This window comes from Pseudomonas sp. GD03862 (assembly GCF_029840855.1).
Classification (GTDB): domain Bacteria; phylum Pseudomonadota; class Gammaproteobacteria; order Pseudomonadales; family Pseudomonadaceae; genus Aquipseudomonas; species Aquipseudomonas alloputida.
Genome location: NZ_JAOCDI010000028.1, coordinates 1 through 57,671, shown reverse-complemented (window position 1 = coordinate 57,671; position 57,671 = coordinate 1). Strand labels below are relative to the sequence as shown.

General features: G+C 63.8%; 44 protein-coding genes (1 of these 44 running past the window's edge). 24 read left to right on the top strand and 20 right to left on the bottom strand.

The features are described from left to right. Positions 1 to 1,133, top strand: partial view of an amino acid aminotransferase gene (locus N5D53_RS18160; protein WP_103462591.1) — the 3' portion only. The gene continues 64 nt to the left of window position 1, outside the view; the window shows 1,133 of its 1,197 coding nt (coding positions 65–1,197); its start codon lies off the left edge, out of view; it ends in the stop codon at positions 1,131 to 1,133. A gap of 411 nt (positions 1,134 to 1,544) precedes the next feature. Next, entirely contained in the window at positions 1,545 to 2,825 is a 1,281-nt protein-coding gene (locus N5D53_RS18155) for a serine/threonine transporter (RefSeq protein WP_279840586.1), read from the top strand. A 72-nt stretch (positions 2,826 to 2,897) separates the two neighbouring features. Here the strand turns inward: N5D53_RS18155 and N5D53_RS18150 are convergent, their stop codons facing one another. After that, positions 2,898 to 3,434, bottom strand: coding sequence for a hypothetical protein (locus N5D53_RS18150; protein ID WP_223843506.1), 537 nt, complete (start codon positions 3,432 to 3,434; stop codon positions 2,898 to 2,900). A gap of 418 nt (positions 3,435 to 3,852) precedes the next feature. Here N5D53_RS18150 and tpx point away from each other — a divergent pair, with 418 nt between their 5' ends. From tpx to N5D53_RS18120, 6 genes are all read left to right on the top strand, one after another. Beyond that, positions 3,853 to 4,353, top strand: coding sequence for a thiol peroxidase (gene tpx / locus N5D53_RS18145; protein WP_104961478.1), 501 nt, complete (start codon positions 3,853 to 3,855; stop codon positions 4,351 to 4,353). 347 nt (positions 4,354 to 4,700) lie between these two features. Then, positions 4,701 to 6,008: an MdtA/MuxA family multidrug efflux RND transporter periplasmic adaptor subunit gene (locus N5D53_RS18140; protein WP_279840585.1), complete on the top strand. Its 1,308-nt coding sequence runs from the start codon at positions 4,701 to 4,703 to the stop codon at positions 6,006 to 6,008. After that, positions 6,005 to 9,103: an MdtB/MuxB family multidrug efflux RND transporter permease subunit gene (locus N5D53_RS18135; protein ID WP_279840584.1), complete on the top strand. Its 3,099-nt coding sequence runs from the start codon at positions 6,005 to 6,007 to the stop codon at positions 9,101 to 9,103. The genes N5D53_RS18140 and N5D53_RS18135 overlap by 4 nt, the downstream gene beginning before the upstream one ends. Beyond that, on the top strand, positions 9,100 to 12,207 hold the full coding sequence (locus tag N5D53_RS18130) for an efflux RND transporter permease subunit (protein ID WP_279840583.1): 3,108 nt from the start codon (positions 9,100 to 9,102) through the stop codon (positions 12,205 to 12,207). Before N5D53_RS18135 ends, N5D53_RS18130 begins: the two co-directional genes overlap by 4 nt. Beyond that, complete coding sequence (locus N5D53_RS18125) at positions 12,204 to 13,694, top strand: efflux transporter outer membrane subunit (RefSeq protein ID WP_104961482.1); 1,491 nt, start codon at positions 12,204 to 12,206, stop codon at positions 13,692 to 13,694. Before N5D53_RS18130 ends, N5D53_RS18125 begins: the two co-directional genes overlap by 4 nt. A gap of 130 nt (positions 13,695 to 13,824) precedes the next feature. Then, on the top strand, positions 13,825 to 15,912 hold the full coding sequence (locus tag N5D53_RS18120; protein WP_104961483.1) for an EAL domain-containing protein: 2,088 nt from the start codon (positions 13,825 to 13,827) through the stop codon (positions 15,910 to 15,912). On the opposite strand, the gene N5D53_RS18115 is transcribed toward N5D53_RS18120, so the two are convergent. Next, a complete protein-coding gene (locus tag N5D53_RS18115; RefSeq protein WP_003247746.1) occupies positions 15,909 to 16,169 on the bottom strand; it encodes a DUF1652 domain-containing protein in 261 nt (86 codons plus the stop codon). The genes N5D53_RS18120 and N5D53_RS18115 overlap by 4 nt on opposite strands. A gap of 274 nt (positions 16,170 to 16,443) precedes the next feature. Next, complete coding sequence (locus N5D53_RS18110) at positions 16,444 to 17,091, bottom strand: DUF1345 domain-containing protein (protein ID WP_190869159.1); 648 nt, start codon at positions 17,089 to 17,091, stop codon at positions 16,444 to 16,446. A gap of 173 nt (positions 17,092 to 17,264) precedes the next feature. On the opposite strand from N5D53_RS18110, the gene pgm reads away from it, so the two are divergent. From pgm to N5D53_RS18090, 4 genes are all read left to right on the top strand, one after another. Beyond that, positions 17,265 to 18,902, top strand: coding sequence for a phosphoglucomutase (alpha-D-glucose-1,6-bisphosphate-dependent) (gene pgm, locus N5D53_RS18105; protein WP_190869160.1), 1,638 nt, complete (start codon positions 17,265 to 17,267; stop codon positions 18,900 to 18,902). Between the two features lie 78 nt (positions 18,903 to 18,980). Then, positions 18,981 to 19,493: a sigma-70 family RNA polymerase sigma factor gene (locus N5D53_RS18100; RefSeq protein WP_010954430.1), complete on the top strand. Its 513-nt coding sequence runs from the start codon at positions 18,981 to 18,983 to the stop codon at positions 19,491 to 19,493. Beyond that, positions 19,490 to 20,434, top strand: coding sequence for a FecR domain-containing protein (locus N5D53_RS18095; protein WP_279840582.1), 945 nt, complete (start codon positions 19,490 to 19,492; stop codon positions 20,432 to 20,434). The genes N5D53_RS18100 and N5D53_RS18095 overlap by 4 nt, the downstream gene beginning before the upstream one ends. 67 nt (positions 20,435 to 20,501) lie before the next feature. Then, positions 20,502 to 22,907: a TonB-dependent receptor gene (locus tag N5D53_RS18090; protein ID WP_279840581.1), complete on the top strand. Its 2,406-nt coding sequence runs from the start codon at positions 20,502 to 20,504 to the stop codon at positions 22,905 to 22,907. A gap of 80 nt (positions 22,908 to 22,987) precedes the next feature. Here N5D53_RS18090 and N5D53_RS18085 read toward each other — a convergent pair whose 3' ends face one another. Then, entirely contained in the window at positions 22,988 to 23,926 is a 939-nt protein-coding gene (locus tag N5D53_RS18085; RefSeq protein ID WP_279840580.1) for a LysR substrate-binding domain-containing protein, read from the bottom strand. A 148-nt stretch (positions 23,927 to 24,074) separates the two neighbouring features. On the opposite strand from N5D53_RS18085, the gene N5D53_RS18080 reads away from it, so the two are divergent. Then, complete coding sequence (locus N5D53_RS18080; protein WP_129933178.1) at positions 24,075 to 24,902, top strand: amidohydrolase family protein; 828 nt, start codon at positions 24,075 to 24,077, stop codon at positions 24,900 to 24,902. Positions 24,903 to 25,187: 285 nt separating this feature from the next. Here N5D53_RS18080 and N5D53_RS18075 read toward each other — a convergent pair whose 3' ends face one another. Both N5D53_RS18075 and N5D53_RS18070 read right to left on the bottom strand, forming a co-directional pair. After that, complete coding sequence (locus N5D53_RS18075) at positions 25,188 to 25,604, bottom strand: RidA family protein (protein WP_014590706.1); 417 nt, start codon at positions 25,602 to 25,604, stop codon at positions 25,188 to 25,190. After that, positions 25,604 to 26,923, bottom strand: a complete 1,320-nt coding sequence (locus N5D53_RS18070) for an NAD(P)/FAD-dependent oxidoreductase (protein ID WP_104887761.1) — start codon at positions 26,921 to 26,923, stop codon at positions 25,604 to 25,606. Before N5D53_RS18070 ends, N5D53_RS18075 begins: the two co-directional genes overlap by 1 nt. Positions 26,924 to 27,240: 317 nt before the next feature. On the opposite strand from N5D53_RS18070, the gene N5D53_RS18065 reads away from it, so the two are divergent. Together N5D53_RS18065 and argE are read left to right on the top strand one after the other, a co-directional pair. Beyond that, entirely contained in the window at positions 27,241 to 27,918 is a 678-nt protein-coding gene (locus N5D53_RS18065) for a DUF1028 domain-containing protein (protein ID WP_010954425.1), read from the top strand. After that, positions 27,911 to 29,071 (top strand): acetylornithine deacetylase, encoded by a 1,161-nt coding sequence (gene argE / locus N5D53_RS18060; protein WP_129933174.1) that lies wholly within the window; start codon positions 27,911 to 27,913, stop codon positions 29,069 to 29,071. Before N5D53_RS18065 ends, argE begins: the two co-directional genes overlap by 8 nt. A 42-nt stretch (positions 29,072 to 29,113) precedes the next feature. On the opposite strand, the gene N5D53_RS18055 is transcribed toward argE, so the two are convergent. From N5D53_RS18055 to N5D53_RS18045, 3 genes are all read right to left on the bottom strand, one after another. Next, a complete protein-coding gene (locus N5D53_RS18055; RefSeq protein WP_004575294.1) occupies positions 29,114 to 30,382 on the bottom strand; it encodes a carbohydrate porin in 1,269 nt (422 codons plus the stop codon). 100 nt (positions 30,383 to 30,482) lie between these two features. Next, positions 30,483 to 32,900: a glucose/quinate/shikimate family membrane-bound PQQ-dependent dehydrogenase gene (locus tag N5D53_RS18050; RefSeq protein WP_190869163.1), complete on the bottom strand. Its 2,418-nt coding sequence runs from the start codon at positions 32,898 to 32,900 to the stop codon at positions 30,483 to 30,485. 261 nt (positions 32,901 to 33,161) lie between these two features. After that, on the bottom strand, positions 33,162 to 33,512 hold the full coding sequence (locus N5D53_RS18045) for a cupin domain-containing protein (RefSeq protein ID WP_003247774.1): 351 nt from the start codon (positions 33,510 to 33,512) through the stop codon (positions 33,162 to 33,164). A gap of 117 nt (positions 33,513 to 33,629) precedes the next feature. Here N5D53_RS18045 and N5D53_RS18040 point away from each other — a divergent pair, with 117 nt between their 5' ends. Together N5D53_RS18040 and N5D53_RS18035 are read left to right on the top strand one after the other, a co-directional pair. Continuing rightward, a complete protein-coding gene (locus N5D53_RS18040) occupies positions 33,630 to 34,535 on the top strand; it encodes a LysR family transcriptional regulator (protein WP_279840576.1) in 906 nt (301 codons plus the stop codon). A 106-nt stretch (positions 34,536 to 34,641) separates the two neighbouring features. After that, entirely contained in the window at positions 34,642 to 35,841 is a 1,200-nt protein-coding gene (locus N5D53_RS18035; RefSeq protein ID WP_190869164.1) for an MFS transporter, read from the top strand. 48 nt (positions 35,842 to 35,889) lie between these two features. Here N5D53_RS18035 and N5D53_RS18030 read toward each other — a convergent pair whose 3' ends face one another. Next, positions 35,890 to 36,501, bottom strand: coding sequence for a LysE family transporter (locus N5D53_RS18030; RefSeq protein WP_010954419.1), 612 nt, complete (start codon positions 36,499 to 36,501; stop codon positions 35,890 to 35,892). A gap of 104 nt (positions 36,502 to 36,605) precedes the next feature. On the opposite strand from N5D53_RS18030, the gene N5D53_RS18025 reads away from it, so the two are divergent. After that, on the top strand, positions 36,606 to 37,583 hold the full coding sequence (locus N5D53_RS18025) for a helix-turn-helix domain-containing protein (RefSeq protein ID WP_104961491.1): 978 nt from the start codon (positions 36,606 to 36,608) through the stop codon (positions 37,581 to 37,583). 1 nt (position 37,584) lies between these two features. Here N5D53_RS18025 and N5D53_RS18020 read toward each other — a convergent pair whose 3' ends face one another. From N5D53_RS18020 to N5D53_RS17990, 7 genes are all read right to left on the bottom strand, one after another. After that, positions 37,585 to 38,436, bottom strand: a complete 852-nt coding sequence (locus tag N5D53_RS18020) for a CAP domain-containing protein (RefSeq protein WP_010954417.1) — start codon at positions 38,434 to 38,436, stop codon at positions 37,585 to 37,587. A gap of 206 nt (positions 38,437 to 38,642) precedes the next feature. Then, complete coding sequence (locus N5D53_RS18015) at positions 38,643 to 39,254, bottom strand: cell wall hydrolase (RefSeq protein WP_279840575.1); 612 nt, start codon at positions 39,252 to 39,254, stop codon at positions 38,643 to 38,645. A 34-nt stretch (positions 39,255 to 39,288) separates the two neighbouring features. Next, entirely contained in the window at positions 39,289 to 40,206 is a 918-nt protein-coding gene (locus N5D53_RS18010; protein WP_279840574.1) for an AEC family transporter, read from the bottom strand. Between the two features lie 135 nt (positions 40,207 to 40,341). Beyond that, positions 40,342 to 41,205 (bottom strand): LysR family transcriptional regulator, encoded by an 864-nt coding sequence (locus N5D53_RS18005; RefSeq protein ID WP_003247790.1) that lies wholly within the window; start codon positions 41,203 to 41,205, stop codon positions 40,342 to 40,344. 93 nt (positions 41,206 to 41,298) lie between these two features. Continuing rightward, on the bottom strand, positions 41,299 to 42,147 hold the full coding sequence (locus N5D53_RS18000; protein ID WP_049587118.1) for an ABC transporter permease subunit: 849 nt from the start codon (positions 42,145 to 42,147) through the stop codon (positions 41,299 to 41,301). Next, complete coding sequence (locus tag N5D53_RS17995) at positions 42,144 to 43,160, bottom strand: ABC transporter substrate-binding protein (protein WP_104961494.1); 1,017 nt, start codon at positions 43,158 to 43,160, stop codon at positions 42,144 to 42,146. The genes N5D53_RS18000 and N5D53_RS17995 overlap by 4 nt, the downstream gene beginning before the upstream one ends. A 94-nt stretch (positions 43,161 to 43,254) precedes the next feature. Further along, positions 43,255 to 45,399, bottom strand: coding sequence for a methyl-accepting chemotaxis protein (locus tag N5D53_RS17990; RefSeq protein WP_274141809.1), 2,145 nt, complete (start codon positions 45,397 to 45,399; stop codon positions 43,255 to 43,257). A gap of 247 nt (positions 45,400 to 45,646) precedes the next feature. On the opposite strand from N5D53_RS17990, the gene N5D53_RS17985 reads away from it, so the two are divergent. Continuing rightward, on the top strand, positions 45,647 to 46,966 hold the full coding sequence (locus N5D53_RS17985) for a Na+/H+ antiporter NhaC family protein (protein WP_129933687.1): 1,320 nt from the start codon (positions 45,647 to 45,649) through the stop codon (positions 46,964 to 46,966). A gap of 13 nt (positions 46,967 to 46,979) precedes the next feature. Here the strand turns inward: N5D53_RS17985 and N5D53_RS17980 are convergent, their stop codons facing one another. The 3 genes from N5D53_RS17980 to N5D53_RS17970 all read right to left on the bottom strand — a co-directional run bounded on the left by N5D53_RS17980 (position 46,980) and on the right by N5D53_RS17970 (position 51,733). Next, complete coding sequence (locus tag N5D53_RS17980) at positions 46,980 to 47,987, bottom strand: FecR family protein (RefSeq protein ID WP_129933686.1); 1,008 nt, start codon at positions 47,985 to 47,987, stop codon at positions 46,980 to 46,982. Between the two features lie 261 nt (positions 47,988 to 48,248). Beyond that, the gene (locus tag N5D53_RS17975) at positions 48,249 to 50,018 is read right to left on the bottom strand and encodes an acyl-CoA dehydrogenase C-terminal domain-containing protein (protein ID WP_279840572.1); all 1,770 of its coding nucleotides are present in this window, start codon (positions 50,016 to 50,018) and stop codon (positions 48,249 to 48,251) included. A gap of 92 nt (positions 50,019 to 50,110) precedes the next feature. Next, positions 50,111 to 51,733: an acyl-CoA synthetase gene (locus tag N5D53_RS17970; RefSeq protein ID WP_019437073.1), complete on the bottom strand. Its 1,623-nt coding sequence runs from the start codon at positions 51,731 to 51,733 to the stop codon at positions 50,111 to 50,113. A 193-nt stretch (positions 51,734 to 51,926) separates the two neighbouring features. On the opposite strand from N5D53_RS17970, the gene N5D53_RS17965 reads away from it, so the two are divergent. From N5D53_RS17965 to N5D53_RS17945, 5 genes are all read left to right on the top strand, one after another. Beyond that, positions 51,927 to 53,333 carry an ATP-binding protein gene (locus tag N5D53_RS17965; protein WP_266024937.1) on the top strand — a complete coding sequence of 469 codons (1,407 nt, stop codon included), beginning with the start codon at positions 51,927 to 51,929 and terminating at the stop codon, positions 53,331 to 53,333. A gap of 9 nt (positions 53,334 to 53,342) precedes the next feature. Further along, on the top strand, positions 53,343 to 53,975 hold the full coding sequence (locus N5D53_RS17960) for a response regulator (RefSeq protein ID WP_010954406.1): 633 nt from the start codon (positions 53,343 to 53,345) through the stop codon (positions 53,973 to 53,975). Between the two features lie 180 nt (positions 53,976 to 54,155). Beyond that, entirely contained in the window at positions 54,156 to 54,629 is a 474-nt protein-coding gene (locus N5D53_RS17955; protein WP_003247811.1) for a MarR family transcriptional regulator, read from the top strand. Between the two features lie 30 nt (positions 54,630 to 54,659). After that, complete coding sequence (locus tag N5D53_RS17950) at positions 54,660 to 55,853, top strand: HlyD family efflux transporter periplasmic adaptor subunit (RefSeq protein WP_047603859.1); 1,194 nt, start codon at positions 54,660 to 54,662, stop codon at positions 55,851 to 55,853. Next, positions 55,850 to 57,385 (top strand): DHA2 family efflux MFS transporter permease subunit, encoded by a 1,536-nt coding sequence (locus N5D53_RS17945; RefSeq protein ID WP_004575310.1) that lies wholly within the window; start codon positions 55,850 to 55,852, stop codon positions 57,383 to 57,385. The genes N5D53_RS17950 and N5D53_RS17945 overlap by 4 nt, the downstream gene beginning before the upstream one ends. Positions 57,386 to 57,671: the final 286 nt, after the last annotated feature.

Sequence of the window (57,671 nt, the reverse complement as noted above, 5' to 3'; positions counted from 1 at the left end):
CCGACCCGCGCGCCGACAAGGTCAACCTGAGTATTGGCCTGTACTACGATGAGGCCGGCGTGGTGCCGCAACTGGCGGCGGTGGATGCGGTGGAAAAACGCATTGCCGGTCAGGACCACGAAGCCTCCCTGTACCTGCCGATGGAAGGCCTGGCCAGCTACCGCCAAGCCATCCAGGCGCTGCTGTTCGGTGCTGATCACCCGGCCGTGACCGGCGGCCGTGTGGCCACCGTACAGACCGTGGGTGGCTCCGGCGCCCTGAAGGTCGGTGCCGACTTCCTCAAGCGCTACTTCCCGCAGTCCGAAGTCTGGGTCAGCAACCCGACCTGGGACAACCATCGCGCCATCTTCGAGGGTGCAGGCTTCAAGGTGCACACCTACCCGTACTTCGACCAGGCCACCCGTGGCGTGGACTTCGACGGCATGCTGGCCACCTTGCAGAGCCTGCCGGCCAACAGCGTGGTGCTGCTGCACCCGTGCTGCCACAACCCTACTGGTGCCGATCTAGAGCAGCACCAGTGGCAACAAGTAGTCGAAGTGGTCAAGGCGCGCCAGCTGATCCCGTTCCTCGACATCGCTTATCAAGGCTTCGCCGAAGGCTTGGTAGAAGACGCCTACGCCATCCGCGAAATGGCCCGTGCCGGCGTTCCGTGCCTGGTGAGCAACTCCTTCTCGAAAATCTTCTCGCTATATGGCGAGCGGGTGGGCGGCCTGTCGGTGGTGTGCGATGACGAGGCTACTGCCCAGAGCGTGCTTGGCCAGCTGAAGGCCACCGTGCGCCGCAACTACTCCAGCCCGCCCAACTTCGGCGCCCAGCTGGTTGCCGGCGTACTGAGCGATGCTGGCCTGAATGCCCAGTGGGCCGAAGAGGTCGAAGTCATGCGCAAGCGTATCCTCGACATGCGCCAGGCGCTGGTCGATGCCCTGGCCGTGCTGCTGCCGGGCCAGGACTTCCAGTTCTTCCTGCGCCAGCGCGGCATGTTCAGCTACACCGGCTTCAGCGTCGAGCAGGTACGTCGCCTGCGTGACGAGTTCGGCGTGTACCTGATCGACAGCGGCCGTGTGTGCATGTCCGGCCTGCGCCCGGCCAACCTGCAACGGGTTGCCGAAGCGTTCGCTGCCGTTCAGAAGTAACTCGCCAACGGGCCAACTGCGGCCCCTCCTGTGGGGCGCGGTTGGACTTTGTGGGAGCAACTGTCTTGCTCAATTTCTGAAAGCTGGCGTGATCCCTGTGGGAGCGGGCTTGCCCGCGAACACGGGCGAAGCCCGTGCCATTCACCACGGTGTTGGCTTCGCGGGCAAGCCCGCTCCCACAGGCGGCCCCCAGAGGCGGCCCCACAGGCTCCCAAGCCGCTACATTCCATCGATCGACACCAGCAATGCCTTCCACTTGTAAAGACAAGTGCAACCGCTCCTCGGAAAAGGGCTTCGCAAGTGCAACCTTTCCGTGCACAATCGCGCCCCTCTTTTCCGGTTGAGTTGGGCGAAACGTCTATTTCGCCATTCTCAGCCTGTTGCAGTCTTGCGAGTGGAGCTTCACCCGGAATGAATGAGCAGGCCCCAAGCGTTGAACAACGCTTTGCAGAATCGACCCCCGCCGCCCTCGGCACCTGGGCGCGTCACGACACCACCTGGATGCTGGGCCTGTTCGGCACAGCCATCGGCGCCGGGACACTGTTCCTGCCGATCAACGCCGGCCTTGGCGGCTTCTGGCCGCTGCTGATCCTGGCCGTGCTGGCCTTCCCGATGACCTATTTCGCCCATCGCGGGCTGACCCGTTTCGTCCTTTCCGGGCGCGATGGCAGCGACATCACCGAAGTGGTCAAGGAGCATTTCGGCATCACCGCCGGTGCCTCGATCACCGTGCTGTACTTCTTCGCCATCTTCCCGATCCTGCTTATCTACAGCGTGGCGCTGACCAACACCGTGTCCAGCTTCATGGAACACCAGCTGCACATGCAGCCGCCGCCTCGGGCAATCCTGTCATTCGTGCTGATCCTCGGTCTGCTGGCCATCGTGCGCTGCGGGGAGCAGGCCACGGTCAAGGTCATGAGCCTGCTGGTCTACCCGTTCATCGTTGCGCTGGCGTTGCTGGGCCTGTACCTGGTGCCGCACTGGACCGGTGGCATTCTCGACAGCGCCACAGAGGTGCCGCCGGCCTCGGCCTTCCTGCATACCCTGTGGCTGGCCATTCCGGTGATGGTGTTCTCGTTCAACCATTCGCCGATCATTTCGGCCTTTGCCGTCGATCAGAAGCGCCGTTACGGCGCGCACGCCGACGAGCGCAGCGGCCAGATCCTGCGTCGTGCCCACCTGCTGATGGTGGTGATGGTGCTGTTCTTCGTGTTCAGCTGCGTGCTCACCCTGAGCAGCGCCCAGCTGGCCGAAGCCAAGGCGCAGAACCTGTCGATCCTGTCGTACCTGGCCAACCACTTCAGCAACCCGACCATCGCGTTCGCTGCGCCGTTGATCGCCTTCGTGGCCATCGCCAAGTCGTTCCTCGGCCACTACATCGGCGCCAGCGAAGGCCTGAAGGGCATCATCGCCAAGACCGGTGCGCGCCCAGGCGCCAAGGCCTTGGACCGCGTGGTTGCCGCACTGATGCTGGTGGTGTGCTGGATCGTCGCCACCCTTAACCCGAGCATTCTCGGCATGATCGAGTCGCTCGGCGGCCCGATTCTCGCGGTGCTGTTGTTCCTGATGCCGATGTACGCCATTCGCCGTGTGCCATCGATGCGCAAGTACAGCGGTGTGGCCTCCAACGTGTTCGTCGTTGTGGTCGGCCTGGTTGCGCTGACTTCGGTGGTGTACGGCCTTGTAAGCTGATTCACCCGTTTCATTCAAGAATGCCCGGGTCGCTTGTCGCCACCCGGGCATTTTTTTTTCCTGATCAAGGTTTCAGCAGCGTTGCATTCCATCGTCCTTGGTGCAGGCAAGCAGCCACCCTCCGCACAGGCTGGCCACCACGAACAGCACGCCCAAGCCTGCCGGTAGCTCGCTTTCCAAACCTGCGACCACACTGCTCGTCAAACCGGCACCGGCGAACAGCAACGTCGTATTGAGCGACGCTGCCGCACCTGCCTGACGCGGATAGCGCGCCAAAGCCTGGGTCGTTGCGGCGGGGCGTACCAGGGTTGTTCCGGTGGTACAGACAATCATCGGCAGTAGAACTCCCAGCACAGATAAACCTGCCACCCATTCCCACATCAAAAGGGTGATGCCCGCGGTACTTATAAGCAGCAAGCCTGCTTTTATTTGAGCTTGCGGGCTTACGCGACTGTTCAAGTAGGTCGCAGCCATGCCGCCGACGATGTATGCCAACCCATAGCCGATAAAGACCAGAGAGAATTGATAGGCCGTCAGCTCCAGCCTGCCCATCAGCAGCAAGGGCGCTATGACGATAAAGGAAAAATGGCAGGCAAACCCGAAACTCATCTGAGAGCGCAGGGAATGATGGGAGGATCACGTCCAGAGGAAACACACCCAGCAGACATAACAAAATCAGCAACGTCGAGCACAGGTGGCGCCGAAGCGAACCAGTGGGGCGGTTCATGCCATTAACTCCTCGATTGGAACTGCAAGAAATAGCTTTCGTCCTCCAGTAAATCAGTACGCTAAAGATGTACAAGGTGAGCTTGGTAGCGAAACTTCCGATAGAGGTGTAGGAATTGTATGGAGAGGCCGGGATGGGCGTTCGGCAACGGTGAGGCAACTGGCCATAACCGCGGCTATTGGCATTTTTTGTCCACAAAAATCGTCCGGCAATGGAACAATTTCACCTGCCCCCATAGGCACCCGGCTGCCTTCATGCTTAACTCAGTGTCCTTTTCAAACCCCGCATAAGGATTTCGTCATGGCTCAAGTGACTCTCAAAGGCAACCCGGTCCAGGTCAACGGCAACCTGCCACAGGCCGGCGCCCAGGCTCCGGCTTTCTCCCTGGTAGGTGAAGGCCTGGCTGAAAAGTCGCTGAAAGACTACGCCGGCAAGCGCAAGGTGCTGAATATCTTCCCAAGCGTCGATACCCCGACCTGCGCCACCTCGGTGCGCAAGTTCAACGCCCAGGCCAACGACGTCGCCAACACCGTGGTGCTGTGCATCTCGGCTGACCTGCCGTTCGCCCAGGCACGCTTCTGCGGCACTGAAGGGCTGGACAACGTGAAGAACCTGTCGACCCTGCGTGGCCGCGAGTTCCTCGAAAACTACGGCGTAGCCATCGCCGACGGCCCGCTGGCCGGCCTGGCCGCCCGCGCCGTGGTGGTGCTGGACGAGAACGACAAGGTGCTGCACAGCGAACTGGTTGGCGAAATTGCTGACGAGCCGAACTACGACGCGGCGCTGGCTGTACTGAAGTAAGGATTGCGTGGGGCAGGGCGGGCGTCTGTAGCCTGTGATGGCCTCTTCGCGGGTAAACCCGCTCCTACAACGTGCGGCACTGTTTTCAAAGGCTGTGACATCCCCGTAGGAGCGGGTTCACCCGCGAAAGGGCCAGACCAGGCAACCGAACCTTCAGGCCCGCCACTGCTCCAAGCAACACCCTGTAACGGCCCGGAACACGTTCCGGGCCGTTTTCATTTAAAATTCCGCCTCTTGGCAACGTCAGGCAAAGGTAAACCTCTGGTAAAGGCCCTTTGCTAAAACGATGGCAGTGCTTATCGTTCATCCTCCTCAAGTCGTCATTCCGAACAAGGTTCGTTCAACCCATGCAAGCGTCCAATTCCCGATCCCTTCGTCGCTGGCTCGTCGGCCTGCTGATCCTGCTGCTGGTGGCTGCACTGGCCTGGTGGCTGTGGCCCGCAACGACGCCTGCGCATAAAGAAGCCGGTGGCGTGCGCGGTGGCAAGGGCATGGGCATGATCGGCGGCCGCCCAGGTTTTGGCGGCTCCAGCGACCCGGTACCCGTACGCGTCGTGCCGGTGCGGATAGGCGACTTCCCCCTCTACTACAAAGCCTTGGGCACGGTTACCGCGACCAATACGGTCAATGTGCGCAGCCGCGTGGCTGGCGAACTGGTGAAAATCCACTTCAAGGAAGGCCAGCGCGTCAAGGCTGGCGACCTGCTGGCCGAAATCGACCCGCGCCCTTATCGCATCGCCCTGCAGCAGGCCGAAGGCACCTTGGCGCAGAACCAGGCACAGTTGAAGAACGCTCAGGTCGACCTGGCCCGCTATAAAGGCCTGTACGCTGAAGACAGCATCGCCAAGCAAACACTGGACACCGCCGAAGCCCAGGTTGCGCAGTTCCAGGGGCTGGTCAAGACCAATCAGGCACAGGTCAACGACGCCCGCCTGAACCTCGATTTCACCCAGATCCGTGCGCCGATCAGTGGCCGTGTGGGCCTGCGCCAGCTCGATCTGGGCAACCTGGTGGCCGCCAACGACACCACCGCGCTGGTGGTGATCACCCAGACCGAGCCGATCAACGTCGCCTTCACCCTGCCGGAAACCGAACTGAGCACGGTGCTGGAGCGCTACCGCAGTGGCGCCAGCCTGCCGGTCGAGGCCTGGGACCGCGGTGACAGCAAGCTGCAGTCCACCGGTGTGCTGGGCAGCATCGACAACCAGATCGACACCACCACTGGCACACTCAAGTTCAAAGGCCGTTTCGAGAACAAGGACCTGGCCCTGTTCCCCAACCAGTTCGTCAACGTGCGCTTGCTGGCCGACACCCTCAAGCAGGTGGTCATGGCCCCGGCCGCGGCCATCCAGTTTGGCAACGATGGCACCTTCGCCTATGTGGTCAATGAGCAGAGCACCGTCAATGTCCGCAAGCTGAAGGTGGGTGCCAGCGATGGCGAGAACAGCGTCATTCTCGACGGCTTGAAGGCCGGCGACCGTCTGGTGCTCGAAGGCACCGACCGCCTGCGCGAAGGCACCAAGGTGGAAGTGGTCGAAGACAGCTCGCAAGTGCCGACTAGCCCGGGCCAGCACCTGCAAGGGCAGGAAGCCAAGGGCGCGGCGCAAACAGGTGAAGCACAACCCGGCAACGCAGCAGGCAAGGCGGGCGCATGAACCTCTCGCGCCTGTTCATCCTGCGCCCGGTCGCCACCACGCTGAGCATGCTGGCCATCGTGCTGGCCGGCCTGATCGCCTACAAGTTGCTGCCGGTTTCCGCCTTGCCGCAGGTGGATTACCCGACCATTCGTGTCATGACCCTCTACCCCGGCGCCAGCCCGCAGGTGATGACCAGCGCCGTCACCGCGCCGCTGGAACGCCAGTTCGGCCAGATGCCGGGCCTGGAACAGATGGCCTCGACCAGTTCTGGCGGTGCGTCGGTGCTGACCTTGCGTTTCAACCTCGACATGAACATGGACGTTGCCGAGCAACAGGTGCAGGCCGCGATCAACGCCGCCAGCAACCTGCTGCCCAGTGACCTGCCGGCACCGCCGGTGTACAACAAGGTCAACCCGGCCGACACCCCGGTGCTGACCCTGGCCATCTCCAGCAAGACTATGCCGCTGCCCAAGCTCAACGACCTGGTCGATACCCGCGTGGCGCAAAAGCTTGCGCAAATCAGCGGCGTGGGCATGGTCAGCATTGCCGGTGGCCAGCGCCAGGCGGTACGCATCAAGGTCAACGTCGACGCCCTGGCGGCCAATGGCTTGAATCTGGATGACGTGCGCACGCTGATCGGTGCCTCCAACGTCAACCAGCCCAAAGGCAACTTCGACGGCCCGACCCGGGTGTCGATGCTCGATGCCAACGACCAGCTGCGCTCTCCCGAGGAGTACGCCAACCTGATCCTGGCCTACAACAACGGTGCGCCGCTGCGCCTGAAAGATGTGGCCGAAATCGTCGACGGCGCCGAGAACGAGCGGCTGGCCGCCTGGGCGAACCAGAACCACGCAGTGCTGCTGAACATCCAGCGTCAGCCGGGCGCCAACGTGATCGAAGTGGTCGACCGCATCAAGGGCCTGCAGCCGTCGATCACCGACAACCTGCCGGCGGGCCTCGATGTATCGGTGCTGACCGACCGCACCCAGACCATCCGCGCCGCGGTCAAGGACGTGCAGCACGAACTGCTGATCGCCATCGTTCTGGTGGTGATGGTCACCTTCGTTTTCTTGCGCCGTTTCAGCGCCACCCTCATTCCGTCGATTGCCGTGCCACTGTCGCTGATCGGGACGTTCGGGGTCATGTACCTGGCCGGGTTCTCGGTCAACAACCTGACACTCATGGCCCTGACCATCGCCACCGGCTTTGTGGTCGATGATGCCATCGTCATGCTGGAGAACATCTCCCGGCATATCGAAGAGGGCGAGACGCCCATGCAGGCGGCACTCAAGGGCGCCCGACAGATTGGCTTCACCCTGATTTCGCTGACCTTCTCGCTGATTGCGGTCCTGATCCCGTTGCTGTTCATGGCGGACGTGGTCGGTCGCCTGTTCCGCGAGTTCGCCATCACGCTGGCAGTGGCCATTCTGATTTCCCTGGTGGTGTCCCTGACCTTGACGCCGATGATGTGCGCGCGTCTGCTCAAACGCGAGCCCAAGGAAGAAGAACAAGGCCGCTTCTACCGCGCCAGTGGCGCCTGGATCGACTGGCTGATCCAGCACTACGGCAGTGCCCTGCAGTGGGTGCTCAAGCATCAGCCGCTGACCTTGCTGGTGGCGGTGGCCAGCCTGGTGCTCACGGTGTTCCTGTACATGGTCGTGCCCAAGGGCTTCTTCCCGGTGCAGGACACCGGGGTGATCCAGGGTATTTCCGAAGCGCCGCAGTCCACCTCGTTCGCCGCCATGAGCGAACGTCAGCAGGCCCTGAGCAAGGTCATCCTGCAAGACCCGGCCGTGCAGAGCCTGTCGTCCTACATTGGCGTAGACGGCGACAACGCCACGCTCAACAGTGGTCGCCTGCTGATCAACCTCAAGCCCCACGGCGAGCGCGATGTCAGCGCCAGCGAAGTGATCAGCCGCCTGCAGCCGCAGGTCGACCGGCTGGTGGGCATCCGCCTGTTCATGCAGCCGGTGCAAGACCTCAGCATCGAGGACCGGGTCAGCCGCACCCAGTACCAGTTCAGCCTGTCGTCGCCGGACGCCGACCTGCTGGCGCAGTGGAGCGGCAAGCTGGTGCAGGCGCTGCAGCATCGCCCGGAACTGGCCGATGTGGCCAGCGACCTGCAGGACAAGGGCTTGCAGGTGTACCTGGTAATCGACCGTGACATGGCCAGCCGCCTGGGGATCAGCGTCTCGCAGATCACCAATGCCCTGTACGACGCCTTCGGCCAGCGGCAGATCTCGACCATCTACACCCAGGCCAGCCAGTACCGCGTGGTGTTGCAGTCCAGGGACGCCGCCACGATCGGCCCGCAGGCGCTGGAGTCGATCCACGTCAAGGCCACCGATGGCGGCCAGGTGCGCCTTTCGGCGCTGGCGCGGATCGAGCAGCGTCAAGCGCAGCTGGCTATTTCCCACATTGGCCAGTTCCCGGCGGTGACCTTGTCGTTCAACCTGGCCCACGGCGCATCGCTGGGCGAAGCCGTGCAGGTGATCGAGCAGGTGCAGAAGGACATCGGCATGCCGCTGGGCGTGCAAACCCGCTTCCAGGGTGCGGCGGAGGCCTTCCAGGCGTCGCTGTCGAGTACCTTGCTGCTGATTCTGGCGGCGGTGGTGACCATGTACATCGTGCTGGGGGTGCTGTACGAAAGCTACATCCACCCGATCACCATCCTCTCGACCCTGCCGTCGGCGGCGGTCGGTGCCTTGCTGGCCTTGCTCATCAGCGGTAACGACCTGGGCATGATCGCCATCATCGGCATCATCCTGCTGATCGGTATCGTCAAGAAGAACGCGATCATGATGATCGACTTCGCCCTGGAGGCCGAGCGCAATCAGGGCATGAGCCCGCGCGATGCCATCTACCAGGCGGCGTTGCTGCGCTTCCGGCCGATCCTGATGACCACCCTGGCCGCGCTATTTGGTGCGGTGCCGCTGATGCTTGCCACCGGTTCGGGCGCCGAGCTGCGCCAGCCACTGGGCCTGGTGATGGTCGGCGGGTTGCTGGTCAGCCAGGTGCTGACGCTGTTCACCACTCCGGTCATCTACCTGTACTTCGATCGCCTGGCCCGTCGCCTGCGCCCGGCCACTGACGTGAAGCAGGCCCAGGCATGAACCTTTCCGGGCCTTTCATCCGTCGCCCGGTGGCGACCATGCTGTTGAGCCTGGCGATCATGCTGCTGGGCGGGGTCAGCTTTGGCTTGCTGCCGGTGGCGCCACTGCCACAAATGGACTTCCCGGTGATCGTGGTGTCGGCGAACCTGTCCGGTGCCAGCCCCGAGGTCATGGCGTCCACCGTGGCCACACCGCTGGAGCGCAAGCTGGGCAGCATCGCCGGCGTCACCACGCTCACCAGCAGCTCCAACCAGGGTTCGACACGGGTAGTCATCGGCTTCGAGCTGGGCCGTGACATCGATGGCGCAGCCCGTGAGGTGCAAGCGGCGATCAACGCTACCCGCAACCTGCTGCCCAGTGGCATGCGCAGCATGCCCACCTACAAGAAGATCAACCCGTCGCAGGCGCCGATCATGGTGCTGTCGCTGACTTCGGATGTGTTGCAGAAAGGCCAGCTGTATGACCTGGCCGACACCATCCTTTCACAGAGCCTGGCTCAGGTGTCGGGGGTAGGGGAGGTGCAGATCGGTGGCAGTTCGCTGCCGGCCGTGCGCATTGCCGTCGAGCCGCAACTGCTCAACCAGTACAACCTGTCGCTGGACGAAGTGCGCACCGCAGTATCCAACGCCAACCAGCGCCGGCCCATGGGCTTTGTCGAAGACGCCGAGCGCAACTGGCAGGTGCGGGCCAACGACCAGCTGGAAAGCGCCAAGGATTACGAGCCGGTGGTGATTCGCCAACAGAACGGCACCATTCTGCGCCTGTCTGACGTGGCGACCGTCACCGACGGCGTTGAAAACCGTTACAACAGCGGCTTCTTCAACGACCAGGCAGCGGTGCTGCTGGTGGTCAACCGCCAGACCGGCGCCAACATCATCGAAACGGTCGACCAGATAAAGGCGCAACTTCCGGCACTGCAGTCGTTGCTGCCAGCCAGCGTGCAACTGAACGTGGCCATGGACCGCTCGCCCGTGATCAAGGCCACCCTCAAAGAGGCCGAGCACACCCTGCTGATCGCCGTGGTGCTGGTGATCCTGGTGGTCTACCTGTTCCTCGGCAGCCTGCGCGCCTCGCTGATCCCCAGCCTGGCGGTGCCGGTATCGCTGGTGGGTACGTTCGCAGTCATGTACGTGTGCGGTTTCTCGCTCAACAACCTGTCGCTGATGGCGCTGATCCTTGCCACCGGGCTGGTGGTGGACGATGCCATCGTGGTGCTGGAAAACATCTCCAGGCACATCGAGAACGGCCAGCCGCCGATGAAGGCGGCCTACCTGGGCGCCAAGGAAGTGGGCTTCACCTTGCTGTCGATGAACGTGTCGCTGGTGGCGGTGTTCGTCTCCATCCTGTTCATGGGCGGCATCGTGCGCAACCTGTTCCAGGAGTTTTCCATCACCCTGGCGGCGGCGATCATTGTCTCGCTGGTGGTGTCGCTCACCCTTACACCGATGCTCTGCGCCCGCTGGCTCAAGCCGCAACAGGCCGAGCAGACACGCCTGCAGCGCTGGAGCGACAAGCTGCATCAGCGCATGGTTGCTGCCTATGACTACAGCCTGGGCTGGGCCCTGCGCCACAAGCGGCTGACCCTGCTCAGCCTGCTGGCCACCATCGGCATCAACATCGCCCTGTACGTGGTGGTGCCCAAGACGCTGATGCCCCAGCAGGATACCGGCCAGTTGATGGGCTTCATCCGGGGTGACGACGGCCTGTCGTTCACGGTGATGCAGCCGAAGATGGAAATCTACCGCCGCGCCTTGCTGGCCGACCCGGCAGTGCAGAGCGTCGCCGGTTTCATCGGTGGCAACAGCGGTACCAACAACGCCTTTGTGCTGGTACGCCTGAAACCGATCAGCGAGCGCAAGATCGATGCGCAGAAGGTGATCGAGCGCCTGCGCAAGGAACTGCCCAAAGTGCCCGGCGGGCGCCTGTTCCTGATGGCTGACCAGGACCTGCAACTGGGGGGCGGTGGGCGTGACCAGACCTCTTCTCAGTACCTGTATACCCTGCAAAGCGGCGACCTGGCGGCGTTGCGCGAATGGTTTCCCAAGGTGGTCGCGGCGCTGCGTGCACTGCCTGAGCTGACCGCCATCGACGCCCGCGATGGTGCCGGTACCCAACAGGTGACGCTGGTGGTCGACCGTGACCAGGCCAAGCGCCTGGGCATCGACATGGACATGGTCACCGCAGTACTGAACAACGCCTACAGCCAGCGGCAGATCTCCACCATCTACGACAGCCTCAACCAGTACCAGGTGGTGCTGGAGATCAACCCGAAATACGCCTGGGACCCGAGCACGCTGGAGCAAGTGCAGGTGATCACCGCCGACGGCGCCCGGGTGCCACTGTCGACCATCGCCCACTACGAGAACAGCCTGGCCAACGACCGGGTCAGCCACGAAGGGCAGTTCGCTTCGGAAGACATCGCCTTCGACGTCGCCGAGGGCTACAGCCCCGACCAGGCCATGGCGGCACTGGAGCGCGCGGTGGCCAAACTGGGCCTGCCCGAGGAGGTGATTGCCAAGCTCGGCGGCACTGCCGATGCCTTTGCCCAGACCCAGCAGGGCCAGCCCTTCATGATTCTTGGCGCACTGCTGCTGGTGTACCTGGTGCTGGGCATTCTGTATGAAAGCTACATACACCCGCTGACCATTCTCTCGACACTGCCTTCGGCGGGCGTCGGTGCCTTGCTGGCGCTGTACGTCACCGGTGGCGAGTTCAGCCTGATCTCGTTGCTGGGGCTGTTCCTGTTGATCGGGGTGGTGAAAAAGAATGCCATCCTGATGATCGACCTGGCCTTGCAGCTGGAGCGCCATCAGGGCTTTTCGCCGGAAGAGTCGATTCGCCGGGCCTGCCTGCTGCGCCTGCGGCCGATCCTGATGACCACCCTGGCGGCGATCCTTGGCGCATTGCCGTTGCTGCTGAGCCAGGCTGAAGGCGCAGAAATGCGTCAGCCGCTGGGCCTGACCATCATCGGTGGCCTGGTGTTCAGCCAGATCCTCACCCTTTATACGACGCCGGTGGTTTACCTGTACCTGGACCGCCTGCGCCACCGTTTCAACCGTTGGCGCGGCGTGCGTACCGACGCCGCTCTGGAAACCCCGCTATGACTTTTGCCCAGACCCCACTTCACCGTGCCCTGCAGGCACTGACCCGTGGCCGTGGCTCGCGCCTGCTTGGTGCCGGGTTGTGCGTGGCCTTGCTCAGTGCCTGTACCCTGAGCCCGGACTACCACCGCCCCGAGCTGAACAGCACGGCGGCGCAGTTCAAGCACGCCGAAGGCTGGACCCAGGCCTCGCCGTCCGACGCCATCGCCCGTGGCGCCTGGTGGGAAATCTACGGCGATGCCGGGCTCAATGCGCTGGTCGAAGAGCTTAACCGCAGCAACCAGACCGTGGCGCAATCAGAAGCCCAGTATCGCCAGGCCCAGGCGCTGGTGCGCAGCAGCCGTGCGGCGCTGTTCCCCAGCCTGGACTTGAGCGCCAGCAAGAACCGTTCGGCGCAGGGCACCGGCAGCTCCAGTTCCAGCTTGTCCAATAACAGCAGCGGCATTCGCAACACCTACAACGCGCAGTTGGGCGTGAGCTGGGAGATCGACCTGTGGGGCAAGCTGCGCGAAACCCTGAATGCCAACGAGGCCAGTGCCGAAGCGAGTTTCGCCGACCTTGCGTCGATCCGCTTGAGCCAACAGTCGGAGCTGGTGCAGAACTACCTGCAATTGCGGGTGATCGATGAGCAGAAGCGTTTGCTGGAAGCCACCGTGGCGGCTTATGAGCGCTCGCTGCGAATGAACGAAAACCAGTACCGCGCCGGGGTCGCCGGCCCGGATGCCGTGGCCCAGGCCCGTACGCAGCTCAAAAGCACCCAGGCTGACCTGATTGACCTGATCTGGCAGCGTGCGCAGTTCGAAAACGCCATCGCCGTGCTGCTGGGCAAGGCTCCGGCCGACTTCGCCCTGGCCGACAGCAAGGCGATTCCCGCGTTGCCGCAAATACCGGTTTCGCTGCCTTCGCAGCTGCTGGAGCGGCGCCCGGACATCGCTGCAGCCGAACGCAACGTGATGGCGGCCAACGCCAACATCGGGGTGTCGCGGGCAGCCTACTTCCCGGACCTCAGCCTGAGCATGAGTGGCGGTTATTCCAGCAGCAGCTTCAGCAACTGGATCGAGCTGCCCAACCGCTACTGGTCGGTGGGCCCGCAGCTGGCGCTGACCCTGTTCGACGCCGGCAAACGCAGCGCCGAGGTCGACCGCACGGTGGCCGTGTATGACCAGACGGTGGCGCAGTACCGCCAGACCGTGCTGGACGGCTTCAGGGAAGTGGAAAACCTGCTGGTTCAGCTGAAGGTGTATGGCGATGAAGCCGTGGTGCGCCAAGAGGCGCTTGATGCCGCCCGTGAGTCGTTGCGCCTGACCGAGAACCAGTACCGTGCCGGTCTGATCGGCTATCTGGATGTGGTCAACGTGCAAACCACGGCGCTGAGCAACGAGCGCAGCGTGCTGAACCTGCTGCAAGGGCGCCTGGTGGCCAGTGTGCAACTGGTGGCTGCGTTGGGCGGCGGCTGGGATGCAGAGCAGGCGTTTGCCGAGCAGAATTGACCACGCGCAAGGGCGGGGCGCTGGGGTTATTGGATCCATTCCCATTCGCAAAAACCCCGTGCGTTTCGCTTAAGCTTGAGTACAATCGTCAGCTTTTGCCGGGCCCCCTTTCCCGGCGCTGGAACTCTCAATGCTGACCGGTAGCTACTCCTCTTCGCTGGTGTTGATTTCGCTGTGCGTGGCGATCCTGGCATCCTATACCGCCCTTGACCTGACCGGCCGCATCGCCACGGCCAAGGGCCGCGCTGCCTGCCTGTGGATGGGCGGTGGTGCGTTGGCCATGGGCATCGGCGTGTGGTCGATGCACTTCATTGGCATGCTTGCCTTCAGCTTGCCCATCGACTTGGGGTACGACCTGGCCCTGACCGCGTTCTCGCTGCTGATCGCTGTGCTGTCCTCGGGCTTTGCCTTGTGGCTGGTCAGCCAGCCGAGCCTGCCAGCGCTGCAGTTGGGGTTCGGCGCGCTGATCATGGGCGCCGGTATCGCTTGCATGCACTACACCGGCATGGCCGCGCTGCGCATGCTGCCTGGCATCGATTACGACCCGACGTTGTTCGGCGCTTCGCTGCTGATTGCCGTAGGCGCCTCGGCGGCGGCATTGTGGATTGCCTTCCGCCTGCGCAAACACACCCCCTATGTACGGCAGATCCGCGGCCTGGCGGCGGTGGTCATGGGCGTTGCCATCGTTGGCATGCATTACACCGGCATGGCCGCGGCGAACTTCCCCGAGGGCAGCTTTTGCGGCGCGCTGGGGGGCGGATTGCAGGGTGACAGCCTGGTTTACCTGGTGCTGATCACCACGCTGGCAGTACTGGCAGTGGCTTTGCTGACTTCGGTGCTGGACGCGCGTCTCGAGGCACGTACTGCCGAGTTGGCCCGTTCGCTGACCTTGGCCAACCAGGAACTGACCCAACTGGCCCTGCACGACACCCTCACCGATCTGCCCAACCGTACCCTGCTGGCCGATCGCATCGAACAGGCCATCGCCAAAGTGGCGGAGCAGGGCGGCTGTTTTGCCCTGATGTTCATTGATCTGGACGGCTTCAAACCCGTCAACGATGCCTTTGGCCATCATATCGGTGACCTTCTGCTCAAAGCGGTAGCGGCCCGCCTGCGCGGCCACCTGCACAGCCAGGACACGCTGGCACGGATTGGCGGCGACGAATTCGTGCTGCTGGTGGAACTGCAGGAGCCGAACGATGCCATGGACGTGGCGGTCAAGCAGGTCAACCTGGTTTCCCGGCCTTTCCGCGTCGCCGAGCACGACCTGCAACTGTCGGCGAGCCTGGGCATCGTTCTGTATCCGGGCAACGGCCAGGACCAGCATGAGCTGCTGCGTAACGCCGACGCTGCCATGTACCATGCCAAGAGCGCCGGCAAGAACGGTTACAGCTTCTTCGATGTGTCGATGAACAGCAATGCGCGCCAGCAGTTGCAGCTGTTGCAGGACTTGCGCCTGGCGCTGGAGCAGCGCCAGTTCCGCTTGCATTACCAGCCCAAGTTCGACGCCCAGGCCTGCCAACCGATCGGTGCCGAAGCGTTGCTGCGCTGGGAGCACCCGCAGCAGGGCCTGCTGCTGCCTGACCGCTTCATCGGCCTGGCGGAAAAGACCGGGCTGATCATCCCCATCGGTGAGTGGGTACTCACTGAGGCCTGCCGTCAGATGCGTCAGTGGCTGGACCAGGGGCACCATGGCTGGCGCATGGCGGTGAACCTGTCGGCCATCCAGTTCTGCCATGCCGGTCTGGTCGACAGCGTGGCCCGCGCCCTGCAGCAGAACGGCTTGCCAGCCAACTGCCTGACACTGGAAATTACCGAAACCACCGCCATGCACGATGCCGACGCCAGCCTGACCGTGCTGCAGCGCCTGTCCGACATGGGCGTGGACTTGTCCATTGATGACTTTGGTACGGGCTATTCCAGCCTGATGTACCTCAAGCGCCTGCCAGCCAACGAGCTGAAAATCGACCGCGGTTTCGTACGTGATCTGGAGCAGGACAGTGACGATGCAGCGATTGTTTCGGCAATTGTCGCACTGGGCCAGGCGTTGGGCCTGCGTATCGTTGCCGAGGGGGTTGAAACCGACAAGCAGCAGGACTTCCTGACCCGTCTGGGATGTGATTCGTTGCAGGGCTACCTGCTGGGCCAGCCCGTGCCGGCCGAGCAGTTCATGAGCAAGTTGCAGGCCATGGGCCCGGAACTCACTGCTGCGGGCTAGACTGCATCGCGCAAGGTAAAGGCGGGTATGAACGCATCCATTTCCGCCTCGACGGCCTCGATGATGCGCTCTACATCGGCGGCGGCCATGATCGCTGCACAGGGGATACCCGCAATCGCCAGCAGGGTTTCACCGCTGGCGCGGTCGAACAGCCGCGCGACCATGCTGCGTGGCGCATCCATGCTGGCCTCGAAACCTAACGGATGGAAATGCCAGCGCATCACCTGGCAGGCGTTGGGGAACGTCATCTTGTTCATGCCAGCCTCCTTGTCCGTACCTGGACGTGATGAGCGGGTGGCCACATCGATGCGGCCGCCGGGAAACTAAAGATAGCACCTGCTAGGCGCAATTTTCGGTTGCAAGTACGACAAATGTGCGAATGCTTGACACTGGTCACACCCTTGTCATGGGCGCAGTGTGACGGCTGGCGGCATGGCAAACGTTTTCCCGGCCGCAAGGTGCGAGGTAACCATCGGGTTTGGTGACTTTCGCGGACGTTCGACACGCAGGTTTTTCAGACGAGCGGCCGGGTTAACCCAGCAACCCGGCGGCGATGTTGATAGTGAACCCCAGAATCGCCGTATTGAATACGAAGCCCACCAGTGAATGCGCCAGCACCACCCGCCGCAACCCACGCCCGGAGACGCCCACGTCTGAGGTTTGCACCGCCACGCTGATGGTGAACGAGAAGTAGTGGAAGTCCCAGTAATCCGGGTTGCGCTCGCCATCAGCGAAGCGCAGTGGGGGTTCGTGGTTTTGCCCGGTATAGAACAGGCGGGCGTAGTGCAGGGTGAATATGCAGCCGATCAGCAGCCAGGAACCGGCGACGGTCAGGCCGGTGTAGAGATAGTGCACGGCCAGGGCCGTGCCTTGCAGGCCGCGACTGGAGACCAGTTGCAGGGTGACCGCGGCAAGGCTGGCGATGGCGGCGATGCACACGGTCAGCAGGACCAGGCCTGCGTTCTCGTCTTCGACGCCGGCGACCTTGCGGACCTTTTCCGGGCTGGCTGTCCAGCTCAGGTAGAGCACCAGCAGCAGGTACAGCCACACCCCCAGGTTCCAGCCAGCGAGGATGTGCTGCACGGTATCACCGGCGGGGATCAGCCAGGCGCCAGCGAGGCCGACTGCAGCGGCGATGCTCAGGCGAGGGTGGGTGCGGGTCAGGCGATGGAAAGCCATGGAGCCTCGTTCACAAGGGGTATGGCTTGTACTCTAGACCGTCATAGGGTTGGGCGGGATGCGCAATACCCTGCAGGGCCTGGGGTTTCTTTGATGCCCCCATCGCACGGCATTGCAACTCTCAGTACACTGCACGTTCCAACACCAACATCCGTTGAACTCGAGGTTTTTGCATGACGCTCAGTCCTTTGGCAGGCAAGCCGGCTCCGGCCAGCGTGCTGGTCGATATTCCCCGGCTGCTTACCGCCTATTACACGGGCCGCCCAGACGCTGCCGTGGCGGCCCAGCGCGTGGCCTTCGGCACCTCGGGGCACCGGGGCAGTTCGCTTGAATTGAGTTTCAACGAGTATCACGTCCTGGCCATTAGCCAGGCGATCTGCCTGTACCGCCAGGAAAAAGGCATCGATGGCCCGCTGTTCATCGGCGCCGATACCCACGCCCTGTCAGCGCCGGCGACCGCCAGCGCACTGGAAGTGCTGGCCGCCAACGGCGTGCAGGTGATGCTGTCCAAGGATGACGAATACACGCCTACGCCGGCGGTTTCCCACGCCATCCTCTGTCACAACCGCGGCCGCCCGCAGGGCCTGGCTGACGGTATTGTCATCACCCCGTCGCACAACCCGCCGCAAAGCGGTGGCTTCAAGTACAACCCGCCCAACGGCGGCCCGGCCGACAGCGACGTGACCAAGTGGATCGAGGGCAAGGCCAACGAGCTGCTGGCGGCTAACCTGGCTGGTGTCAAGCGCATGGACCATGCCCAGGCGCTGCAGGCGCCGACCACCCACCGCCACGATTACGTCAGCAACTATGTGGCCGACCTGGAAAGCGTCATCGATTTCGATGTCATCCGTGGCGCCGGGTTGCGCCTGGGCGTCGACCCGCTGGGCGGGGCAGGGGTACGCTACTGGTCGGCGATTGCCAAGCACTACCAGCTGGACCTGGAAGTGGTGAACACCGAGGTCGACCCGACCTTCCGCTTCATGACCGTCGACTGGGACGGCCAGATCCGCATGGACCCTTCCTCACCGTATGCCATGCAGGGCCTGATAGGCCTGCGTGAGCGCTTTGACGTGGCCTTCGCCTGCGACCCGGACCACGACCGCCACGGCATCGTCACCCCTGACGGCCTGCTGCAACCCAACAACTACCTCGCCGTGGCCATCGACTACCTGTTCCGCCACCGCCCGCAGTGGCGCAGTGACGCCGCCGTGGGCAAGACCGTGGTCTCCAGCGGCCTGATCGACCGCGTTACCCAACGGCTGGGCCGCGATCTGTATGAGGTGCCGGTGGGCTTCAAGTTCTTCGCCCAGGGCCTGTTCGACGGTTCGCTCGGCTTTGGTGGCGAAGAAAGTGCAGGGGCTTCGTTCCTGCGTCGCGATGGCTCGGTGTGGGCCACCGACAAGGACGGGTTGATCCCGGCCTTGCTGGCCGCCGAAATGACCGCCCGTACCGGGCGTAACCCGAGCCAGGCTTATGCCGACCTGACCGAGGCGCTGGGCAAGCCGTTCGCCACCCGTGTCGAGGCCAAGGCCGATGCGCGGCAGAAGGCGTTGCTGAGCAAGCTGGCGCCGGAGCAGGTGAAGTCGACAGAGCTGGCCGGTGAGCCGATCGTGCAGATCCTCAGCCACGCCCCAGGCAATGGCCAGGCGATTGGCGGGCTTAAGGTGATGACTGCCAATGGCTGGTTCGCCGCGCGCCCGTCGGGTACTGAAGACATCTACAAGATCTACGCCGAAAGCTTCATCGACGAGGCGCATTTGCAGCGTCTGGTGCAGGAAGCACAAGTGCTGGTCGATGAAGCCATTGCCTGACCGGTAACAAACCGCTTGGTTCTGTGGCGTGATGTAAATTAGAATTAATCTTATTTACTCCGCCGCAGGACCCTCCTCATGATCGACGCCGCGCCGCCACCGGAGCCTGGCCTGCCTGCCCTGTACCGGGAGCATCGCGGCTGGCTTGAAGCCTGGCTGCGCCGGCGTATGGGCAATGCCTGGGATGCCGCCGACCTCAGCCAGGATACTTTTCTGCGCATTCTGGCCAGCGCCCAGCCGCTGGCAGACATACGCGAACCGCGTGCCTACCTGCTGACCGTGGGCAAGCGTTTGCTCAGCAACTTCCACCAGCGACGTAGCCTGGAGCAGGCCTACCTTGATGCCTTGGCGCAGTTGCCCGAGCAACACGTGCCGTCGCCAGAACAGCGCTGGGTACTGCTCGAAACCCTGCAAGCACTGGATGAATTGCTCGACGGCCTCAAGCCTGCGATACGCAAGGCCTTTCTCTGGAGCCAGCTGGAAGGCTTGGGCTACGCCGAAATTGGCCAGCGCCTGGGCGTTTGCCAGCGCTCGGTGAAACGCTACATGGCGCAGGCTTACGAACATTGCCTGTTGGCCGAGTTGCAATGAGCCCGCACACCCCAGAAACCCGCGAGGCGCTGCGTGCTGCAGCCCGTTGGCTGGCATTGCTGGATTCTGGCGACGCAAGCGAATCTGACCTGCTGCGTCTGGCGCAATGGCGCGCCAGCAGTCACCTGCACGAAGACGCCTGGCAAAAGGCATCGCTGCTGCGAGCGCGGTTTGCCGGGTTGCCCGGCACATTGGCGATGGCCGCCCTGGATCGTCCGGATGCCGGTCGTCGGGCACTGCTCAAACAAGCCCTGGGTGTGTCGGCGTTGTTGCCGGTGGCCTGGCTGGTGAGCCGTGAGCTGCCGCTGGATGCCTGGACCGCCGACATGCGCACCGCAGTCGGGGAGCGCAGGCAGGCACTGCTGAGCGACGGCACCTTGTTGCAGTTGAACACCGACAGTGCGGTCGATATCGAGCTGGGTGCAGGCCGCGTGGCACTGCTGCGCGGTGAAGTGGCCGTCAGCGTGCCCGCTAACCTGAGCCTCACCTTGCAGGTGCCTTACGGCCGGGTGGTGCTCAGTGAGGGCGAGGCGTGCCTGCGCCTGCTTGATGAGGCCTGCCGGGTGTCGGCGATCAAGGGTTTAGTCAGCCTGCAGCCGTTGCGTGGATCTGCCGTGATGCTACAGGCCGGCCAACAGGCCAGTTTGCAGGCGGCTGGCGTTGGCCCTGTCAAAGCCCTCGACGCATGGCAACTGGGCTGGCGCGAAGGTGCGCTACGGCTGGACGACCGCCCACTGGGCGAGTTGCTGCACGAACTGCGCAGGTATCGCCCCGGCGTACTGCGCTGGGCACCAGAACTGGAGCGCTTGCGTGTTACCGGCACGTTCCGCCTTGACGACACCGACCGGGTGTTGGCCCTGCTCGCCGCCAGCCTGCCGTTGCAAGTGCAGACCCGCACGCGTTATTGGGTGAGCCTGACCGCACGAGAAAATCGAGCATGAGGCTGTCCCCTTTTTTTCACTCGCCGGTCATTACCGGTAGGAGAAAATAAAAGGGGAGCCTTGTTCAATGCCTGCAGTAAAATCCTGCCGCCTGCGCCCACTGGCGCGCGCAGCACATCCATTGTTCGCGATGAGCCTGCTGTTGTGTGCACCCGCATGGGCCGATGAGCCGGCCCGGCGTACGTTCCAGGTGGCGCCAGCCAGCCTGGGTGCCGCCTTGACCCATTTCGCCGACCAGGCCGGTGTCAGCCTTTCACTGGACCCGGCATTGGTAGAGGGCCGGCAAAGTAACGGCTTGTCCGGTCGTTACAGTGTCGATGAAGGCTTCAACCAGTTGCTGCGCAGTAGCGGCCTGCAGGCGCTACCGGTGGGTGAGGGGGCCTTCACCCTGATGCCGGCCCCCCAGGCCAGTGGCGCGCTGGAAATCGCCCCTACCCGCATCGTCGGCGGCCTGGCCGCAGGCAACGAAACGCAGCCGTATGCCGGTGGCCAAGTGGCACGCCAAGGGGCACAAGGTTTGCTCGGTTCGCGCGACTTCATGGAAACCCCGTTCAGCATCACCAGCTACACCAGCGAACTGGTCAAGAACCAGCAGGCGCGCACCTTGGGCGAGCTGATTGCCAGTGACCCTTCAGTGCGTGCTACCAACCCGGCGGGCGGGCGTTTCGAGCAGTTCACCATTCGCGGCTTCAGCCTGTTCAACAGTGATGTGGCCTACAACGGTCTCTATGGCATCTTGCCGACCTATTCGATCGACATGGAAATGGCCGACCGGGTCGACATCATCAAAGGCCCCAGCCAGTTGATCAACGGCATTTCGCCGCGTGGCAGCGTGGGCGGCGGTATCAACGTGCAGCCCAAGCGAGCCGCTGACAAGCCGATCACCGAATTCACCGGCAGCTACGCCTCGGCCGGCCAGGCTGGCGGTGCAGTGGACATCGGCCGTCGCTTTGGTGAAGGCCAGCAGTTCGGCGTGCGCTTCAATGGCGTGAAGCAGGCCGGTGATACTGAATGGGACCACCAGCGCGTCGACCGCGAAATGGCGGTGCTGGGCCTGGATTTTCGAGGCGAGCGCCTGCGTCTCTCGGCAGAACTGGGCCACACCGAACGCGACACCGATGCCCCGCAGGAGCGTGTGCTGGTCGGTGCCAATGCCAAGGTGCCCAATGCCAATGACGTACGCCACAACTACGCCCAGGCCTGGAGCAAGGCGCGTACCAACGACACATTCGGTGCGCTGAACGCCGAGTACGATATCAGCGAATCGCTGCTGGCCTATGGTGCGGTCGGTGCGCGCAAGAGCAACCATGACTTCCTGCGCCATAACGTGTCGATCACCAACGATGCCGGCGACTTCACCGTGCAGCCGCGTGACTTTACCCGGGACGAGTCGGTGCGCACCGCCATGGCCGGTTTACGTCACTGGTTCCATACCGGGCCGGTGAGCCACGAGCTGAACCTGGCCGCCAGCTATTACTACATGGACTTCACCAACGGCGGGGCGCGCTATGCCTCGGCGCCGAGCAACCTCTACAACCCGGTGGCCGCACCGACACCCGGTACGCCAACTCGCCTCGACCCCGAGGTCTACACGGAAAACCGCTTCTCCGGCGTGGCCCTGGCCGACACCCTTGGCTTTTTTGACGACCGCCTGCTGTTGACCCTGGGTGCGCGCTGGCAACGGGTGCAGGTGGATGACTGGAGCGACGGCGTCAAAGGCGAAACGGGCTATGACGAAGAAAAGGTCTCGCCCTCTGGGGGCGTATTGCTCAAGGTCACCGACCAGCTCTCGTTGTACGCCAACTACATGGAGGGCCTGAGCCAAGGCAAGATCGCCCCATCGACCTCGATCAACGAAGACCAGATCTTCCCGCCGTTCACCAGCCGCCAGGTGGAGGTGGGGGCCAAGTACGACCTCGGCCAGGTGGCCTTTACTGCCAGCGCCTTCCGCATTCGCCAGCCGGCCTACGAAACCAATCCCACCTCGCGGGTGTTCGGCCCCAATGGCAAGCGTGACAACCGCGGCATCGAGCTGAGTGTGTTCGGTGAACCGGTGCAGGGCGTGCGGGTGTTGGGTGGGGTGATGTATATCGACAGCGAGCTGACCGACACCGTCGGCGGTGCCTACGATGGCAACCGCGCGCCGGCCACGCCCGAATACAACGTCAATCTGGGGGCTGAATGGGACGTGCCAGGGGTGAACGGCCTGACCTTCACAGCGCGCGGCATTCACTCAAGTTCCCAGTACCTGGACCAGAACAACAGCAAGCGCATCGATGGCTGGGAGCGTTATGACCTGGGTGCACGTTATGCCTTCAAGGTGGACGCCACCGAGGTTACCTTGCGGGCCAGTGTCGAGAATGTGCTCGATGATCGCTACTGGAGCTCGGCGGGGGCGTCGGATGACAGTGAGCCGGGGTTGACCTTGTCTACGCCGCGGACCTATCTGCTCTCGGCCACGGTCGGCTTTTAAACCGAACCCTTGTATACCTACCCAGCGGGAGCGGGTGCGACCGGGAATCAGGCGACTCGGTGGGGCAGTTGCGTAGATGATCAGCCCGGCGCAAGCGCCCGCCCCAGCTTCTGCGCCTGCCCCTGCAACACCTGCATCAACTGCAGCGCTGCATGCGAGGGCGGCTCGAAGCGCGAATAGACGAAGCTGATATCGAAGTGAATCTCATCGGCCAACGGCACCACCGCGAGCCCGCTGTCCTGTGCAACGAACTCGTCGATCACGCTGATGCCCATGCCTTGCTTGACCAACGCCACAGCCTCGTTGGCATTGGTGAACGACAACAGTGATTTCAGCTGTAGCCCGCGGCGCCCGATGTGTTCGGCCAACAGCTTGCCAAACGGCATGTCGGGCCGGAACAGCAGCAACGCATGGCCCTCCAGCTGCTGCAAGGTCAGCGCGGGCTGACCGGCCAAAGGGTGACCCGGCGGCATCACCACCACCATGCGTCCACGCATGAACGCTTGCGAATGCAGGTGGTCGTGCACCACCGGCAGGGCGGCGATCGACAGGTCGACCTTCTTCGACAGGATCTGATTGGGCATTTCGCCCATCAACGAGGTTTGCCACTCGATATTCAGTGACGGTGATTCACGCTTGAGCTGGGCCAGGGCCATCGGGATCACCACCGTGGACAACGATGCACTGCACGAGATACGCAACTTGCGCTGGCCGCCAGCGCCCAGCGCGAGGGCGCATTCGTTGACCTGCAACGCTGCCTGGTACACCCGCTCAACCTCGCGAAACAGCACCTGCGCTTCGGCCGTCGGCACCAGGCGGTTGTTGACGCGCTCGAACAGCGGGTAGGCCAGGCGCGCTTCGATGTACTGGATCAGCTTGCTCACCGCCGGCTGCGACACATACAGCAATTTGGCCGCTGCGCTGATCGAGCCCGTCAGCATCACCGCCCTGAACACTTCCATGTGCCGCAGCTTGAACACCATGGGGCTTGCGTCTGCGCCTTCGTTGCCAAGCAGCATGTGTATTACCTTCGGTTATGGTTTTCGCCATCTGGGTATGAGCGTCAAAGCCGGCCACACAGTATCGTGAACCCCAGCCTAATCGCCCTTGCGGCGCACAATAACAAGATCTGCAGACAAGCGCAGTGGCGCTTGACGGGAGTGCTGCGTGAACATATTTGACGAAGCGAAGATCGATTGCCATAACCATTTGTTTGACCCTGCCCGTTTCCCCTATCACCCCGACGCACCCTATGCGCCCTCCGGTCAGGAGGTCGCCACCCAGGCGCAGTTCACCCGGGTGATGGACGCTTACGGCGTGCAACATGCCTTGCTGGTGGGCCCCAACAGCGGCTACCACACCGACAACCGCTGCCTGCTGCATGCCTTGGCCAGCGGGCAGGGGCGGTTCAAGGGGGTGGCGGTGGTCAAGGCGGACATCAACCTCGATGCGCTGGCGGCCTTGCAGGCGCAAGGCGTGGTGGGTATCGCCTTCAACCCCGCGCTGTACGGGGTAGCTAGCCTAAAGGGCGTTGACGGGCTGTTCGGCAAGCTCGCCGAGCTTGGCCTGTTCGCCCAGCTGCAGGTGTGTGACGACCAGTTGCTGGACCTGCACGGCCTGCTGCAAGGCTCGCAGGCTCGTCTGTTGATTGACCATTGCGGCCGCCCGGATGTCGCTGCCGGTGTGCAGCAAGCCGGCTTCCAGGCGCTGCTGCGGCTGGCCGACAGTGGCCGCGCCTGCGTGAAGCTATCAGGCATGCAGAAGTTTGCCGCAGCGGATGCCTTGTTCGAACAGAGCAGTGCATACGTGCAGGCCCTGCTCGAAGCCTTTGGCGCCCAAGCCTGTGTGTGGGGGTCGGACTGGCCGTTCATTCGCCAGCCCGCGCGGGTGGACTACGGCCCGCTGCTGAAGCTGGCCGAGCGCCTGATGCCGGATGCCCGGCTGCGCCGCACGGTGATGTGGGACACCCCGCGGCGATTGTTCGGGTTTGCCTAGCCGGTGGCCTGTGTGGCATCGGCCTGGCGACAGCCTTTACCACGGGTTTTGTGTTCGGCCTCGGCGGAGGGAGGGCGGCCTATTGAATGGGCAGGACTTGGCACACCTGACGGCGTTGGAGCTGGCGCCGGGTAGCCCGCCGCGCGCGAAATGCGGGCGACGTGTCAGCGTGGAAGTGTCGTCCGTTGGCGTGCCCGCACCTCAGCGCTTGCACGCTGCGGCACGGGCAACCCAGGCGTAGCTGGACGGCAGGTGGCAGTCACCACCCGCCATTCAGGCCTGCGATCATTGCTGATCGGGAACCACGGCGATCACGTCGATCTCCATCAGCCACTCGGCCTGGGCCAACCCGGCCACCACCAACCCGGTGGAAATCGGGAACACGCCCTTGAGCCACTTGCCCACCTCCTTGTACACCGGCTCGCGGAAGCGCGGGTCGGTGATGTAGGTGGTGGTCTTGACGATGTGCGACAGGTCCGAGCCGGCTTCTTCAAGCAGTTGCTTGACGTTCTTCATCGCCTGTTCGGTTTGTGCGCGCGGGTCACCCAGGCCCACCAGCTTGCCTTCGAAGTCGGTACCGACCTGGCCGCGCACGTAGATGGTATTGCCCGCCCGCACGGCCTGGCACAAGTCGTTGTCCAGGGTCTGGTTGGGGTAGGTTTCCTTGGTGTTGAACATGCGGATGCGAGTATGGGTAGGCATCAGTGGGCTCCGAGGGTGCTGACATTGCTGATCTTGGCGGTTTGCTGCTCATCCGCTGCGCGTTGCTCGCGGTCGCGGTAGGCGGTGTAGGTACGTTGCGTGGCGATGTGGCCGGCGACGTGCTTGGCGTCGTGCCACACCCCCCAGATGAACGATGAACCACGGCGCGACAACCACGGCAGGCCGAGGAAGTACACGCCCGGTTCACGGGCCACACCACGCTGGTGCTGGGGCTTGCCGTTGGCATCGAAGGTGTCTACCTGCAGCCAGCTGAAATCCACGCCGTAACCGGTGGCCCAGATGATGCTGCTGACGCCGGCCTTGGCCAGGTCCAGCTGCTGCAGCGGGTTGCGCATGCACTCCGGGTCGGCCAGGCGCTGGCGGGCTTCGGGCTCTTCCGGCAGGTCCAGGCCGTTGCGTTCGATGTAGGCATCGGCCGCATCCAGCAGGGCCAGGTAGTTTTCGTCGCCGCGGTTGATGTTCTCGACCAGGTTGTCCTGGAAGTGCGCCACGCCGTTTTCGAACGACTGGGTCAGGCCGACCAGGGTCATGCCCTGGTGGGCGAGGGCACGGAAGTCCACGGTGTGGCCACCACGGGCGCCGCTGACCGCGATGGTCACATGCTCGCGACCGGGCTTGGCAATTTCCGCGTCCCACTCGCCCAGCACGCCCAGCCACCAGCAGAAGTCGCGGTTGCGGTAGGCACGCGGCGGGCGGTCGTGGGCGCCGACCGACAGGTACACCTGGCGTCCGGCGCGCATCAGCTCTTCGGCAATCTGCACGCCGGAAGAGCCGGCACCGACCACCAGTACCGCGCCTTCAGGCAACTGCTCTGGGTTGAAGTAAGCGGCGGAATGAATCTGGTGCAGGTTGCTGTCTTTCGGCGCGATGGCCGGGATCACCGGTTTCTGGAACGGGCCGGTGGCAGCGACTACGCGGTTGGCGCGAATCACGCCTTCACTGGTGTCGATGGTGAAGCCAGGGCGGTCGCTGTTACGCACCACGCGCTTCACTTCAATGCCGGTGCGCACGGGCAGGTTGTACTTGCGTACGTACTGCTCGAAGTAGTCGGCCACCTGGTCCTTGCCGGCGAATGCATCGGCGTCGAGGTTGAATTCCAGCCCCGGGAAGCGGTCGTGCCAGGCCGGACCGTTGGCGACCAGCGAGTCCCAGCGGCCGGTACGCCAGGCCTGTGCGATGCGGTTGCGCTCCAGTACCAAGTGCGGCACACCAAGCTTGCTCAGGTGTTCGCTCATGGCCACGCCGGCCTGGCCGGCGCCGACGACGAGGGTGTCGATTTCGAGGTTGTTCAATGTCATGTCCGAGCCCTTGTTCAGGCGGTTATTGTCAGGTCGGTTTGGAGGACCGCCGTTGCCTGGAGCCAGACTAGGGATGCCGTGGAAATGGCGAAAATAGTATTTAGCTGGTGCTTGCCGATAAAACGGCGAAGGCCTTGATTTCTCTGGCCTGTGGGGCAGGTTGGCCGGGTGGGTGACGTGGTTTTTCGAGCGGGTGCGAAGGGCGGGCCCTTGAGCATAGTTTTTTCCTGCCTACCCCCTCGGAAAAAGGTCGTTTCGCCCGCCCGAAGGTTCCACTCAGAATGCCGTGTATCGCACAGCACAACAGGAACCATGACATGACGTTCTCCATCATTGGTCGTTGCCAGGAAACCGGCCAGGTCGGTATTGCCATCAGCTCGTCGAGCATCGCCGTGGGTGCCCGTTGCCCCTGGGTGCGTGCCGGTGTGGGCGCAGTCTCGACCCAGAACATCACCCTGCCGGCGCTGGGCCCGCAGATTCTCGATGCCCTGGAGCATGGCCAGTTGCCGCCCGCCGCTGCGCTGGACAGGGTGCTCAGTGCCAATGGCTGGAGCGAGTACCGCCAGGTCACGGTGATCGACAGCCACGGCCAGGTGGCCCTGTTCACCGGGCGGGAAGCACTGGGCACACACCATGCAATGGCCGGCGAACAATGCGCGGCGGCTGGCAACCTGCTGTCCTCGACCCAGGTGATCGAAGCCATGGTGCTGGCCTTCGAGCAGGCCGGCGGCCACCTGGCCGACCGCCTGCTGGCAGCCATGCACGCGGCGATGGCCGCGGGTGGCGAAGCGGGGCCCGTGCACTCGGCGGCGCTGAAGATTGCTGGCGAGCTGACCTGGCCGCTGGTGGACCTGCGCGTCGATTGGGCCGACAGCGACCCGATCGGTGTGCTCGATGGCCTGTGGCAAGCCTATCGCCCGCAGATGCAGGATTACGTCACCCGCGCCCTCAACCCGACCGCCGCGCCAAGCTATGGGGTGCCGGGCGATGAGTGAATTTGCCAGTCGCGCGCTGCTGGCCCGGCTGATCGGCTTTGCCACGGTGAGCCGCGACTCTAACCTGGCGCTGATCGGTTTTATCCGTGATTACCTGGCCGAGCTGGGGGTGGAATGCGAGCTGTTCCATAACCCGGAGGGCACCAAGGCCAACCTGTTCGCCACTGTCGGCCCCAGGGATGTTGGTGGTGTGGTGCTGTCCGGGCATACCGATGTGGTGCCGGTGGATGGCCAGGCCTGGACGGTCGAGCCGTTTGCCCTGAGTGAGCGTGACGGCCGCCTGTATGGCCGCGGCACGGCCGACATGAAAGGCTTTATCGCCTCGGTGCTGGCTGCTGTGCCCGCGTTTCTCGCGCAGCCGTTGCGCATGCCGGTACACCTGGCGTTTTCCTACGACGAAGAAGTCGGTTGCCTGGGCGTGCGCTCGATGCTGGCTGCCCTCGAAAAGCGCCCGTGTAAACCACGGCTGTGCCTGATCGGTGAACCCACCGAACTCAAACCGGTGCTGGGGCACAAGGGCAAGCTGGCAATGCGTTGCCAGGTACAGGGCGCAGCGTGCCATTCGGCGTACGCGCCGTATGGGGTGAACGCCATCGAGTATGCGGCGAAACTGATTGGCAAGTTGGGTGACATCGGCGATGCTCTGGCACAGCCGGCTCATCATGACGAGCGCTTCGATCCGCCGTTCTCCACGGTGCAGACCGGCGTGATCAAAGGGGGCAGGGCGCTGAACATCGTGCCGGACGAGTGCGAGTTCGATTTCGAAGTGCGTGCGCTCCCAGGGTTCGAGGCGCAGGCGGTGGCCGACCAGTTACAAACGTATGCTGAAGCCGAGTTGCTGCCGCGTATGCGCAAGGTCAATACCGCCAGCGCCATTCGCCTGGCGCCGCTGAGTGCCTATCCGGGGCTGGCGACACCGGAAGACAGCGAGGCTGCGCGCTTGGTGGCGCTACTCAGCGGCTCGGATACGTTCGGCACGGTAGCGTTTGGTACCGAAGGTGGCTTGTTCGACCAGGCGGGCATCCCCACCGTGGTGTGTGGCCCTGGCAGCATGGACCAGGGCCACAAGCCGGATGAGTTTGTCAGTGTCGAGCAGTTGCGCGGCTGTGATGCCATGCTGCTGAGGCTGGTGGACTACCTCAAACAGGCTTGAAGGTTGCGCCGGCGGATGGGGCCGCAGTGCGGCCCCGGCGGTTCAGAAGGTCGCCTTGACCTGCAGGCCGACCACGAGTGCGTTGTCGATGTCTTTGCCCGAGAACGCCCCTGGCTCGATGATGTATTGCACATCCGGGCGCAGGTTCAGCCACGGCGTGGCCTGGTAGCCGTAGCTCAGTTCGATCAACTGCTCGGCGCTGTCGATATCCGGGAACTGCTGGCCCGCGTTGAACGCGGCATCTTCCAGCACATCGCGGCTACGCGGGTTGGGTACGGCGCGGCCGTAACCCAGTGCCACGGTATCCTTCGGGCGGCCTTCGAATGGCTTGTACAGCACCACGCCGGCGCCATACCACTTGGTGAACGGCGAAGCGGCTTTGCTCGACGCCGAGTACTGGCCGAAGGCGTGCAGGCTTCGGCCTGGGGAGGCCTGGTCGTTCCACACCGCCTGGTCGACCAGCAGGTAATGGCCACCCCGGCCGGACACTTCATCATCGCTGCCGATGCGTTTCACATCAGAGCTGTCGTAGTAGTAACCAAGCTTGTACTCGCCTGGCAGTTCACCCTGCAGCTTGTATACCAGTTCTACCGGTACCACGGTGCCGGTGGTGTGCTTGGGCCCCAGGTGCCAGGCGCGGCTGGAGTTGCCGTTGCTTTCGGGGTCGACGTTGAACGCCGCCACGCGCAACTGCCAGGCAGGTGACAGGTCGTACTTCACGCGCACGCCGAGGTGAGCGTTGGGGTAATTGGTCCAGCCACTGCCGCCGGACATGTTCAGCGGGTGGCCGCAGAAGCCGGCGTTCATGAAGTTGCACAGGATGCCGCTGTCCAGGCCGCCGAGGTCGTTGCCCATGGCCATGTAGCCCAGCTTGACGTTGAGCGCCGGGGTGAACAGCGTGCGCTCGTAGCTCAGCTCGGTCAGGCGGGTGTACAGGCCGCCGAAGTTTTCCTGGATTGGCAGGCGGTTGCCTACCAGGTCTTCCGAGGCGCTGTTGCCGCGGCGGTCGTTGATGGTCAGCTGGACCTTGCCGCCGTTGTCCAGGCCGTACAGTTTCGACAGGTCGAACTGCACGCCCAGCTTGACGTTCTGCGAATAGCGCGCCGAACGGTGCAGGCCGCCATGGGCGTTGTAGGCGGTTTCACCGCTGTAGTCGCCGGTGATCTTGACGCCGTCTTCTTCGAGTTGATGACGCAGGCCGCCCCAGTCACCGGTCAGGGTGCTGCGGGTCATGAGGTCGTCGTTGGCAAGTGCGGTGGTGCTGGCCAGGGCCAGCAGCAGGGTGGGGGTGATGCGAATTGCGGATGGCATTACAGAATCTCGGATTGTCTTTGAGGGGCATTCGCGGGCAAGCCCGCTCCTACAGGGGCCTTGTAGGAGCGGGCTTGCCCGCGAAGCAGGCGACGCGGTCTTACGGCAGAGCGTAAGAAATCACATAGTCGCCGCGGTCAGTCGACTGGCGGGCGCCGCCAGCGGTGATCACCACGTACTGCTTGCCGGTCTTCGGCGAGACGTAGGTCATCGGGCCGCCCTGGCTGCCCACTGGCAGGCGAGCCTTCCAGATTTCGTTACCGTTGCTGCTGTCGTAGGCACGCAGGTAGAAGTCCTGGGTACCGGCGATGAACACCAGGCCGCCCTGGGTCGACAGGGTGCCGCCAAGGGTTGGCAGGCCGATCTTGATCGGCAGGTGCATGCGGATGCCGAGCGGGCCGGTGTCTTCAACGGTGCCTACCGGCACCTGCCAGGCCACCTGGCGGGTCTTCATGTCGATGGCGGTCAGGGTGCCGAACGGCGGTGCCTGGCATGGAATGCCGGCGACCGACAGGAAGCGGTTCTTGTTCACGGCATACGGGGTGCCCTTGAGCGGTACCGCGCCCATGCCAGTGTTCAGTGCTTCGCCACCGGAAGCCGCGCCACCTTTGTTCTGCGACGGGATCATCTGGATCCACAGGCCCAGACGCATGTCGTTGACGAAGATGAAGCCATGTACCGGGTCGGTAGAAATGCTGCCCCAGTTCATGCCACCCAGCGAACCCGGGAAGCTCAGCGACAGGTCGGTACCCGGCGCGGTGTACAGGCCGTCGTAGCGCATCTTCTTGAAGTCGATGCGGCACAGCAACTGGTCATACGGGGTGGCGCCCCACATGTCCGATTCGGTCAGGGTCTGCGCGCCGATCTGCGGCATGCCCACCGACTTGGGCTGGGTTGGGGAGTACGGCTCGTTCGGGATGTTGCTTGGCTTGACCGGTACTTCGTCGACCTGGGTCAGCGGCTTGCCAGTGGCGCGGTCGAGCACGTAGATCTGCCCGGCCTTGGTGCCGATCACCACCGCAGGTACCGACTTGCCGTCGTCCTTGGTGAAGTCGATCAGGCTTGGCTGCATGGGCAGGTCGAAGTCCCAGAGGTCGTTGAGCACGGTCTGGAACACCCATTTCTGGTTGCCGGTGGTGGCGTCCAAAGCCAGCACCGAAGCGCCATAAGTGTGGTCCAGTTTGCTGCGCTCAACGCCGTAGATGTCGGTGGAGGACGAGCCCATCGGCAGGAACACGGTGTTCATCGCCGGGTCGTAGGACATCGGTGCCCAGCTGTTCGGGGTGCTGCGCACGTAGGTCTTGTCGCCCTGCGGAGCCTGGCGGTCTTCCGGGTTGCCCGGGTCGAAGGCCCAGCGCATTTCACCGGTGATCACGTCAAAACCACGGATCACGCCGCCTGGCATGTCGGTCTGGACGTTGTCGGCAACACGGCCGCCGACCACTACGGTAGTGCCGGCCATCAGCGGTGCCGAGGACAGCTGGTAGTAGGAGTCCGGTACATCACCCAGGCCTGCCTTGAGGTCGACCTGGCCATTGTTGCCGAAGCCCTGGCAGAACTCGCCGTTGTCAGCGTCGACGGCAATCAGGCGGCCGTCGATGGTGTTGGTCAGCAGGCGACGCTGGCAGTTGGCACCGGCCGCTACGCTAACGCCGGTGATCGGCGAGCTGTTCGGCTGGGTTGGCTGGGCGATGGCTGCAGTGGCGTCGAAGTAGGCCATGCCACGGCAACGCTGCCAGACCTTGGACTGGGCGTTGATTTCGTTCTTCCACAGCTCTTTGCCGGTGTCGGCATCGAGTGCGATCAGGTTGTTGTGCGGGGTGCAGATGAACACCTTGCTGCCGATCTGCAGCGGGGTGAGCTGGTCTTCGGCACCGTTGCCGTCACTGATTGCAACGTCGCCGGTTTGGTAGGTCCAGGCCACTTTCAGCTTGTTGACGTTGTCCCGGTTGATCTGGTCAAGCGCGGCGAAGCGGCTGCCACCTTCGGTGTTACCGTAGTGGGCCCAGTCTTTCTGTTCCTTGCCGGTTTCGACCGGGGTCATGCCCGGGCCTTTGCCGGTGGGCGCGACGCTTGGGTGGGCAACGAACATGTTGCCGACCGCGATCACCAATACCACGGCCATCACCCCGGCTACGCCGTACGCACCGCGCCCGGCGCTGGCGCCGTTGGCACGCGCCAGCAGCGGGTAAACCAGCGCCACGACCATGCCGATTGCGCCAAACATGAACAGGCGCGAGAACAGCGGCCAGAACACCAGGCCCGCATCGATCAGTGCCCAGATGGCAGTACCGACCAGGAACACGGCATACAGCCAGGCGCCCGCCTTCTTGCGGCGAGCAATGAGGACACCGGCGATGGCCATGGCCAAGCCGCCGATCAGGAAGTACCAGGAACCGCCCAGACCGGCGAGCTTGACGCCGCCAGCAGCGAGGAGGAGGCCGAGCAGGGCGATGATCACGCCCAGGCCGACCAGGATGAAGTTTGTGGCGCCAGAGGCGCGCGGTGTTTCTTTCATGCCAGGGATCTCAGCAGGTGGAATGCGCGCAGTTTAAGCCCTTAGCTTGCTAATTAACAAGTTGGTACATAATTGAGCGAGGCTGATTGTCGCAGGGCTGAACTTACGAAGATGTGGCCAAAAGTATAGATAAGGTGCTGAAAAACGCATTGAACGAGGCGTTTATGACGCCTCTTCGATTTGTGTTCATGCTTTGGTCGCGGCCCAACCTTGCACGGCGTCGGGACAATTGCGCCTTGAGCACGGGCCGGCATGGCCCTTTCATGCCGGCCATGGGGTGCTGCTGCTATAGAACACCGCGAGCCAGATGGTGGCCGTGCCGGGCGCGGTCCATTCCACGCGGTGGCGGTCGTGCGGGGGGATGTCCAGACAATCGCCCGGCGCCAGCAGGCGGGTGTGGTGCTCGTGCTCGAAACGCAGGGCGGCAGCACCACTGAGCAACATGATCCACTCGCCTTCGGCCTGGTCGTACCAGAAGCCGGGTGGGCTGGCCTGCCCACTGGAGACGATACGCTCCACGCGGATGCCCGGGCGGCTGAGCAATTCGTCGACACGTTCGGCGCTGGCGGGGTCGCAGGGCGGCAGGGCGGTCAGCAGGTTGTTCAGGGTCATGGTAAGCCTCCTTGGAAATGGGTGGATTCCACTATGGACGCAATCGCCTTGGCGCGCGCGGCTTGACCCGCCCGGCTGTTTGTAAGAACTTTCCGAGTTTTGGAAGACGGGCTGAACATGGACAAGCTGCTGGCGATGAAAATGTTCGTGGCCACTGTCGATGCCCAAGGCTTTTCTGCTGCCGCGCGCAGGCTAGGGCTGGCGACATCGTCGGTGACACGTCTGGTCGATGCCCTGGAAGCGTCGCTGGGCGCCACCTTGCTCAACCGCTCGACGCGCCAGGTCAGCCTGACCGAGGCCGGCGCCCGTTACTACCAGCGGGCACGGGGCATTTTTGAAGCACTGGACGAGGCGGATGCCAGCATCGCCGATCGCGGCGAGGAGCCTGTGGGTGTACTGCGCCTGAGCCTGCCAGTGGAGTTCGGCCGGCGGGTCATCGCCCCGCACCTGGGGCCATTCCTGGCGCAGCACCCGGCGCTGGAACTGGACATCGACCTAAGTGACCGCCTGGACGACTTGCTTGACGGGCGCTATGACCTGTCGATTCGCCTGGGTGACCCCTCGCCCAATGACGAATTGGTGTGCCGCCGGCTCGGCCGTTTTCAGCGTTGGCTGGTGGCCAGCCCGGCTTACCTGGCCGGGCGTGAGCCACTGCAGCATCCCCGGGAGTTGCTTGACCATGCCTGCCTGCGCTTTCGCTATGGGCAGAAAGCGCGCCCCTGGCGCCTGACCTGTGGCCAGGACAGCCTGGAACTGGACGTAAGTGGGCCATTGCGCAGCGCCAATGCCGACATGTTGCGTGAAACGGCGCTGGCAGGCAGTGGTATCGCACTGCTGGCCGACTGGCTGGTACGCGAGGATGTGTTGGCAGGGCGCCTGCAGCGGGTATTCCCCGACTGGCAGGCCAGTCCTGGCGCAGCCAATAGCAGCATCAACGCCCTGTATATGCCCAACCACCGGGGCTCTCGGCGGGTAAACGCATTCATCGACTTTTGCGAAAATTTGCTCATAAGCGGTAGCTAGTGTTGCGCAGTGCGCAAAGCCGCATTGCGCCACCGCGGGATTCTCGGCGCTGACGTCCATGGGTAAGGTGGCCGGCATATACCCAACCCTTGTCGAGGAACTTCGCATGAACCCCTCCCTTGCGACAGCGCAACCGGCAGCCGCCAGCCTGAGCCGGGCTCTGGTAGTGCTGCTGGCGTTCTGCTGCGGCGCGATCGTCGCCAACATCTACTACGCCCAGCCCATCGTCGGGCTGATCGCCCCGGACCTGGGGCTGTCCACCGAGCATGCCAGCCTGATCGTTTCCCTCACTCAGTTGGGCTATGCCCTGGGCCTGTTATTGCTGGTACCGCTGGCCGACCTGCTGGAAAACCGCCGCCTGATGGTGGCCACCGCGGTCCTGGCCTGCGTCAGCCTGCTGCTGGCGGGCACCAGCAGCAGTGGCCAGGGTCAGCTGTTCCTGGGTTACGCACTGCTGATCGGCTTCAGTTCGGTGTCGGTGCAGATGCTCATCCCGCTGGCGGCGCACCTGGCGCCGGAGCAGCAGCGTGGACGTGTGGTCGGTAACATCATGGGCGGCTTGCTGCTGGGCATCCTGCTGGCGCGACCGCTGTCGAGCCTGGTGGCCGACCACTTCGGCTGGCGTGCGGTGTTCATTGGCGCCGCCGGGGTAATGCTGGCGATCATCCTGTTGCTGTCATTGACCTTGCCGCAGCGGCGGCCCGAGCACAAAGCCAGCTATGCCGGGCTGATGCTGTCGCTGCTCACACTGCTGCGTCGTTATCCGCTGTTGCGCCAGCGTTCGTTGTACCAGGCATTGATGTTTGCAGCGTTCAGCCTTTACTGGACGGCGGTGCCGATGGCGCTTGCCGGGGAGCATGGCCTGTCACAAAGCCAGATCGCCGTGTTCGCCCTTGTCGGCGCGGTGGGTGCCGTTGCTGCGCCCATGGCCGGCCGCCTGGCCGATGCCGGGCATGCCCGGGCCGGCTCGCTGCTGGCGCTGTTGCTGGCGCCGGCGGCCTTGTTGCTGGGGCTGACAGTGCCGGGTTACAGCGTGATCGGCCTGGGCCTTACCGGCGTGTTGCTGGACTTTGCGGTGCAGATGAACATGGTCATCGGCCAGCGTGAAGTGTACGCACTGGACCCGGCCAGCCGCGGGCGGCTGAATGCGGTGTACATGACCAGCATCTTCCTCGGCGGGGCGCTGGGGTCGGCGGTGGCCAGTGCGCTGTTCAGCCAGTTTGGCTGGCATGGCGTGGCACTGGTGGGGGCGGGGTTGCCGGGTGTGGCGCTGGTTGTGTTTCTACTCAAAGCACGCCGGGGTTGAACCGTTACGCGTTGCAGGGCACGGGCTTCGCCCGTGTTCGCGGGCCCGCTATCGGCCAAGCGGCAGCGCCAGGCCAATCAAGGCAAACAGGCTCCCGCAGCAACGATTGAAACCTTTGCCACCCTTGGCCAGCCATGGCCGAATGCGAAACGCCAGGCGCGCCAGCAGGTATTCGACCAGAAACTCGACGCTGGCAAAGGTCGCGGCCATCACCGCAAATTGCAGCACCAGCCCTCGCTGTGGGTCGATGAACTGCGGCAGGAAGGCACCATAGAACAGCAGCACCTTGGGGTTCGCCATGGCCGAAAGCAGGCCCTGGCGAAACAGCCCGGCATTGCCCAGCCGCGCGCTGTGCGCAGTCAGTTCCAGCTGCAGGCCTGGACTGCGCCATAGTTGAATGCCCAGCCAGATCAAATAAGCCCCACCCACCCACTTCAGGACGCTCAGCACTGCCGCCGAGGTCTGCAGCAGTGCGCTGAGGCCGAACATGGTCAAGGCGATGAGGGCGCTGAAACCCAAGACCCCGCCCACGATGGTGAACAGCGTTCGCCGTGCGCCATAGAGCGCGCCATGGGTCAACGCCAACAAGCTGTTGGGCCCCGGGGTCAGTGACAGGCCGATGCTGGCCAGCAGGTAGATGAGCCAGGTGTCCAGTGCCATGTTGAAAACTGCCTTGTTCGAGAGAGGGCGACAGTCTATGGCGCAACGCTCACGCTGAAAGGGTATTATCTGGTCATAAAAGAGTCTTTTCTGGACGTGGTTTCATGCCGCCCGACATCCGCTTGCTGATCCTGCCATTACCGGATTTTGCCTTGCTGCCGTTTGGCGCCTTTCTCGACAAATTGCGCTTCAGCGCCGACGACGAGGACTACAGCCAACAACGCTATTGCAGCTGGACGGTGGCGGGGCTCAGCCTCGAGCCGGTACCGTCGAGCAGTGGCGCGGTGCTGCAGGTCGAGGCCATTGCCGATCAGCTCGACCTTGACCTATTCGACTACCTGGTGGTGTTCGGCGGTCGCAGTGCCATGGCCACCGCGGCGCTGGCGCCACGTTACCAGGCTTTGCTCAGGCAGGCCGCCAAGGCGGGTGTCAAGCTGGTGGGGGTCGACAATGGCGCCTTCCTGCTGGCTGCCTGCGGCCTGCTGCAGGGGCACAAGGTGGTGGTGCACTGGCGTCACGAAGCCGAGTTTCGTGCTGCGTTTCCGCAGTTGCAGCTGTTGCGCGAGCAGTTGTACTGCATCGATGGCAACCGCATCACGTGCGCCGGTGGTACTGCCGCCATAGACCTGGCCGTTGCACTACTGTCACGCGCTTGCGGGCGAACCCGGGCGCTCAAAGGGCTGGCTGACATGCTGGTGGACGAGACCCGCGACAGCCGTCACGCCTTGCGCTCGCTGGAGCTGGGTGCTGGTCAGGGGCGCCAGGTGCAGCGGGCGCAAGCACTGATGCGCCATCACCTGGGCACGCCGTTGGCCGTGGAGCAGCTGGCCGCAGAACTGGGCATCAGCCGGCGTCAACTGGACCGGCAGTTCCAGGCCAGCCACGGGATGAGCACCAAGGCCTGGTGGCTGGAGATGCGCTTGCAGCAGGCGCGCTGGCGTTTGCTCAACTCCAGCCACAGCCTGGCGCAGATTGCCGATGAGGTGGGCCTGGGTGATGCCAGCTACCTTGGCAAGTGCGTGCGGCGTCGGTTTGGGTGTACGGCCCTGCAGTTGCGTGCAGGTCATTACCCGCTCACGTGATCTACTGGGGCGTCCCGAACAACCCTGTCCAGTAGATCCCTGCATCGCTCTTGGGGTCTATCGCATAGGCAGCGCCCAGTTCACGGAAGTCCGGATTCATCAGCGTGGCGCAGTGCCCTGGGCTGTCCAGCCAGCCGTTGACGACCTTTTGCGCGGTGTCACGCCCGGCGGTGATATTTTCGCCGATCTGCTGGTACAGGTACCCGGCCAGTTCCGCCCGGTCACCCGGTGTGCGGCCATCTTTGTCGATGTGATCGAAGAAGTTCTGGTTGGCCATGGCCCGAGTGTGGTTGGCGGCGACCCCGGCCAGCACTGTGCTCCAGCTCAGTGGCGGGGCGGCGGCAAACGGCTGGCCGCCGCATTGTCGTGGCACCTTGCGCGCGGCGTTGACCTCCTGCAGCACCTTCTGTCCCTCGGCCTGCCAGTCGCCCAGGCGGCCGCTGAGCAGCGGCCGTGCCAGCACGATGCGCCAGTCGCGGCCCTCCTGGCTGACGCCGATATCGACGAATTGCGGGTCGAGCACCACCTGGCAGAAGCTTTCCTCGATGGCATGCATGGCGGCGCGTGCGTCGCGTGGCCCCGACAGGCTGATGGCCTGGACGCTGACCATGGGGTAGGCGGCGCGGGTCATGGCCTGTTGCAGGTCGCGGGTGCCCTCTGGCGACAGCGCAAGGCGTGTGTCGCTGTTGAGCGGCGGCAGTTCCAACGACGCCTCGCCACCGCAGGGCTGGGCCTTGCTGCGGTAGACATTGATCGAATCGATCAACTGCGCCTCTTCGCCGGTGGCTGCCAGCGCCCCGGTCGAAACGACCAGGCCCAGTGACAAGGCGACAACGGATGTCAGGACGCGCATGTGGATCTCCCTATGACTGGCAGCGTCGTGGTGTGCGCTGCTCATCCTACACAAGCCCGGGGCTTTTGGCCCGAGGTCGTGCAAGGCAATGAAAACGCCGGCAATCGTTACTGGCGGCAAAAGAGGGAGTAGACCCCTGGCCGGTGGAAAAGTGCGGTCAGTTGCCAATCATTCGCATCGGACCAGCGTTGTCAGCCGTTTGCGCGTCAATGGGCCAACGCCTGGTTCGGCTTGTAGAACAGGAAATGGGTGGTCTGCGCGGTCTTGCGATAAGCCTTCGCCCAGTCGGGGCGCACCGTGCGGTCGTGAAAGTACAATGCGCCGCCGGTGGGGTCTTTCAACTGCTGGTTCAGTGCCTTGCGTGCGATCTCTTTGGCAACGTCGTAGCGTTGCGGTTCCTCGACCTGGTCCGGGCGCCCGTCACACCACCATGAGAACTGACAGGACTTGGTCTCCACCCCCTGTTTGACTACCGCGCAGATAGTGTCGGGAAAGCCATCGTGGCCCAGGCGGTTGAGCACCACACTGGCCACCGCGGTCATGTCTTTGGCGTCGGCGCCCTTGGCTTCCCAGTAGATGGTACGTGCCAGGCAGGTGATGCTGTCATCCAGCGGCGCCTGGCCAGCCGGGTCCACTGCCTGCGTTTCGCCTGGGGTCAGTTTCTCTGCCTTCCTGGGGGGCGGCGCATCTTCAGCGACCTTTTCTTCAAGCACTTCGGCCTTGTCCTCGGCAACGGCGGCTTTGGCCGGGTCAGCGGCATACAGGGGGCCTGCGAGCAGGGCCGAGGTCAAGCCGATCAGCATCAAGTGACGGCGCATGGGCACATTACCAGGCGGTGGGCAGAATTTCAGTCTAGCCAAGCGTAAGCATTAATACCAAAGGCAGGGTGGCGGCCGCAGTCACGGTCTGCAGGGCGATGAGGGTAGCCATCAGTGGCGCATTGCCGCCCATTTGCCGGGCCATGACATAAGACGACGAAGCGGTTGGCAGCGCCTGGAACAACACCGCCACCACCGCTGCCTGGCCACTCAGGCCGAACAGCCGGCAAACGCCCCAGGTGGTCAGTGGCATGACCAGGAACTTGAACGCCGATGCTGCCATCAGCGGCCGTACCTGCTGGCCGAGGCTGGCGCCGCCCAGGGCAGCGCCGACACACAGCAGGCCCAGCGGCAGCGCGGCCTGGCCCAAGGCCTTGACCGTGGCGTCGATACCGGCCGGCAAGCCCAGCCCCGTGGCCCGTAGCATCAGCCCCCCTGCGCAGCCGATGATCAACGGGTTGGCGAAGATCGCCCGAAGCACTGCGGCTGGCGAACTGTGACGGGCGCTGAAGCGGGCAAACACCAGCACGCAGAGCAGGTTGACCAAGGGCACGATGGCTGCGTTGGCCACCGCCGCCAGGGCAATCCCGGCGCTGCCGTAAATCCCCGCAGCCAGGGTGGCACCGATGTAGTTGTTGAAGCGGATACCGCCCTGAAACACCGAAGTGAAATCGGCTCCATCATGGTTCGCCGCGCCCTGATACAGCACCAGCAACACGGCACCGGCCAGGGTCGAGAGCATCAGTGCGCCGGCCATGCCCAGCACCGGTATGCCATCGAGGTTGGCGGTGGCCAGGCCATGGAGGAACAGCGACGGCAGCAGGACGTAGTAGCTCAGGCGCTCGGCACCAGGCCAGAAGCTTTCGGCAAGAAAACCGCGAAGGCGCAGGAAGGTACCCAGGGCAATCAGCAGGATGATGGGGAGCAGGGTGGTCAGCAGCAAGTGCAGCATGGTCAGCATTCCGTGGGCGGGTACGTGCACAGACTACGGGGGCGGATCGATCTGTAAAAACGTTGTTTTCTTCAGTGACCGTTGAGGAAAAATGCATGTTGGTGGGGGCATATCGCGCCTTGGACCAGCCTGGCTTCAGGCTTCCAGGGCGGTCTTCAACACCGCACTCAAATGCCGCCGCTGGCTTTTTTCATGCTCCAGCAACACCACCCGCCGGGTCAGTTGCGGCTCGCCAAACGGCAGGCAGGTGGCGGGTGGCAAGCGTTGCAGGTCGTCATCCGCCATGGGGATGACCGCCACGCCCAGGCCCATCACCGCCATGCGCGCCAGGGCTTCCTGGCTGTCCAGTTCCATCAGTTCGCTCACCTGCACCTGCTGGCGGCGTAGTTCCTGCTCGATCTGCCGGCCGGCCCAGGCACGCTTGTCGAAGCGCAGGAATGGCTGGCTGGCCAGCAACTGCGGCACGCTATACCCGGCCAGCTCAGGGCTGGCGATGGCCCAGAAACGGTCCTCGAACAGCGGTGTAAAGTCCAGGTTCTGCGGGTAAGGGCTGACCGGTTCGGTGGTGATCGCTGCATCGAGCTCGCCGTCTTCCACGCGCCGCGCCAGCTCCGCCGACATGCCCGAGGCCACGCTGATGTGTAGCTGCGGGTGATGGGCCTTTATCCACACCAGCGCCTTGGGCAAACGCCGCGCCAGCACCGTGTGGATCGCCCCCAGGCGCAAGCGGCCGCGCAGGCTTGGGCCGCTGGCCAGGGCATCGGCCAGTTCGTCATAGGCAGCCAGAAGGCTTTCGGCGCGGGCCACCGCCAACTGCCCGGCTTCGGTCAGCACCACCTGCCTGCGGCTACGGTCGAACAAGGTCACCTTCAGTTCGTCTTCGAGGGTTTTGATGTGCAGGCTGACCGCCGAGGGGGTGAGGCTGAGCAGGTCGGCGGCGCGGGCAAAGGTGCCGTGGCGGGCGATGGTCACCAAGGTGCGCAGGGCTTTCAGGGACATGCGGTTGAGGTCCGGTTCTCAGCTGACAGAGGCGTATTGTCAGGCCCGGCCCTCTCGCAGCACAAGGCTGCTTCCAGGCCTTGCCGATACGGCTCAGCGACTGCTACGCCCATAGGCCTGGCTGATCCGGTCGATCACCATGGCCAGGGCGACAATTGCCAGCCCGGCCTCCATCCCTTGGCCAACATTCAAGGTCTGGATCCCCGCCAGCACATCCTCACCCAACCCACGGGCGCCGATCATCGACGCCACGACCACCATCGACAAGGCCATCATGACCGACTGGTTAAGCCCGGCCATGATACTCGGCAGCGCCAGGGGCAGGGCGATGCGCCGCAACCGCTGCCAGCGGCTTGCGCCAAGGCCGTGTGCGGCCTGCAGCAACGAGGGGTCGATCTGGCTCAGGCCCAGTTCGGTCAACCGCACCAGCGGCGGCAGGGCGTAGATCAGCGTGGCGAACACGGCAGGCACCTTGCCCAGGCCAAACAGCATCAGCACCGGGATCAGGTAAACGAACGCAGGTAGCGTCTGCATCACATCGAGGACCGGCAACAGCAGCCGTCTGGCCAGTGGCCGGGCGGCCAGCAGAATGCCCAGTGGTACACCCACCAGTACGCACAGGCCGGTACTGACCAGCACCAGGGCCAGGGTCTGCAGCAGCTTGTCCCAGAGCCCGAGCATACCGATCAGGGCCAGCAGCGCGACCAGCACGGCGCTGCGCAGCAGGCTGCGGCTGGCGTGCCAGGCCAGCAGACCCACCAGCAACAACAACAGCCACCAAGGCAAGAGGCGCAACAGGTTCTCCAGGCCGACCAGCAGTTGCAGCAACTGGTCAGACAAACTGCGCAGGTGGTCGCCGTAGTTCAATACCAACCAGTCGACCAGGCGGTTGATGCTGTCGGCAAAGGAAAACTGCAGGGTCTGCGGGAAACCGCTGCTCACAGGCTGGCCTCGACCTTGGTGGCGATGTCCGCCGGCAGCCAGGCTTTCCACACCTCGCGGTTATCGCGCAGGAAGGTGAGGGCGGCTTCGCGCGGGGGCGTGCGTTTTTCGCTCATGACGGCCAGGGCCTTGTTCAGGCGATCGATGGGCAGGTCTACCTGTTCGAACACGCTGACCAGGTCTGGGTAGTTTTCGCGAAAGGCTTTGGACACGCCAATCGACAACTTTGCCGGCAGCGAGCGGCTGCCTTTCGGGTTGGGGTTGGCGGGGTCGGTGAGGGTGGCCCAGGCCTGGGCATCGAACGGGGGTTCTTCCAGCCGGATGAGCTTGTAGCGCCCCATCAGCGGGGTCGGGTTCCAGTAGTAGAACAGCACGGGTTTGCCGCGCCGGATTGCCGAACCGATCTCGGCGTCCATCGCGGCGCCGGAGCCACTGCGGAAGTTGTTGTAGAGGCCATCCAGGCCATAGGCCTTGAGCTTTTGGCTGTTGACGGTTTCAGACGTCCAGCCGCTTGGGCTGTTGAGAAAACGCCCTTTACCGGGCGATTCGGGGTCGGAAAATACCTGCGGGTAACGCTTGAGGTCCTCGACACTGTGCAGCTCAGGCGCCACGGGCTTCAGGTTGCGTGCGGCATCGCCTTCGATCACATAGGCCGGTACCCACCAACCTTCTTCTGCATTTTTGACCGTATCGCCCAGTGCGAACACCTGGCCGGCCTGTTCGGCCTTGACCCAGGCAGGGCTGCGCCCGGCCCATTCCTCGGCGATCACTTGCAGGTCATTGCGCGCCAGGGCCACCTCCATGCTGACCGTGCTGCCAGGCAGGGTGTCGGTGCGATAGCCGTAGCCGCGCTCCACGATCAGGCGCAGAATCTCGGTGGTGAGGGCGCCGCTTTCCCAGCCGATGGCACCAAAATGGATAGGCGCAGGTTGCTCTGCCGATGCGGCGCTGTCGGTGCTGGCCAAACCCACCGTCAACAGCAGCCCGGCCAGCAGCGTTGAAATGCTCTTCATGTAAACCTCGTCGTTCGCCACGCCTTGGCAGTGGGGCAAGTGTAGACGACGAGGTTTTGTCAGTTTCAGGGCCACTGGAGTGGCCCCGTTCGCTTCAGACGCGGAACTGGTCCATCAGCGCTTGCTGCTGGTTGGCCAGGCTGTTCAGCGACTGGCTGACCCGCGCCGACTCGTTGGCCTGGCCAGACAGGGATTCAGTGACATCACGAATGGTCGCCACGTTGCTGTTGATTTCCTCGGCTACCGCGCTTTGCTCCTCGGCGGCAGAGGCGATCTGCAGGTTCATGTCGGTGATCACCGTCACCGCCTGGCCAATGCGCTGCAATGCCGTGACGGCTTGGCCGACCTGCTCCACGCCACCTTGGGCCTGGCGGTGGCTGTGGTCCATGGCGCCGACCACTTCGCGGGTGCCGTTCTGCAGGGCTTCGATGACCTGACGGGTTTCTTCCACCGACTCCTGAGTGCGCTGGGCCAGGTTGCGCACCTCATCGGCGACCACGGCAAAGCCACGGCCGGCCTCACCGGCGCGGGCAGCTTCGATGGCAGCGTTGAGCGCCAGCAGGTTGGTCTGTTCGGCGATCGAGCGGATCACTTCCAGTACCGAGCCGATCTTCTCGCTGTTCTGCGCCAGGCCTTCTATTTCGGCCATGGTGTCGCTCATGTTGGCGGCCAGGGCACCGATGCTGCTGGTGGTGCGGTCGATTACCGCCAAGCCTTCGCGGGTGGCCTGGTCGGCATCGCGCGCCGCCTGCGCAGCCTGGGCGGCGCTGCGGGCAACGTCCTGGGCGGTGGCGCTCATTTCATGCGAGGCGGTGGCCACCTGGTCGACCTGGCGGTACTGCTGCTCCATGCCGGCGCTGGTTTCAGTGGCAATCGCCGAGGACTGGTCGGCCGTGCCTCGGGCGGCCTGCACCGAGCGTTTGACCTCGGCGATGGTTGGCTGCAACTTGTCGAGGAAGCGGTTGAACCAGCCGGCCAGTTCGCCCAGTTCGTCCTGCTTCTGGTAGGTCAGGCGACGGGTCAGGTCGCCTTCGCCGCTGGCAATGTCCTTGAGCATGGCGGCCACGCCGAGGATCGGCCGGGTAACGCCGCGGGCCATCAGCCATACCAGCAGCAGCCCGGCAATGGCGGCGGCCAGGCCCAGGCTCAGTTCCAGCAAGGTGCCGCTGGTATTGAGCGCGTCAAGTTCCTGCTTCAGGGTTTCGGCCGGCCCGGTCAGGGCGTTTTCCGGCACATCCAGCAGCACGCCCCAGGGCTGGGCGTCCGGGATTGGCCGGAATGCCGCCAGTACCTTCAGGCGCTGCCGGTCGTGGAGGATAGTCAGCTTGCCATCGGCCAGCTTGCGCACCAGCTCGGCGCCTTTGGTCGGGTCGACCTGGTCGAAGCGCTGTGCCAGCTTGCTGGCATCGGCGCTGTAGCCGGCCAACAGACCGACCGGGGTAAGAATGCCGACCGTGGTGCGGCCTTCGTAGAGGCTGCGGCTGGCCTCCTGGCTCAGCGCCTGCAGGCTATTGAGGTTGATGTCGATGGACAGGGTGGCAATGATCTTGCCGTTGACCGCCAGCGGGAACACGATGCTGGTCATCAGTACCTGCTGGCCGTCGATGTCGTAGAAGTAGGGCTCCACCACACACACCTTGCCGGAGGTGCGTGGGCATACCCACCAGGTGTTGGCCGGCTGGCCGCTGGGGCCGATCTCGGTGTTGGCCATGTCATGTTCGGGCAGGGCCATCGAGGTCAGCTGGCCAGCGCGTGGCTGCGACCAGTACAGGGCAAAGCGCCCGGTTTCGTTGCTGCCCAATTCTGCCTTGCCGGCAAACAGGCTGTCCTTGTTGTCCAGGGCATTGGGCTCGAACACCAGTGACAGGCCGAGCAGGTCGGGGTTGGCTTGCAGTGCGGCGCGCACCTGGCGGGTCATGTCCTCGCGCAGGTCGAAGGCATCGAGAAAGCGCTTTTCGGCCTGCTCGCGCAGGAACAGCACTTGGCGGGCGAAGCCGGCGCCGTACTGGTAGGCATCCATGAACTGGCGGCGAATGTTCAACGCTTGCACTTCACCTTGTGACTCGATGCGCGACTGCGCCGCCTCGGTCAGCATCTGCATGCTGCTAGCCTTGACCAGGTCCGAACTGTGATCCATGCGGTACAGCGACAGGCCGACGAGCAAGGTGACGATAGCGGCCAGACAGAGACCGGCGAGCAGGGTGATCTTCCACTGGATGGAAAGTTGTCGCAAAGGCATGGGGGCGGATCCCTTTTTTGGCATTAAGGGTTATGGCTTTATCTGCGGTGGGGCCGGGAGGTGCCAAAGCGCTGCGGCCAGGCACCTCGCTGCCTCCCTCAATATCGGCCCCTGCCGTTTTTTCTTTATTCAAACATTCAATTTAAATTTGACCGCCACTAACGCCCCGCATCAAGGCGCTTTTGACATCTGCCGCCTACTGCTTCAGAGTTCGCGCTTTTTTCTGTCGTAATGAGGTAAGCCAACCATGAATGCAGTGATCGCCGCGGTCGGCATCATGCTGATACTCAGCCTGTCCCGCGTGCACGTGGTCATCGCCCTGATCATCGGCGCCCTGGCCGGTGGGCTGGTGGGCGGCCTGGGCATCGAAGGCACGCTCAAGGCCTTCAACGGTGGCCTCGGTGGTGGTGCCACGGTGGCTTTGTCCTATGCACTGCTGGGTGCTTTTGCCGTGGCGATTGCCAAGTCTGGCCTGGCCCATGCGCTGGCCGACCGCGCCCTGGGCATGATCGACCGGCGGGGCGACGCCAAGGGCGGCAAGGTCAAATGGCTGATGATCGGCCTGATGCTGGCGGTGGCCGTGTCGTCCCAGAACATCCTGCCCATCCACATTGCCTTCATCCCGCTGCTGGTACCCCCTCTTTTGTACGTGCTGACGCGCCTGCGTATCGACCGCCGGCTGATCGCCTGTGTGATCACCTTTGGCCTGATCACCCCGTACATGTTCCTGCCGGTGGGCTTCGGCAACATCTTCCTCAACGAGATCCTGCTGGCCAATGTTGCCCGCGCGGGTGTCGATGTGAGCGGCGTCAACGTCACCCATGCCATGGCCATCCCGGCTGCCGGCATGCTCGTCGGCCTTCTGGTGGCGGTGTTCATCAGCTACCGCAAGAAACGTGACTATGACCTGGCGCGCATCCAGCAGGTGGAGCAGGTGAGCGTGCAGTACAACCCGTTGACCTTGCTGGTGGCCGTGCTGGCCATCGCTGCAGCCTTCATCGTCCAGCTGTTGCTGGACTCGATGATCATCGGTGCCATGGTCGGTTTCCTGATCTTCTCGCTGTCGGGCATCGTCAAGTGGAAAGAGACCGACGACCTGTTCACCGAAGGCATGAAGATGATGGCCATGATCGGCTTCATCATGATTACCGCGTCCGGCTTTGCCGAGGTGATGAAGGCCACCGGTGAGGTGAAGAGCCTGGTGGAAACCTCGGCGCAGTGGATCGACCACAGCAAGGGCGTCGGTGCCTTGCTGATGCTGCTGGTAGGCCTTTTGGTGACCATGGGGATCGGCTCGTCGTTCTCCACCGTGCCGATCCTGGCCGCGATCTTCGTGCCACTGTGCGTGCAACTGGGCTTCGACCCGTTGGCTACGGTGTGCATCATCGGTACTGCCGGTGCGTTGGGCGATGCAGGTTCGCCGGCCTCGGACTCGACCCTGGGCCCAACCTCGGGCCTGAACGTGGATGGCCAGCACCACCACATCTGGGACACCGTGGTGCCCACTTTCATCCATTACAACCTGCCGTTGATGGCGTTCGGCTGGTTGGCAGCGATGACCTTGTAAGGCGGGGAGGGCGTCAGCCCTTGTCGGGCGGCGGCGAGATGCGATTGAGCACGGTGCTGCCGTCCTTGCTGCGGGTCAGGTAGACCGGCAGGACTTTGGGCAGGTTGTTGACCAGGCGCCCCACTTCAGCGGTGTTGTAGATGCCGCTGATGCGAATGCGGCCGGTGCTGGCATCGGCCAGTAGCAGCGGGGCGTCTAGGTAGCGGTTGATCACCGGCAGCGCCTGTTCCAGGCTCAGGTTGTCGAGCACCAGCTTGCCGCTGCGCCATGCCAGGCTGTTGCCATAGTCGTCGCTTTGCTCCAGCTGCGGCTCGAAGTCGCCCTTGTGGTAGCTGGCCTGCATGCCAGGGCCAAGGCGGTAGCCACCGGCACTGCCCTCACTGGACACCAGCACTGAACCTTCCACCAGGGTGACCTTCACCTGGTCCTGGTACTTCCACACGTTGAACTGGGTGCCGGTGACCCGGGTCTGGCCACTGCCGGCACGCACGATGAACGGGTGGCTGCTGTCGTGTCGCACCTTGAAGAACGCCTCGCCGCGCTTGAGCGTGACCTGGCGTTGGTCCTTGTAGTTGAGGAAGGTGAGTTCGGTGTGGAGGTTGAGCTGTACCGTGCTGCCGTCGCTGAGCTCCACGGTCTGCATGCGGTCACCGGCTTCGAAATGCTGATAGTGGTTGGGCAACCAGCCCTGTTCCCACCCCATCCAGCCGGCCAGCGGCAGCACTGCCAGGGCGATGGCCGCAGCAGACGCCAGCGGCCGCCAGTTGCGAGGGCGGGCGGCGTGTCTGGTGGGTGGGTTGAAGTCGATGACGGTGGCGCTGCGCGGCAGCAGGTCGGCTGTTTGCCAGATTTCCAGCATCGCCTGATATTCTTCGGCATGCCGCGGGTCGGCCGCCAACCAGTCAGCGAATGCTTCACGCTCGGCCTGCGTGCAATCTTCGGCGTGAAGGCGCATGCACCAATGCGCTGCGGCGTCGGTGATGGCATCGTCTGGGTTGGGATTGAGGCGGTCGTGGTTCATTGCGGCTCCGGGTTTTGCGCATTCTACCCTTGCGGGAGGGCTCCCGAGAACCAATGTAATGGCGAATGACTATCAGTTGTGCCGGTTTTTCGTCGGATTAGCCACGGTTTTTCAGTGTTTGAGAACCCTTCGCGGGCAAAAGACGATGCCTGCAATGGCTTCCGGGGCAGCCTGGTGCTGCGAAGAGGTCAGTGTTTGCAGGTACCGGCCTCTTCGCAGCACACGGCTGCCCTTGCAACAAGCGCGTCGGCGACCCACCGGTCAGAACTGTGCGGCCTCTAGCCCATAAAGGCTGCCACTACCGGCCCGAATGCTCGCCTCCAGCCCCAACCCCCGCGGCAAGACCCGCTGGAAATAGAACGCCGCACAGGCAAGCTTCGCGCCATGAAACGCCTCGTCCTCATCACGTTTGGCCAGCGCCACCGCCGCCATCCGCGCCCACATGTATGCATAGGCCGTGAGCCCGAACAGCTGCAGGTACTCAACGGCTACCGCGCTGACCAGGTTGGCATCCTCGCCGGCCTGCGCCCGCAGCCAGCTGCTGGTGGCCTCCAGCCGCGCCAGGCTCGCCTGCAGGGCCTCGCGGTGCAAGGGCGCATCCACACTGAAGGCGCGCACTTCGCTGGCAAAGCTGGCCAACGCCTGGCCACCGTCGGCCAGCACCTTGCGCCCCAGCAGATCAAGGGCCTGGATGCCGTTGGTGCCCTCATAGATCTGTGCAATGCGCACGTCTCGCACCCGTTGCTCCTGGCCCCATTCGCGGATGTAGCCATGACCGCCATACACCTGCTGGCCAAGCACGCAGCTTTCCAGGCCGTTATCGGTGAAGAATGCCTTGGCCACCGGTGTCAGCAGTGCCACCAGGCGCTGGGCATGCTCGCGCTCGCCAGCGTCCTCGGCATAGCGTGCCACGTCCAGTTGCTGGCCAACGTAGACGGCGAACGCCCGACCTGCTTCGGTGAGGGTGCGCATGGTCAGCAGCATGCGCCGGACATCACCATGGTGGATGATCGGGTCGGCCACCTTGTCGTGTGCCTGCGGGCCAGTCGCTGCGCGGCTCTGCAGGCGCTCGTTGGCATAGCGGGCGGCGCTCTGGTAGGAGGCTTCGGCACAACCGATGCCCTGTATGCCGATGGACAGGCGCTCGTAGTTCATCATGGTGAACATCGCTGCCAGGCCCTTGTTCGGCTCGCCCACCAGGTAACCGATGGCACCGTCAAAGTTCATGACGCAGGTCGCCGAGGCCTTGATGCCCATCTTGTGCTCGATCGAGCCACAATGCACAGCATTGCGCGCGCCCAGGCGGCCATCGGCCTCGACCAGGAATTTGGGGACCAGAAACAGCGATATGCCTTTGGCACCGGCGGGCGCATCCGGCAGCTTGGCCAGCACCAGGTGGACGATGTTCTCGGTCAGGTCCTGCTCGCCGCCGGTAATGAAGATCTTGCTGCCACTGATGCGCACGCTGCCATCGGCCTGAGGCTCGGCGCGGGTGCGGATCAGCCCCAGGTCAGTGCCGGCATGGGGTTCGGTCAGGCACATGGTGCCGGCCCAGCGGCCTTCGTACAGCGGTGGCAGGTAAGTGGCCTTGAGCGCTTCGCTGGCGTGGGCATCGATCGCCAGGCAGCTGCCTGCGCTCAATGCCGAATACAGGCTGAAGCTGCAGTCAGCCGCGTAGAGCATCTCTTCGAACAGCACGCCGAGCATCTTTGGCATGCCCATGCCGCCGTGTTCCGGGTTGCCGCCCAAGCCGACCCAGCCACCTTCGCGGTAGGTGTTCCAGGCCTCGCGAAAGCCTTCGGGGGTGGTGACTTGGCCTGCGTCGAAGCACACACCTTGCTCGTCACCGTTGCGGCTGAGCGGGGCGATCAGCTGGCCGGTGACTTTGGATGCTTCCTCGAGAATGGCGTCGGCAGTGTCGGCATCGATGCGTTCGGCCAGGGCGGGCAGTCGGGCCCACAGGCCTGAAGCGTTGAACACGTCATGCAGGACGAAGCGCATGTCGCGCAGGGGGGCGGAATAGGTGGTCATCGGCAGCTCTTGCAATAGTGAGGGAGGGTTGGGCGTGCGCTGAACCTTCAGGCGCAGCCGTGTGCTGCGCCTGAAGGGGGGCGGCTACGGCATCAGAGGGCCTTGGCCCGGTCGCGCAGCACGTACTTCTGGATCTTGCCGGTCGAGGTCTTGGGCAGCTCGCCGAACACCACGGTCTTCGGCACCTTGAACCCGGCCAGGTGCTCGCGGCACCAACTGGTGATGTCGGCTTCACGGGTGTCCTCCCGGCCTGGCTTTAAGGCAACGAAGGCGCACGGGGTTTCGCCCCATTTTTCATCCGGGCGTGCCACCACGGCGGCTTCCAGCACTGCCGGGTGCTTGTACAGGGCGTCTTCGACCTCGATGGTGGAGATGTTCTCGCCACCGGAAATGATGATGTCCTTGAGCCGGTCCTTGATCTCGATATAGCCATCGGCATGCCACACGGCCAGGTCGCCGGTGTGGAACCAGCCGCCACGGAAGGCTTCGGCGGTGGCTTCAGGGTTCTTCAGGTAGCCCTTCATCACCGTGTTGCCGCGCATGAAGATTTCGCCCAGGGTATCGCCGTCGCGGGGCACCGGCTGAAGGGTTTGCGGGTCGGCGACCATCAGGCCGTCGAGGGTCGGGTAGCGCACGCCTTGGCGAGACTTGATCCGTGCACGCTCTTCCAGCGAAAGCGCATCCCATTCGTCATGCCAGGCACACACGGTCACAGGGCCGTAGACCTCGGTCAGGCCATAGGTGTGGGTGACCTTGATGCCCATTTGCTCCACGGCGCCGATAACCTTGGCCGGTGGTGCGGCGCCGGCGACCATGGCCTGCACCGGGTGCTCGATGGCTGCCTTGGCCGCCTCGGGCATGTTGACCAGCGCGTTGAGCACGATCGGCGCACCGCACAGGTGGCTGACTTTGTGCTCGCGGATCAGGGTCAGGATCTTCTGCGGGTCGACCCGGCGCAGGAACACATGGGTGCCGGCCAGGGCGGTGATGGTCCAGGGGTAGCACCAGCCGTTGCAGTGGAACATTGGCAACGTCCACAGGTACACCGGGCGGTGGCCCATGGCCCAGGTCATCTGGTTGCCCAGTGCGTTCAGGTAGGCGCCGCGGTGGTGGTAGACAACGCCCTTGGGGTTGCCGGTGGTGCCGGAGGTGTAGTTCAGCGAAATGGCCTGCCACTCGTCATCGGGCCATTCCCAGGCAAATTCCGGGTCGCCTTCGTTGAGCAGGGCCTCATAGTCCAGCTCGCTGACCGCGCGGCCCTCGCCGTACTCCGGGTCATCCACATCAACCACCAGCGGCGGGTGTTCAAGCAGTGCCAGAGCGCCTTCGATGACTGCATGGAACTCGCGGTCGGTGATCAGCACCTTGGCCTCGCCATGCTGCAGCATGAAGGCGATGGCCTCGGCATCCAGGCGCACGTTCAGAGTATTGAGCACAGCACCGGTCATGGGTACGCCGAAATGCGCCTCGAGCATGGTCGGGGTGTTGGGCAGCATCACTGCCACGGTGTCGCCGCGGCCAATGCCACGGCCGGCCAGGGCGCTGGCCAGGCGCCGACAGCGTTGGTAGGTTTCTTGCCAGTTGCGGCGGATGGCGCCGTGGATGACGGCCGGGTAGTTGCCGTACACGGCGGCGGTGCGTTCAATGAAGCTCAGCGGGGTGAGGGCGACATGGTTGACGGCAGCGGGCATCAGGCCCTGGGCATAGATCGACATGCGGTAATCCTGTAAGGGAGGCAGACGCAGCCTGTGCACCTGGCCCCCGATGGCTGATTGTTAGCTCTGTTCAGGGTGCAGGGGGCGGGCGGTGGGCCGCCCCCTCTGTCGCAGTTTTACGCGAGTCGCTATGGTATTAGGAATATCGACTATAGCAATATAGTAAAACTACTATAAAAACAGGCCGACTACCGTGGATGACACTGCTTACCCCTTGCTTGCCAAAGACCCACAACCCAGCCTGTTGCTGGCCAGTGATGCAAGCCCGCTGGCACTCAACCCGGCATTGCAGGCCTGGGTCGCCGAAGGGCCCGAGCTGGCTAGCTGGCTGCCGGCCAATTGCGCCGCCCTGGTGCGTGCCTGTCTGCGCCAGCATCGGGCGATCAGCGATGTCGAAGTGCAGGTCGGCGAACGCATCGTGTTGTGGACGTTCATGCCGGACAACCAGGGCCAGCAGGTGCTGGGGCGCTGCCGCGATGCCAGTGAAGAGCGCCATGGCGCACGCGAAGCCAACCGCGCCCGACGCCTGTATCGGCTGATCATCGAAAACACCACCGACCTGATTTCCCGGCACAGCCCCGATGGCCGCTTTCTCGATGCCTCACCGGCAGCCTACCGCCTGCTCGGCCTGTGGCCCGAGCAGCTGCGTGGCATGCCTGTACATACCCTGCTGCATCCGCGCGAGCGGCGTCAGGTACTGCGTCAGGCCTCAGCCGCACTGGACCAGGACGGCTACCACACGATGACCTGCCGGGTACGCCAGGCGACAGGAGGCTACCGTTGGTTCGAAATCGCCAGCCGGGCGATCCGCGAGACCTATACCGGCGCGGTGGTGGAGGTGGTCAGCGTGTCCCGCGACATCACCTTGCGCATCGAAGCGCAGGAAAGCCTGGCGCACAGTGCCCGCCTCGCGACCCTGGGCGAGCTGGCCTCGGGCATCGCCCACGAGATCAATCAGCCACTGGCCGCGGTGGTCAACTATGCCAACGCCAGTCAGCGTTACCTGCAGGGCCTGGAACGTGATCCCCAGGCGCGCGAGCGGGTAGGCCAGGGCCTGCAGCGTATCAGCGAGCAGGCCACCCATGCCGCCGAAGTGATCCGCCGTCTGCGTGCCTTCCTGCGCAAGGGGCCGCGCCGCCTGCAGGCACTGGACGTAGCCGAGCTGGCCGGCGAAGCCATGCGCCTATGTGCCTGGGAAGCCGCGCGGGACCAGGTGCAGGTGGAACTTCGCATGAGTGCTCAGCTGCCCTTGGTGTATGCCGACCGGGTGCTGCTGGAGCAGGTGCTGCTCAACCTGCTGCGCAATGCCATCGATGCCAATCGCGAGCAGCAGGGGGAGCGGCCGTCACGTATCCTGCTCTGCGCGGCGCGCGATGGCGATGGGGTGCTGGTCGAGGTAGCCGACCAGGGCCCGGGCGTGGCACCCGAGCGGCTGGATGAAATCTTCACGCCCTTTACCACCAGCAAGGCCGACGGCCTGGGCTTGGGCTTGAGCATGAGCCGCAGCCTGATCGAAGGCTTCGGTGGCAGCCTGTGGGCGCGGGCGGGTGACAACGGCGGTCTGGTACTGTGCTGCCGGCTGGCGGTCAGCAGGGAATAAGGGGAGGCAGTGTTGCAAGCAAAAGTGTATGTGGTCGATGACGACCAGGGTATGCGCGACTCTACGGTCTGGCTGCTGCAGTCGGTGGGCCTGCAAGCCTTGCCGTTTGCCAGCGGGCAGGCGTTTCTCGACGCCTGCGTCGATGATGGGCCCGCGTGTGTGCTGTTGGATGTGCGCATGCCGGGGCTGGGCGGGCTGGCTGTGCAGCAGGCGATGCGCGAGCGTGGCCTGATGGTGCCGGTGATCTTCGTCAGCGGTCATGCCGATGTGCCGATCGTGGTGCGGGCGTTCAAGGCCGGCGCCTGCGACTTCATCGAAAAACCCTACAACGACCAGCTGCTGCTCGATAGCGTTCAGGCTGCGCTGGAGCACGCCGGGCTGGCGCGACAGGGCGATCAGGCGCTGGCGTTGGTGCAGGCGCGCATCGACGGCCTGACGCCGCGTGAGCGAGACGTCTTCGTACCGCTGGCCCAAGGGTTGAACAACCGCGAGATTGCCGAGCAGTTGGGCATCAGCGTCAAGACCGTGGACCTGTACCGAGGCCGGGTGATGAAGCGGTTGCAGGCGGGCAGCCTCGCAGAGCTGGTGGGAATGGCGATTGCTTGCGGGGCGGTGGAGGCGTTGGGCCTGCGAGCACGTTAGCCGCCCTTACGCAGGCCCTGGCAGGGGCAGCCTTGTGTGTCGCAATGGGCCGCAATGCGCGCCTGCTGGGGGCGGTGTGACAGCCAGAAAACACCCACTATTTCATAGCTAGCTAATGAAAGCTTTGACATTCACTGCCTAGGCAGTAATATTTCTACACACTTAACTGAGCAGCCAACGATGGCCCATTTTTCTCCCGAGAACTTCCAAACCTGCGCCATCGGCATGTTGCTTGGCCGTGCTGCGATTCTCAAAGACCGCATTCTTGACTGGCACCTGGAGTCAGAGGGCGTCACCGCCGCGCAGTTCAAAGTGCTGATCATCGTCACCCAGTACCAGGTGGATACCCCGGCCGAACTGTGCCGTTACCTGGGCCTGGACAGCGGATCGATGACCCGCATGCTCGACCGCCTCGAGCAGAAGGAGCTGATCGTGCGCAACCGCTGCGCCGACGACCGTCGCCAGGTGCGCCTGGCACTCACCGCCGACGGCCAGCGCCTGGCCAACCGCCTGCCGGAAATCGGCGCCGCCGCCATGAACGAGTTGTGCGGCGTGCTGGCACCTGAAGAGCTCAAGACCCTGGAAGGCCTGCTGGCCAAGGTGCTGCTCGGTGCTGGCGACCCGTTGACGATCCGCCGCTTCGGCGACCGTTGAACCCCGTAACGAATTATCCAAGGTATTGTCATGGCCACTCCCACAGACACCCCGACTCCCTCCGTCGCGCCTGAGCCGTCGCGCAAGCGCAAGGCTTGGCTGCTTGGCCTGCTGTTGCTGCTGATCCTTGCCGGGGTCGGCACCTGGGCTTGGTACAGCATTGTCGGGCGTTGGCACGAAAGCACCGACGATGCCTACGTCAACGGCAACGTGGTGGAAATCACCCCGCTGGTCGCTGGCACCGTTACCAGCATCGGGGCCGATGACGGCGACCTGGTCCATGCCGGCCAGGTACTGCTGCAATTCGACCCGGCCGACAGCGAAGTGGCCTTGCAGTCCGCCGAAGCCAAGCTGGCACGCAGCGTGCGGCAGGTGCGCGGGCTGTACAGCAACGTCGACTCGCTGAAGGCACAACTGGAAACGCGCCAAGCCGAACTGCGCAAGGCGCAGCAGGACTTCAACCGGCGCAAGGTGCTGGCTGACAGCGGTGCGATTGCCGCAGAAGAACTGTCCCACGCCCGCGACGACCTGAGTGTTGCCCAGGCCGCAGTCAACAGCGCGCGCCAACAGCTCAGCACCAGCAGCGCGCTGGTCGACGACACCGTAGTGTCGTCGCACCCCGATGTCATGGCTGCTGCTGCCGACCTGCGTCAGGCCTACCTCGACCACGCCCGCACCACGCTGGTCGCGCCGGTCACCGGCTACGTCGCCAAGCGTACCGTCCAGTTGGGCCAGCGCCTGCAACCGGGCACCGCGACCATGGCGGTCATCCCGCTGGATCAGGTGTGGATCGATGCCAACTTCAAGGAAACCCAGCTGCGAGAGATGCGCATCGGCCAGCCGGTGGAAATCACCGCTGATGTGTACGGCAGTGAGGTCAAGTACAGCGGCACGGTCGACAGCCTTGGCGCGGGCACCGGCAGCGCCTTTGCCTTGCTGCCGGCGCAGAACGCCACCGGCAACTGGATCAAGATTGTCCAGCGAGTACCCGTGCGCATCCACCTCAGCCCCGACCAGCTCAAGGACCACCCGCTACGTATCGGCCTGTCCACCGTGGTTGAAGTCGACCTGCATGACCAGAGCGGCCCGACCCTGGCCCAGCAGCCACCGCAGAAGGCCAGCTACACCACCCAGGTGTATGACCACCAGATGATCGAAGCCGACAACCTGATCGCCCGGCTGATTCACGAGAACAGTGCAACCGGCAAGACGGCGCAACGATGAGCAACAACGCCGCTGCCCAGTTCACGCCGCCAAGTCTGCTGCTGACCACCATCGGCCTGTCGCTCGCGACGTTCATGCAGGTGCTGGACACCACCATCGCCAACGTGGCCCTGCCGACCATTTCCGGCAACCTGGGGGTGAGCTACGAGCAAGGCACCTGGGTCATCACCTCGTTCGCGGTGAGCAACGCTATCGCCTTGCCGCTGACCGGCTGGCTGAGCCGGCGCTTTGGTGAAGTGAAACTGTTCATCTGGGCCACGCTGCTGTTCGTGCTGGCTTCGTTCCTGTGCGGTATCGCCCAATCGATGCCCGAGCTGGTCGGCTTTCGTGTCTTGCAGGGCGTGGTCGCCGGGCCGCTTTACCCGATGACCCAGACCCTGCTGATTGCTGTCTATCCCCCGGCAAAACGGGGGATGGCACTGGCGCTGCTGGCGATGGTCACGGTGGTGGCGCCGATTGCCGGGCCGATTCTTGGGGGCTGGATTACCGATAGCTACAGCTGGCCATGGATCTTCTTCATCAATGTGCCCATCGGGCTGTTCGCTGCTGCCGTGGTGCGCCAGCAGATGCGCACGCGCCCGGTGGTCACCAGCCGCCAGCCGATGGATTACATTGGCCTGCTGACCCTGATTATCGGCGTCGGTGCCTTGCAGGTAGTGCTGGACAAGGGCAACGATCTGGACTGGTTCGAATCGTCGTTCATCATTGTCGGCAGCCTGATTTCGGTGGTGTTCCTGGCGGTGTTCGTGATCTGGGAGCTGACCGACCGGCACCCGGTGGTCAACTTGCGTCTGTTCGTGCACCGCAACTTCCGCATTGGCACCATTGTGCTGGTCGGGGGGTATGCCGGGTTCTTCGGTATCAACCTGATCCTGCCGCAGTGGTTGCAGACGCAGATGGGCTATACCGCGACCTGGGCAGGCCTGGCGGTGGCGCCGATCGGTTTGCTGCCGGTGATCATGTCGCCGTTCGTGGGCAAATATGCGCACCGGTTCGACTTGCGGGTGCTGGCTGGGTTGGCGTTCCTGGCGATCGGCACCAGTTGCTACATGCGTGCCGGTTTCACCAGCGAGGTGGACTTCCAGCACGTGGCCTTGGTGCAGTTGTTCATGGGGATTGGCGTGGCGTTGTTCTTCATGCCGACGTTGAGCATCCTGCTGTCTGACCTGCCGCCGCACCAGATTGCCGACGGTTCGGGGCTGGCAACATTCCTGCGAACCTTGGGCGGGAGTTTTGCGGCTTCGTTGACCACCTGGATCTGGATCCGTCGGGCGGACCAGCACCATGCTTACCTGAGTGAGCACATCAGCCAGTTCGACCCGACGACGCGGCATACCCTTGAGCAGTTGGGCGGGGCCAGCCCGCAGAGTTATGCGCAGTTGGAGCAGATACTCAATGGGCAGGCTTACATGATGTCGACGGTGGATTATTTCACCTTGATGAGCTGGGTGTTTGCCGGGTTGATTCTGCTGGTGTGGTTCGCCAAGCCGCCCTTTACCGCCAAGGCGGGCCCGGCATCGGCGGGGCATTGAGCTACAATCAAGGCAAGATCCCGATGCTCTCGCTCTCGCTCTCGCTCTCGCTCTCGCTCTCGCTCTCGCTTCGACTTTTGATTTTGCTTCTAAGCGCGCGATAGCCCAGGCGCCGCGGATTGCGACTTCAGGAGGCCGAGCGTAGGGCTTGCGAAGGGAGGTGACGGGCATGGATGCCCGTCAAGCGCTGGGCCCCAGGATGGGGCCTGCAGCGCGGTCCTCCCGGGAGCAAGCCCGGAGCGAGGGAACCCCGGAGCGTAGCGCAGGGGCCGGATGATAGGAGCCA

Bases quoted from the DNA above. Each gene is read 5' to 3' on its own strand.
- N5D53_RS18040 (WP_279840576.1), top strand. From the start codon at position 33,630: ATGGACAAGCTGCTGGCGATGAAAATGTTCGTGGCCACTGTCGATGCC.
- N5D53_RS18155 (WP_279840586.1), top strand. From the start codon at position 1,545: ATGAATGAGCAGGCCCCAAGCGTTGAACAACGCTTTGCAGAATCGACC.
- N5D53_RS18135 (WP_279840584.1), top strand. From the start codon at position 6,005: ATGAACCTCTCGCGCCTGTTCATCCTGCGCCCGGTCGCCACCACGCTG.
- N5D53_RS18100 (WP_010954430.1), top strand. From the start codon at position 18,981: ATGATCGACGCCGCGCCGCCACCGGAGCCTGGCCTGCCTGCCCTGTAC.
- N5D53_RS18115 (WP_003247746.1), bottom strand. From the start codon at position 16,169: ATGAACAAGATGACGTTCCCCAACGCCTGCCAGGTGATGCGCTGGCAT.
- N5D53_RS17970 (WP_019437073.1), bottom strand. From the start codon at position 51,733: ATGTCGATCTATGCCCAGGGCCTGATGCCCGCTGCCGTCAACCATGTC.
- N5D53_RS18020 (WP_010954417.1), bottom strand. From the start codon at position 38,436: ATGCGCGTCCTGACATCCGTTGTCGCCTTGTCACTGGGCCTGGTCGTT.
- N5D53_RS18140 (WP_279840585.1), top strand. From the start codon at position 4,701: ATGCAAGCGTCCAATTCCCGATCCCTTCGTCGCTGGCTCGTCGGCCTG.
- N5D53_RS18120 (WP_104961483.1), top strand. From the start codon at position 13,825: ATGCTGACCGGTAGCTACTCCTCTTCGCTGGTGTTGATTTCGCTGTGC.
- N5D53_RS17975 (WP_279840572.1), bottom strand. From the start codon at position 50,018: ATGACCACCTATTCCGCCCCCCTGCGCGACATGCGCTTCGTCCTGCAT.
- N5D53_RS18045 (WP_003247774.1), bottom strand. From the start codon at position 33,512: ATGACCCTGAACAACCTGCTGACCGCCCTGCCGCCCTGCGACCCCGCC.
- N5D53_RS18015 (WP_279840575.1), bottom strand. From the start codon at position 39,254: ATGCGCCGTCACTTGATGCTGATCGGCTTGACCTCGGCCCTGCTCGCA.
- N5D53_RS18005 (WP_003247790.1), bottom strand. From the start codon at position 41,205: ATGTCCCTGAAAGCCCTGCGCACCTTGGTGACCATCGCCCGCCACGGC.
- N5D53_RS17945 (WP_004575310.1), top strand. From the start codon at position 55,850: ATGAGCAACAACGCCGCTGCCCAGTTCACGCCGCCAAGTCTGCTGCTG.
- N5D53_RS17980 (WP_129933686.1), bottom strand. From the start codon at position 47,987: ATGAACCACGACCGCCTCAATCCCAACCCAGACGATGCCATCACCGAC.
- N5D53_RS17995 (WP_104961494.1), bottom strand. From the start codon at position 43,160: ATGAAGAGCATTTCAACGCTGCTGGCCGGGCTGCTGTTGACGGTGGGT.
- pgm (WP_190869160.1), top strand. From the start codon at position 17,265: ATGACGCTCAGTCCTTTGGCAGGCAAGCCGGCTCCGGCCAGCGTGCTG.
- N5D53_RS18130 (WP_279840583.1), top strand. From the start codon at position 9,100: ATGAACCTTTCCGGGCCTTTCATCCGTCGCCCGGTGGCGACCATGCTG.
- N5D53_RS18110 (WP_190869159.1), bottom strand. From the start codon at position 17,091: ATGGCTTTCCATCGCCTGACCCGCACCCACCCTCGCCTGAGCATCGCC.
- N5D53_RS18025 (WP_104961491.1), top strand. From the start codon at position 36,606: ATGCCGCCCGACATCCGCTTGCTGATCCTGCCATTACCGGATTTTGCC.
- N5D53_RS18095 (WP_279840582.1), top strand. From the start codon at position 19,490: ATGAGCCCGCACACCCCAGAAACCCGCGAGGCGCTGCGTGCTGCAGCC.
- argE (WP_129933174.1), top strand. From the start codon at position 27,911: ATGAGTGAATTTGCCAGTCGCGCGCTGCTGGCCCGGCTGATCGGCTTT.
- N5D53_RS18030 (WP_010954419.1), bottom strand. From the start codon at position 36,501: ATGGCACTGGACACCTGGCTCATCTACCTGCTGGCCAGCATCGGCCTG.
- N5D53_RS18065 (WP_010954425.1), top strand. From the start codon at position 27,241: ATGACGTTCTCCATCATTGGTCGTTGCCAGGAAACCGGCCAGGTCGGT.
- N5D53_RS18070 (WP_104887761.1), bottom strand. From the start codon at position 26,923: ATGACATTGAACAACCTCGAAATCGACACCCTCGTCGTCGGCGCCGGC.
- N5D53_RS18150 (WP_223843506.1), bottom strand. From the start codon at position 3,434: ATGAGTTTCGGGTTTGCCTGCCATTTTTCCTTTATCGTCATAGCGCCC.
- tpx (WP_104961478.1), top strand. From the start codon at position 3,853: ATGGCTCAAGTGACTCTCAAAGGCAACCCGGTCCAGGTCAACGGCAAC.
- N5D53_RS18055 (WP_004575294.1), bottom strand. From the start codon at position 30,382: ATGCCATCCGCAATTCGCATCACCCCCACCCTGCTGCTGGCCCTGGCC.
- N5D53_RS17985 (WP_129933687.1), top strand. From the start codon at position 45,647: ATGAATGCAGTGATCGCCGCGGTCGGCATCATGCTGATACTCAGCCTG.
- N5D53_RS18035 (WP_190869164.1), top strand. From the start codon at position 34,642: ATGAACCCCTCCCTTGCGACAGCGCAACCGGCAGCCGCCAGCCTGAGC.
- N5D53_RS17950 (WP_047603859.1), top strand. From the start codon at position 54,660: ATGGCCACTCCCACAGACACCCCGACTCCCTCCGTCGCGCCTGAGCCG.
- N5D53_RS18075 (WP_014590706.1), bottom strand. From the start codon at position 25,604: ATGCCTACCCATACTCGCATCCGCATGTTCAACACCAAGGAAACCTAC.
- N5D53_RS18085 (WP_279840580.1), bottom strand. From the start codon at position 23,926: ATGCTGCTTGGCAACGAAGGCGCAGACGCAAGCCCCATGGTGTTCAAG.
- N5D53_RS18050 (WP_190869163.1), bottom strand. From the start codon at position 32,900: ATGAAAGAAACACCGCGCGCCTCTGGCGCCACAAACTTCATCCTGGTC.
- N5D53_RS18090 (WP_279840581.1), top strand. From the start codon at position 20,502: ATGCCTGCAGTAAAATCCTGCCGCCTGCGCCCACTGGCGCGCGCAGCA.
- N5D53_RS18125 (WP_104961482.1), top strand. From the start codon at position 12,204: ATGACTTTTGCCCAGACCCCACTTCACCGTGCCCTGCAGGCACTGACC.
- N5D53_RS18010 (WP_279840574.1), bottom strand. From the start codon at position 40,206: ATGCTGCACTTGCTGCTGACCACCCTGCTCCCCATCATCCTGCTGATT.
- N5D53_RS17990 (WP_274141809.1), bottom strand. From the start codon at position 45,399: ATGCCTTTGCGACAACTTTCCATCCAGTGGAAGATCACCCTGCTCGCC.
- N5D53_RS17955 (WP_003247811.1), top strand. From the start codon at position 54,156: ATGGCCCATTTTTCTCCCGAGAACTTCCAAACCTGCGCCATCGGCATG.